Source organism: Pseudomonas sp. MF6396 (genome assembly GCF_002018915.1).
In the GTDB taxonomy this organism is placed as follows: domain Bacteria; phylum Pseudomonadota; class Gammaproteobacteria; order Pseudomonadales; family Pseudomonadaceae; genus Aquipseudomonas; species Aquipseudomonas palmensis.
Genome location: NZ_MVOK01000022.1, coordinates 57,211 through 108,538, shown reverse-complemented (window position 1 = coordinate 108,538; position 51,328 = coordinate 57,211). Strand labels below are relative to the sequence as shown.

58 protein-coding genes and 1 pseudogene (1 of these 59 cut by a window edge) are annotated in these 51,328 nt (G+C 64.2%); 28 read left to right on the top strand and 31 right to left on the bottom strand.

All coding sequences use genetic code 11. The features are described from left to right. The 3 genes from MF6396_RS20775 to MF6396_RS20765 all read right to left on the bottom strand — a co-directional run. On the bottom strand, positions 1–247 hold a 247-nt coding region (locus MF6396_RS20775), incomplete at its 3' end, for an RHS repeat domain-containing protein (RefSeq protein ID WP_238596458.1). A gap of 193 nt (positions 248–440) precedes the next feature. Beyond that, entirely contained in the window at positions 441–1,580 is a 1,140-nt protein-coding gene (locus MF6396_RS20770) for an MFS transporter (RefSeq protein WP_078481465.1), read from the bottom strand. A gap of 118 nt (positions 1,581–1,698) precedes the next feature. After that, complete coding sequence (locus MF6396_RS20765) at positions 1,699–3,192, bottom strand: aldehyde dehydrogenase (protein ID WP_078481464.1); 1,494 nt, start codon at positions 3,190–3,192, stop codon at positions 1,699–1,701. Positions 3,193–3,385: 193 nt separating this feature from the next. Between MF6396_RS20765 and MF6396_RS20760 the strand changes: the two genes are divergently transcribed. Together MF6396_RS20760 and MF6396_RS20755 are read left to right on the top strand one after the other, a co-directional pair. Continuing rightward, positions 3,386–3,748, top strand: coding sequence for a cupin domain-containing protein (locus tag MF6396_RS20760; protein WP_043859851.1), 363 nt, complete (start codon positions 3,386–3,388; stop codon positions 3,746–3,748). Positions 3,749–3,838: 90 nt separating this feature from the next. Next, positions 3,839–4,087: a hypothetical protein gene (locus MF6396_RS20755; RefSeq protein WP_370409248.1), complete on the top strand. Its 249-nt coding sequence runs from the start codon at positions 3,839–3,841 to the stop codon at positions 4,085–4,087. Between the two features lie 68 nt (positions 4,088–4,155). Here MF6396_RS20755 and rpmG read toward each other — a convergent pair whose 3' ends face one another. Further along, positions 4,156–4,311 (bottom strand): 50S ribosomal protein L33, encoded by a 156-nt coding sequence (gene rpmG / locus MF6396_RS20750; RefSeq protein ID WP_010225867.1) that lies wholly within the window; start codon positions 4,309–4,311, stop codon positions 4,156–4,158. Positions 4,312–4,322: 11 nt separating this feature from the next. Next, positions 4,323–4,559, bottom strand: a complete 237-nt coding sequence (gene rpmB, locus MF6396_RS20745) for a 50S ribosomal protein L28 (protein ID WP_043859852.1) — start codon at positions 4,557–4,559, stop codon at positions 4,323–4,325. Positions 4,560–4,921: 362 nt separating this feature from the next. Here rpmB and MF6396_RS20740 point away from each other — a divergent pair, with 362 nt between their 5' ends. Together MF6396_RS20740 and MF6396_RS20735 are read left to right on the top strand one after the other, a co-directional pair. Then, positions 4,922–6,511, top strand: coding sequence for an ABC transporter substrate-binding protein (locus MF6396_RS20740; RefSeq protein WP_078481462.1), 1,590 nt, complete (start codon positions 4,922–4,924; stop codon positions 6,509–6,511). A 148-nt stretch (positions 6,512–6,659) separates the two neighbouring features. Further along, positions 6,660–7,466 carry a hypothetical protein gene (locus MF6396_RS20735; protein ID WP_078481461.1) on the top strand — a complete coding sequence of 269 codons (807 nt, stop codon included), beginning with the start codon at positions 6,660–6,662 and terminating at the stop codon, positions 7,464–7,466. A gap of 21 nt (positions 7,467–7,487) precedes the next feature. Here the strand turns inward: MF6396_RS20735 and radC are convergent, their stop codons facing one another. Then, complete coding sequence (radC, locus tag MF6396_RS20730; protein WP_058541938.1) at positions 7,488–8,168, bottom strand: RadC family protein; 681 nt, start codon at positions 8,166–8,168, stop codon at positions 7,488–7,490. Between the two features lie 135 nt (positions 8,169–8,303). Here radC and coaBC point away from each other — a divergent pair, with 135 nt between their 5' ends. The 5 genes and pseudogenes from coaBC (at position 8,304) to argB (ending at position 13,165) form a co-directional block, all read left to right on the top strand. Continuing rightward, the gene (gene coaBC / locus MF6396_RS20725) at positions 8,304–9,512 is read left to right on the top strand and encodes a bifunctional phosphopantothenoylcysteine decarboxylase/phosphopantothenate--cysteine ligase CoaBC (protein WP_058541939.1); all 1,209 of its coding nucleotides are present in this window, start codon (positions 8,304–8,306) and stop codon (positions 9,510–9,512) included. 6 nt (positions 9,513–9,518) lie between these two features. Then, on the top strand, positions 9,519–9,974 hold the full coding sequence (gene dut, locus MF6396_RS20720; RefSeq protein ID WP_043859857.1) for a dUTP diphosphatase: 456 nt from the start codon (positions 9,519–9,521) through the stop codon (positions 9,972–9,974). Next, positions 9,971–10,684 carry a hypothetical protein gene (locus tag MF6396_RS20715; protein ID WP_078481460.1) on the top strand — a complete coding sequence of 238 codons (714 nt, stop codon included), beginning with the start codon at positions 9,971–9,973 and terminating at the stop codon, positions 10,682–10,684. The genes dut and MF6396_RS20715 overlap by 4 nt, the downstream gene beginning before the upstream one ends. A gap of 169 nt (positions 10,685–10,853) precedes the next feature. Beyond that, positions 10,854–12,230: pseudogene (locus MF6396_RS20710) on the top strand (phosphomannomutase/phosphoglucomutase); the annotation flags it as partial. Between the two features lie 29 nt (positions 12,231–12,259). Beyond that, positions 12,260–13,165, top strand: coding sequence for an acetylglutamate kinase (gene argB / locus MF6396_RS20705; protein WP_043859860.1), 906 nt, complete (start codon positions 12,260–12,262; stop codon positions 13,163–13,165). 86 nt (positions 13,166–13,251) lie between these two features. Here the strand turns inward: argB and pyrE are convergent, their stop codons facing one another. Continuing rightward, complete coding sequence (gene pyrE, locus MF6396_RS20700) at positions 13,252–13,893, bottom strand: orotate phosphoribosyltransferase (protein ID WP_043859861.1); 642 nt, start codon at positions 13,891–13,893, stop codon at positions 13,252–13,254. Positions 13,894–13,973: 80 nt separating this feature from the next. Between pyrE and MF6396_RS20695 the strand changes: the two genes are divergently transcribed. Then, complete coding sequence (locus tag MF6396_RS20695; protein WP_043859862.1) at positions 13,974–14,753, top strand: exodeoxyribonuclease III; 780 nt, start codon at positions 13,974–13,976, stop codon at positions 14,751–14,753. Positions 14,754–14,885: 132 nt separating this feature from the next. Here the strand turns inward: MF6396_RS20695 and MF6396_RS20690 are convergent, their stop codons facing one another. Both MF6396_RS20690 and rph read right to left on the bottom strand, forming a co-directional pair. Then, positions 14,886–15,251 (bottom strand): DUF4870 domain-containing protein, encoded by a 366-nt coding sequence (locus MF6396_RS20690; RefSeq protein WP_043861577.1) that lies wholly within the window; start codon positions 15,249–15,251, stop codon positions 14,886–14,888. Positions 15,252–15,263: 12 nt separating this feature from the next. Further along, entirely contained in the window at positions 15,264–15,986 is a 723-nt protein-coding gene (gene rph, locus MF6396_RS20685) for a ribonuclease PH (protein WP_043861576.1), read from the bottom strand. Between the two features lie 264 nt (positions 15,987–16,250). On the opposite strand from rph, the gene MF6396_RS20680 reads away from it, so the two are divergent. Both MF6396_RS20680 and gmk read left to right on the top strand, forming a co-directional pair. After that, positions 16,251–17,114, top strand: coding sequence for a YicC/YloC family endoribonuclease (locus MF6396_RS20680; RefSeq protein WP_043861575.1), 864 nt, complete (start codon positions 16,251–16,253; stop codon positions 17,112–17,114). A 13-nt stretch (positions 17,115–17,127) separates the two neighbouring features. Next, a complete protein-coding gene (gene gmk, locus MF6396_RS20675) occupies positions 17,128–17,748 on the top strand; it encodes a guanylate kinase (RefSeq protein ID WP_043861574.1) in 621 nt (206 codons plus the stop codon). Between the two features lie 18 nt (positions 17,749–17,766). Here gmk and MF6396_RS20670 read toward each other — a convergent pair whose 3' ends face one another. The 3 genes from MF6396_RS20670 to MF6396_RS20660 form a co-directional block, all read right to left on the bottom strand. Continuing rightward, complete coding sequence (locus MF6396_RS20670) at positions 17,767–19,287, bottom strand: APC family permease (protein ID WP_043861573.1); 1,521 nt, start codon at positions 19,285–19,287, stop codon at positions 17,767–17,769. Between the two features lie 106 nt (positions 19,288–19,393). After that, positions 19,394–20,164, bottom strand: coding sequence for a gamma-glutamyl-gamma-aminobutyrate hydrolase family protein (locus tag MF6396_RS20665; protein ID WP_078481459.1), 771 nt, complete (start codon positions 20,162–20,164; stop codon positions 19,394–19,396). Positions 20,165–20,197: 33 nt separating this feature from the next. After that, a complete protein-coding gene (locus MF6396_RS20660; protein WP_043861571.1) occupies positions 20,198–21,580 on the bottom strand; it encodes a glutamine synthetase family protein in 1,383 nt (460 codons plus the stop codon). Positions 21,581–21,823: 243 nt separating this feature from the next. Between MF6396_RS20660 and MF6396_RS20655 the strand changes: the two genes are divergently transcribed. The 5 genes from MF6396_RS20655 to MF6396_RS20635 all read left to right on the top strand — a co-directional run bounded on the left by MF6396_RS20655 (position 21,824) and on the right by MF6396_RS20635 (position 26,599). Continuing rightward, positions 21,824–22,714 (top strand): LysR family transcriptional regulator, encoded by an 891-nt coding sequence (locus tag MF6396_RS20655; RefSeq protein ID WP_054916676.1) that lies wholly within the window; start codon positions 21,824–21,826, stop codon positions 22,712–22,714. 253 nt (positions 22,715–22,967) lie between these two features. Beyond that, a complete protein-coding gene (gene rpoZ / locus MF6396_RS20650) occupies positions 22,968–23,234 on the top strand; it encodes a DNA-directed RNA polymerase subunit omega (protein WP_043861569.1) in 267 nt (88 codons plus the stop codon). A 60-nt stretch (positions 23,235–23,294) separates the two neighbouring features. Beyond that, complete coding sequence (gene spoT / locus MF6396_RS20645; protein ID WP_043861568.1) at positions 23,295–25,403, top strand: bifunctional GTP diphosphokinase/guanosine-3',5'-bis pyrophosphate 3'-pyrophosphohydrolase; 2,109 nt, start codon at positions 23,295–23,297, stop codon at positions 25,401–25,403. Between the two features lie 23 nt (positions 25,404–25,426). Then, positions 25,427–25,807, top strand: coding sequence for a RidA family protein (locus MF6396_RS20640; protein ID WP_043861567.1), 381 nt, complete (start codon positions 25,427–25,429; stop codon positions 25,805–25,807). A 57-nt stretch (positions 25,808–25,864) separates the two neighbouring features. After that, positions 25,865–26,599, top strand: a complete 735-nt coding sequence (locus tag MF6396_RS20635) for a hypothetical protein (protein ID WP_043861566.1) — start codon at positions 25,865–25,867, stop codon at positions 26,597–26,599. 12 nt (positions 26,600–26,611) lie between these two features. On the opposite strand, the gene MF6396_RS20630 is transcribed toward MF6396_RS20635, so the two are convergent. Beyond that, complete coding sequence (locus MF6396_RS20630) at positions 26,612–27,469, bottom strand: SDR family oxidoreductase (RefSeq protein ID WP_043861565.1); 858 nt, start codon at positions 27,467–27,469, stop codon at positions 26,612–26,614. Between the two features lie 196 nt (positions 27,470–27,665). Here MF6396_RS20630 and exbB point away from each other — a divergent pair, with 196 nt between their 5' ends. The 6 genes from exbB to MF6396_RS20600 all read left to right on the top strand — a co-directional run bounded on the left by exbB (position 27,666) and on the right by MF6396_RS20600 (position 34,399). Next, positions 27,666–28,652 carry a tonB-system energizer ExbB gene (gene exbB / locus MF6396_RS20625; RefSeq protein WP_078481458.1) on the top strand — a complete coding sequence of 329 codons (987 nt, stop codon included), beginning with the start codon at positions 27,666–27,668 and terminating at the stop codon, positions 28,650–28,652. A gap of 3 nt (positions 28,653–28,655) precedes the next feature. Then, a complete protein-coding gene (gene exbD, locus MF6396_RS20620) occupies positions 28,656–29,081 on the top strand; it encodes a TonB system transport protein ExbD (protein ID WP_043861563.1) in 426 nt (141 codons plus the stop codon). Then, positions 29,078–29,821, top strand: a complete 744-nt coding sequence (locus MF6396_RS20615; RefSeq protein ID WP_043861562.1) for an energy transducer TonB — start codon at positions 29,078–29,080, stop codon at positions 29,819–29,821. The genes exbD and MF6396_RS20615 overlap by 4 nt, the downstream gene beginning before the upstream one ends. Positions 29,822–29,915: 94 nt before the next feature. After that, positions 29,916–30,836: a hydrogen peroxide-inducible genes activator gene (locus MF6396_RS20610; protein WP_043861561.1), complete on the top strand. Its 921-nt coding sequence runs from the start codon at positions 29,916–29,918 to the stop codon at positions 30,834–30,836. A gap of 9 nt (positions 30,837–30,845) precedes the next feature. Continuing rightward, positions 30,846–32,921 carry an ATP-dependent DNA helicase RecG gene (gene recG / locus MF6396_RS20605; RefSeq protein ID WP_078481456.1) on the top strand — a complete coding sequence of 692 codons (2,076 nt, stop codon included), beginning with the start codon at positions 30,846–30,848 and terminating at the stop codon, positions 32,919–32,921. A gap of 77 nt (positions 32,922–32,998) precedes the next feature. Then, entirely contained in the window at positions 32,999–34,399 is a 1,401-nt protein-coding gene (locus tag MF6396_RS20600; protein ID WP_078481455.1) for an aminoacyl-tRNA deacylase and HDOD domain-containing protein, read from the top strand. A gap of 24 nt (positions 34,400–34,423) precedes the next feature. On the opposite strand, the gene MF6396_RS20595 is transcribed toward MF6396_RS20600, so the two are convergent. The 12 genes from MF6396_RS20595 to MF6396_RS20540 form a co-directional block, all read right to left on the bottom strand. Then, positions 34,424–34,801, bottom strand: a complete 378-nt coding sequence (locus tag MF6396_RS20595; protein WP_078481453.1) for a helicase — start codon at positions 34,799–34,801, stop codon at positions 34,424–34,426. A gap of 110 nt (positions 34,802–34,911) precedes the next feature. After that, positions 34,912–35,775, bottom strand: coding sequence for a hypothetical protein (locus tag MF6396_RS20590; protein ID WP_153046104.1), 864 nt, complete (start codon positions 35,773–35,775; stop codon positions 34,912–34,914). Further along, on the bottom strand, positions 35,772–36,473 hold the full coding sequence (locus MF6396_RS20585) for a hypothetical protein (protein ID WP_078481450.1): 702 nt from the start codon (positions 36,471–36,473) through the stop codon (positions 35,772–35,774). The genes MF6396_RS20590 and MF6396_RS20585 overlap by 4 nt, the downstream gene beginning before the upstream one ends. Continuing rightward, entirely contained in the window at positions 36,464–37,444 is a 981-nt protein-coding gene (locus tag MF6396_RS20580) for a sel1 repeat family protein (RefSeq protein WP_153046103.1), read from the bottom strand. The genes MF6396_RS20585 and MF6396_RS20580 overlap by 10 nt, the downstream gene beginning before the upstream one ends. After that, on the bottom strand, positions 37,441–37,992 hold the full coding sequence (locus MF6396_RS20575) for a hypothetical protein (RefSeq protein WP_078481447.1): 552 nt from the start codon (positions 37,990–37,992) through the stop codon (positions 37,441–37,443). The genes MF6396_RS20580 and MF6396_RS20575 overlap by 4 nt, the downstream gene beginning before the upstream one ends. Further along, entirely contained in the window at positions 37,989–38,345 is a 357-nt protein-coding gene (locus MF6396_RS20570) for a hypothetical protein (protein WP_043861556.1), read from the bottom strand. The genes MF6396_RS20575 and MF6396_RS20570 overlap by 4 nt, the downstream gene beginning before the upstream one ends. Continuing rightward, entirely contained in the window at positions 38,342–38,668 is a 327-nt protein-coding gene (locus MF6396_RS20565; protein ID WP_078481446.1) for a hypothetical protein, read from the bottom strand. The genes MF6396_RS20570 and MF6396_RS20565 overlap by 4 nt, the downstream gene beginning before the upstream one ends. Continuing rightward, positions 38,668–38,880: a hypothetical protein gene (locus MF6396_RS20560; protein ID WP_078481444.1), complete on the bottom strand. Its 213-nt coding sequence runs from the start codon at positions 38,878–38,880 to the stop codon at positions 38,668–38,670. Before MF6396_RS20560 ends, MF6396_RS20565 begins: the two co-directional genes overlap by 1 nt. Beyond that, on the bottom strand, positions 38,870–39,295 hold the full coding sequence (locus MF6396_RS20555) for a hypothetical protein (protein ID WP_078481443.1): 426 nt from the start codon (positions 39,293–39,295) through the stop codon (positions 38,870–38,872). The genes MF6396_RS20560 and MF6396_RS20555 overlap by 11 nt, the downstream gene beginning before the upstream one ends. A 272-nt stretch (positions 39,296–39,567) precedes the next feature. Continuing rightward, a complete protein-coding gene (locus MF6396_RS20550; RefSeq protein WP_008366879.1) occupies positions 39,568–39,843 on the bottom strand; it encodes an HU family DNA-binding protein in 276 nt (91 codons plus the stop codon). Between the two features lie 186 nt (positions 39,844–40,029). Then, positions 40,030–41,178: an NAD(P)/FAD-dependent oxidoreductase gene (locus MF6396_RS20545; protein ID WP_054916465.1), complete on the bottom strand. Its 1,149-nt coding sequence runs from the start codon at positions 41,176–41,178 to the stop codon at positions 40,030–40,032. 30 nt (positions 41,179–41,208) lie between these two features. Beyond that, positions 41,209–41,376 carry a rubredoxin gene (locus MF6396_RS20540; RefSeq protein ID WP_007954349.1) on the bottom strand — a complete coding sequence of 56 codons (168 nt, stop codon included), beginning with the start codon at positions 41,374–41,376 and terminating at the stop codon, positions 41,209–41,211. A 168-nt stretch (positions 41,377–41,544) separates the two neighbouring features. On the opposite strand from MF6396_RS20540, the gene MF6396_RS20535 reads away from it, so the two are divergent. After that, positions 41,545–42,111, top strand: a complete 567-nt coding sequence (locus MF6396_RS20535) for a chorismate--pyruvate lyase family protein (protein WP_043861552.1) — start codon at positions 41,545–41,547, stop codon at positions 42,109–42,111. Next, positions 42,111–43,001 (top strand): 4-hydroxybenzoate octaprenyltransferase, encoded by an 891-nt coding sequence (gene ubiA / locus MF6396_RS20530; protein ID WP_054916464.1) that lies wholly within the window; start codon positions 42,111–42,113, stop codon positions 42,999–43,001. Before MF6396_RS20535 ends, ubiA begins: the two co-directional genes overlap by 1 nt. Before the next feature lie 32 nt (positions 43,002–43,033). On the opposite strand, the gene MF6396_RS20525 is transcribed toward ubiA, so the two are convergent. Continuing rightward, positions 43,034–43,408 carry a COG4315 family predicted lipoprotein gene (locus tag MF6396_RS20525; protein ID WP_043861550.1) on the bottom strand — a complete coding sequence of 125 codons (375 nt, stop codon included), beginning with the start codon at positions 43,406–43,408 and terminating at the stop codon, positions 43,034–43,036. Between the two features lie 147 nt (positions 43,409–43,555). Between MF6396_RS20525 and phoB the strand changes: the two genes are divergently transcribed. The 3 genes from phoB to MF6396_RS20510 all read left to right on the top strand — a co-directional run bounded on the left by phoB (position 43,556) and on the right by MF6396_RS20510 (position 47,117). Further along, a complete protein-coding gene (gene phoB / locus MF6396_RS20520) occupies positions 43,556–44,245 on the top strand; it encodes a phosphate regulon transcriptional regulator PhoB (protein ID WP_028942483.1) in 690 nt (229 codons plus the stop codon). A 142-nt stretch (positions 44,246–44,387) separates the two neighbouring features. After that, positions 44,388–45,662 carry a phosphate regulon sensor histidine kinase PhoR gene (phoR, locus tag MF6396_RS20515; RefSeq protein WP_213085772.1) on the top strand — a complete coding sequence of 425 codons (1,275 nt, stop codon included), beginning with the start codon at positions 44,388–44,390 and terminating at the stop codon, positions 45,660–45,662. Positions 45,663–45,776: 114 nt separating this feature from the next. Further along, positions 45,777–47,117, top strand: coding sequence for a hemolysin family protein (locus MF6396_RS20510; protein WP_043861548.1), 1,341 nt, complete (start codon positions 45,777–45,779; stop codon positions 47,115–47,117). 6 nt (positions 47,118–47,123) lie between these two features. Here the strand turns inward: MF6396_RS20510 and MF6396_RS20505 are convergent, their stop codons facing one another. From MF6396_RS20505 to pstA, 5 genes are all read right to left on the bottom strand, one after another. Beyond that, positions 47,124–48,020, bottom strand: coding sequence for a peptidoglycan DD-metalloendopeptidase family protein (locus MF6396_RS20505; RefSeq protein ID WP_054916463.1), 897 nt, complete (start codon positions 48,018–48,020; stop codon positions 47,124–47,126). Between the two features lie 185 nt (positions 48,021–48,205). Further along, positions 48,206–49,111: a response regulator gene (locus tag MF6396_RS20500; protein ID WP_043861546.1), complete on the bottom strand. Its 906-nt coding sequence runs from the start codon at positions 49,109–49,111 to the stop codon at positions 48,206–48,208. 162 nt (positions 49,112–49,273) lie between these two features. After that, the gene (phoU, locus tag MF6396_RS20495) at positions 49,274–50,038 is read right to left on the bottom strand and encodes a phosphate signaling complex protein PhoU (protein WP_043861545.1); all 765 of its coding nucleotides are present in this window, start codon (positions 50,036–50,038) and stop codon (positions 49,274–49,276) included. Positions 50,039–50,094: 56 nt separating this feature from the next. After that, the gene (pstB, locus tag MF6396_RS20490) at positions 50,095–50,928 is read right to left on the bottom strand and encodes a phosphate ABC transporter ATP-binding protein PstB (protein WP_043861544.1); all 834 of its coding nucleotides are present in this window, start codon (positions 50,926–50,928) and stop codon (positions 50,095–50,097) included. A gap of 80 nt (positions 50,929–51,008) precedes the next feature. Next, a protein-coding gene (pstA, locus tag MF6396_RS20485) for a phosphate ABC transporter permease PstA (RefSeq protein ID WP_078481441.1) crosses the window boundary here: on the bottom strand, positions 51,009–51,328 show its final stretch. 1,351 nt of this gene lie beyond the right edge of the window; 320 of the gene's 1,671 nt are visible here — the last part of the coding sequence; the start codon falls outside the window, past its right edge — the gene reads right to left on this strand; the stop codon is at positions 51,009–51,011.

The window sequence follows — 51,328 nt, the reverse complement described above, 5'->3', positions numbered from 1 at the left end:
ATTCGGTCTTGTTGCCCAGCGGGTCGACCGTCTCTACCAGGTTGCCGCGCTCGTCGTAGTCGCGCAGCCAAAGGCCACCCTCGGCATCGCGGATCTTAATCAGCTGGTCATGGTCGTCGTAGGCGTAGTGCAGCGTGCTGTGGTCGGGACGGATGTGCTGCAGCAGGTTGCTGCGCTCATCAAAGCTGTAGCGGTCCTGGCTACCGTCGGGGTGCACGTGGCGGATGATGTTCGAAAAAGTGCGCAACTTCTTGCGCAGTACTGTGCAAGAAGTTGCGCAGTTGGCTGCAGGCCACGTTTATTATGACCTGCAGCAATGTATGCACAGGTTTATCCACATTTTGGTGCGCAAGAAGTTGCGCAGCTGGGTGAAAGCGACGAAAGGTGAAATCCCCCGAGAATAGCGCTCCTCGAGGGGATTCAACCGGTACAAAGCGGCCCTAGGCCGTGGCAGGCTCGAAGGCATTCGGCCGCATCGCCAACAGCACCAGCCCGAACGCGCCCGCCGCCATCAGCAGCGGCAACGCATGCCCGCTCACCCACTGGCTGCCGGCCCCTGCAGCCAATGGCCCGATCAGGCAGCCGATGCCCCACAGCTGCGCCACGTGGGCGTTGGCGCGCACCAGCGCATCATCGCGATAGCGTTCGCCGATCAGGATCAGCGACAGGGTGAACAGGCCACCGGCACTGGCGCCGAACAGCACCCACAATGGCCAGATCGCCGGCGTGTGCATCAGCACCGGAATGGCCAGGCTCGACACCAGCAGGGTCATGGCGCAGCCGGTGAACAGCGTGCGGCGCGATATGTAGTCGGCCAGCGCCCCAATCGGCAGTTGCAGTACCGCATCGCCCACCACCACGGTACTGACCATGAACAGCGCCAGCTCGGTGGTGAAGCCCTGCTGCAGGCAGTACACCGGCAACAGGGTGAGGATCATCGCCTCGAACGCGGCGAACAGCGCAATGGCCCAGGCGATTACCGGCAAGCGCCGGCAGAAGCCCACCAGGTCACGCAGGCCCACACCACAGGCTTCAGCGCTGGGCGCCCCGCTGCGGCCGATCAGCACCAGCGGTGCCACCACCAGCAACCCGGCCCCGATCCAGAAGCCCAGGTCATCCTCCGAACCCAGCACGCCCAGCAGCAGCGGCCCGGCCAGCTGGCTGAGGGCATAGCTGCTGCCATACAGCGCCACCAGGCGGCCACGCCATTGCTCGACCACCAGCTGGTTGATCCAGCTTTCGCCAAGGATGAACACGATGGTCAGGATCACCCCGATCAGCAGGCGCAACGCCAGCCACACCGGATAGCTGGGCAGCAGCGCCAGCAGGCCGATGGACAACGCACCGGCCAGCAGGCACAGGCGCATCAGCGTGGCGGTGCCGAAATACGCCGCCAGGCGGCTGGACAGGCTGGCGCCAACCAGCACGCCAATTGCCGGCATCGCCGCCATCACGCCAATGGCAAAGCTGCCATAACCCCAGCTCTCCAGACGCAGCGATACCAACGGCATGCTCACGCCCAGGGCAAGGCCGACGCTCAGAACCGACGACAGCACGGCGAAGTAGGTAGCCCAACGCATGTGTACTTCCTCGCAGAATGATGGATCGCCACAAGCAACACAGCCGGGCCTGCGCTAACGCAGGGCCCGGCTGTGGCGCGGATCGCTCGGGGCGCGGCACCAGGCCGCGCCCATGGCCTTACAGCTTGATCCAGGTGGCCTTGAGCTCGGTGTACTTGTCCCGTGCGTGCAGCGACTTGTCACGGCCGTTGCCCGACTGCTTGAAGCCACCGAACGGCGCAGTCATGTCGCCACCGTCGTACTGGTTGACCCACACGCTGCCGGCACGCAGGGCCTTGGCGGTCTTGTGCGCCTTGCTGATGTCGGCGGTCCATACACCTGCGGCCAGGCCGTAAGGGGTGTCGTTGGCGATCTGGATGGCTTCTTCGACGCTGTCGAAGGTGATCACCGACAGTACCGGGCCGAAGATCTCTTCCTTGGCGATGCGCATGGCGTTGCTCACGCCGTCGAAGATGGTCGGTTCGACATAGGTGCCGCCGGTTTCTTCGAGGATGCGCTTGCCGCCCACCAGCAGCTTGGCGCCATCGGTGTGGCCAGCCTCGATGTAGGACAGCACGGTGTTCATCTGCTGGGTGTCGACCAGGGCACCAACGGTGGTGGCCGGGTCCAGCGGGTTGCCAGGCTTCCAGGCCTTGAGGGCCTCCAGTACCAGCGGCAGGAACTTGTCCTTGATCGAGCGCTCGACCAGCAGACGCGAACCTGCGGTGCACACTTCGCCCTGGTTGAAGGCGATGGCACTGGCCGCGGCGGCGGCAGCGGCGTTCAGGTCCGGGGCATCGGCGAACACGATGTTCGGGCTCTTGCCGCCGGCTTCTAGCCACACGCGCTTCATGTTCGATTCGCCGGCGTAGATCATCAGCTGCTTGGCGATCTTGGTCGAGCCGGTGAACACCAGGGTATCGACGTCCATGTGCAGGGCCAGAGCCTTGCCGACGGTGTGGCCGTAGCCAGGCAGCAGGTTCAGCACGCCGGCCGGGATACCGGCCTCGATGGCCAGCTGGGCGATGCGGATGGCGGTCAGCGGGGACTTCTCGGACGGCTTGAGCACCACCGAGTTACCGGTGGCCAGCGCCGGGCCGAGTTTCCAGCTGGCCATCAGCAGGGGGAAGTTCCACGGCACGATGGCCGCCACCACACCCACAGGCTCGCGGGTTACCAGGCCTAGCTGGTCGTGCGGGGTGGCCGCGACTTCGTCGTAGATCTTGTCAATGGCTTCGCCGTTCCAGCTCAGTGCCTGGGCAGCGCCCGGCACGTCGATGTTCAGCGAGTCGTTGATCGGCTTGCCCATGTCGAGGGTTTCGAGCAGGGCCAGCTCCTCGACGTTCTGCTTGAGCAGCGCGGCGAAACGGATCAGGGTAGCCTTGCGCTTGGCCGGGGCCAGGCGTGACCACACGCCGGACTCGAAGGTGGCGCGGGCGTTTTCCACGGCGCGCTGGGCGTCGGCCTCGTCGCAGCTGGCGACCTGCGCCAGAAGGCGTCCGTCAACCGGGCTCAGGCACTCGAACGTGGCGTTGGAAACGGCGGCGGTGTATTCACCATTGATGAAAGCACGGCCTTCGATCTTGAGTTGCTGGGCACGCTGTTCCCAGTCCGCACGAGTCAGGGTGGTCATACGAAACTCCTCCTGTTGTTGAAATGCAGCGCCGCACGAGGGGCCAGGGCGCTGTCAGAATACGGCCGGAGCGATTGTCGCTCTACGGCACTCGACACCCTAAACTCTGGCACCTGAATTATCAATATATTTGACAATACATGGCCAAATGCCTAGTGATGTGCACTTTATTTAACAATCAGGGGACCCAAACATGAATATCCAGCAGATTGTCGACTTCGCACAGGTACTGACCGAGGCCGAGCGCTACCGCCCGGCTGCCGAAAAAGTGCTCAAGGGCGACCCGGAGCAGGCGGTCTACAACCATTACGCCAGCCCTTGCGGGCAATTCGCCGCTGGTGTGTGGGAGGGGGCGCCCGGGCAATGGACCGTCAATTACACTGAACACGAATACTGCGAGATCGTGCACGGCGTATCGGTGCTGCGCGACGAAGAAGGCAACGCCAAGACCCTGCGCACCGGTGACCGCTTCGTGATCCCGGCCGGCTTCAAGGGCACCTGGGAGGTGCTGGAGACCTGCCGCAAGATCTACGTGATGTTCGAGCCCAAGGCATAGGCCATAGATAGATACCGCCGCGCCAGCCCTCCCTGGCGCGAGCATGGCGAGGTCCTTATCCGGACCCACCTGAACTCAAGGAGCCTCACCATGCAAAAGGATCAACCGGTCGTCTGCCCCATCGAAGCGTTGCAACTGAGCAACGACGAAGTGCTCACCTGCATCGGCCGCCTGGTCGGCACCCGCTACGTGCCGACCGTGAAGGCCTACATCAGCGAACTGACCGGGCGCCAGCGCGTGGTCGGCATCGGCGAGATGTCGACCCGCGAAATGGACCCGCAACGCGTGAACATCAGCGGCAACGAGGCGGGCCTGATCAGCGGTTTCCATTTCGGCTGAACAGAAAATCGCCATAAAAAAAAGCCCGCATCGTGAGATGCGGGCCTTTTTTCGTAAGCCGGGATCAATTACTTGATCTTGGCTTCCTTGTAGATCACGTGCTTGCGAACAACCGGATCGAATTTTTTGATTTCGATTTTGTCCGGAGTGGTGCGCTTGTTCTTGTCGGTGGTGTAGAAGTGGCCGGTATTAGCGGTCGACACCAGACGGATCAATTCACGCATGATTTTCTCCCTTAGACCTTGGCGCCGTTACGGCGAATTTCGACCAGAACGGCATCGATGCCGCGCTTGTCGATGATACGCATGCCTTTGGCAGAAACGCGCAGACGCACGAAACGCTTCTCCGACTCGACCCAGAAGCGGTGATGCTGCAGGTTCGGCAGGAAACGACGACGGGTTTTGTTATTCGCGTGGGAAATGTTATTCCCGGTTACCGGACCCTTACCGGTAACTTGACAGACTCTCGACATGCCTCAGCCCTCTAAAACCACATGCCCAACCCGGCATGGGTTGGCCGCTTAATCTCTCAGTCTTTGGCGCCAGGCGCCGTGTTTCTTCAGGGTCTTATCGGCAAGATCTGCAGATGCGACAAACCGAGCCCCTAGAAAAGAGCGCTGCTTTATACCAGAAAGGCCGGGGTACAACAACATTTGATGTGATCGCACGATGCATGAATCAACCCAGGCCGCCCGGATGCAGGGCTTCCAGCGACAAAACCGCTCGTCGCAATATTCCTTGAAAAAGGAGTTGGCCATTTACGGCCTTGCGCACTAGGGTAGGAGTTTTCCAGACTGCACGGGCAGATGGGCCATTGATCAGCCAAGGAGTCACCATGCGTCGTGCCGCTTTACCCCTGTTGCTCGCAGCGCTGCTAAGCCCCGCACTGGCCCAGGCAGGCGCCTTGAGCGTATGTACCGAGGCCAGCCCCGAAGGCTTTGACGTGGTGCAGTATAACGCGCTGACCACCACCAATGCTTCTGCCGATGTGCTCATGAACCGGCTGGTGGAATTCGACGCCACCAGCGGCAAGGTGGTGCCGAGCCTGGCCGAAAGCTGGACGGTATCGGCCGACGGCCTGGTCTACGACTTCAAGCTGCGCCCAGGGGTGAAGTTTCACAGTACGCCGTACTTCAAGCCCAGCCACGTGCTGAACGCCGACGACGTGCTGTTCAGCTTCCAGCGCATGCTCTACCCCGCCCACTCCTGGCACAAGATCACCCAGAGCGGCTACCCGCATGCCCAGTCGTTGCAACTGCCTAGCCTGATCAAGCAGGTGGAGGCACCCGATCCGCTGAGCGTGCGCTTTACCCTCGACCATCCGGACGCGACCTTCCTCGCCACCCTGAGCATGGGCTTCGCCTCGATCTATTCGGCCGAATACGCCGACCAGTTGCTCAAGGCCGGCACCCCGGAGAAGCTCAACAGCCAGCCGATCGGCACCGGCCCGTTCGTGTTCCAGCGTTTCCAGAAGGACGCGGTGATCCGCTACCGCGCCAATGCCGACTATTTTGCCGGCAAGCCGAGCGTCGACCCGCTGATTTTCGCGATCACCCCCGACGCCAACGTGCGCCTGCAGAAACTGCGGCGCAACGAGTGCCAGATCGCCCTGTCGCCCAAGCCGCTGGACGTTGCGGCAGCCGCCGAAGACGCAAACCTGAAGATCGAGAAGACCGAGGCGTTCATGACCGCGTTCGTCGCGATCAACAGCCAGCACCCGCCGCTGGACAAGGTCGAGGTACGGCAGGCGATCAACCTGGCGTTCGACAAGACCAGCTACCTCAAGGCCGTGTTCGAAGGCACCGCAGTCGCCGCTGAAGGCCCCCTGCCGCCCAACACCTGGAGCTACGCCAAGGACTTGCCGGGTTACCCGACCGACGCGACCAAAGCCAAGGCGCTGCTGGTCAAGGCCGGGTTGCCGGACGGCTTCAGCACCACAATCTGGACGCGCCCTTCGGGAAGCCTGCTCAACCCCAACCCGAGCCTGGGGGCACAACTGCTGCAGGCAGACCTGGCGAAGGTCGGCATCAAGGCCGAGATTCGCGTGATCGAATGGGGCGAGCTGATCCGTCGCGCCAAGGCCGGTGAGCACGATTTGCTGTTCATGGGCTGGGCCGGCGACAACGGCGACCCCGACAACTTCCTCAGCCCGCAGTTTGCCTGCCCGGCAGTCGAGTCGGGGACCAACTTCGCGCGGTACTGCGACAAGCGCCTGGACCAGTTGATCAGTGCCGGCAAGACCACCAACGACCAGAGCGTGCGCAGCCGCCTGTACCAGCAGGCCCAGGGGCTGATCCAGCAGCAGGCGCTGTGGCTGCCACTGGCGCACCCCACGGCAGCGGTGCTGATGCGCAAGGATGTGGAGGGCTACACGGTCAGCCCGTTCGGCCGGCAGGACTTTGCCACGGTGAAGACCGCACGCTGAACGACTCGCGCCTGCAGGCTCCTGACAGCGTCCTCTGGTAGCCCGAAGGACACTGCAGCAGCCTGCAGCGCGTGTTCAGGCCGCCAGGTGACTCTCGCCAACGACTTACGATGGTTGCCCAGCGAACCGCACCGTACGGATAGCCGCATTGGATATTGAATACTGGACCGAAGCGGCTATCGCCGGCCTCACCGTGGCACTGATACTCGGCCCGGTGGTCTTCGGCGCACTGCTTCTCTACATTGCTACCCAGCGATTGGCCGAAGCACTCGAGCACCTTCACAACTCGCCGCTGGTTGACGCTCATCGGTACAGCCTCAACCTGGGCCTGCGCCAACGATTCAGGGCAGTGGGCGACATCGCCGGCCTGTTGGCCTACCCCGATTGCCCGGTCGAGTTCGGGGGCCTGAGCGCAGAGGACATCAAGCGCTTCCCCGGCAACCTCAGAACGCTGCTGGTTCTTAGCCACCACCTCAGGCTGGCAATGCTGGCCGTTCTGGTGCTGCTGGCCCTTGCCCTGCAGGTGCTCAAAGCCGTTCAGCACCAGGGCGAGCCGACGGAGTTCGGGCTCGGCGGGTATTCACCCTATTGGCTGCCCCTTGCACTGCAACTGCCTTGCATCGCCGGCCTGGGGTGGGTCGCCACCCAGTACGCACAGGCTGGCATGCGCTACATGACCAGTGCATCCCGGTACCTTACCAACTGCAAGGCGGTGGTGAATCGACAGCGCCCGGTGATGTACAACACGGTGTTTGGCAGAATCGTGTTTACCGTATGCATCGCTGCGCTTCTGGCTCATGCGAAGCTCTTCATCAGAACAGGATCGCTGCAGGCCGCAGACGTGGAGTCCTTTCCAGCCACGATCAGAACCGAGCTTGTGGTGCGTCACTACCTGCTGCTGGCTTCGGTTGTCGGGCTGGCTGCGTCGTTTGTTGCAACAAAGCTGATCGACTAGTACCGCCCACGCACAGCAGCGTCAGGCAGCGAACAAGCCCCGCTCCACCATCGACAATGGCTCCCCATCGCCGATGATGATGTGATCCAGCACCCGCACCTCGATCAGGCCCAGGGCTTTCTGCAAGCGCAGGGTCAGATTGATATCTGCCTGGCTTGGCTCGGAAACACCTGACGGATGATTGTGGCAAAGGATCAATGCTGCGGCATTTCTGGCCAACGCACGCTTGATGACTTCCCGAGGGTAGACGTTGGCACTGCTGATGGACCCGCGGAACAACGCCTCGAACCCTAGAGGACGGTGCTTGTTGTCCAGGTACAGGCAGCCGAACACCTCGCTTTCTTCATGACGCAGCATCGATTTCAGGTAACGCCGGACCGCCCCCGGGCTCTGCAACGCCGGGTCGCGGATGATGGTTTCGGCCAAGTGCCGGCGCCCAATCTCCATCACCGCCTGCAGTTGCGCATACTTCGCCGGGCCCAGCCCCAGCTCGCGCTGAAACGTCGGCTGATCGGCCTCCAGCAGTTGCCGCAAGCCGCCAAACTGCTGCAACAGGTGGCGCGCCAGGTCCACCGCGCTCTTGCCTGCCACACCGGTGCGCAGGAACACCGCCAGCAACTCGGCGTCCGACAGGCTCGCGGCCCCTCGCTCCAGCAACTTCTCCCGCGGGCGTTCCGCCGACGGCCAATCCCTGATACCCATAGCTGTCCCTCTGTCTGTGTGTGGCTGCTCCCCATTTCAGCCCTGTGCTATCGTAGCCCCCTCTTTTTACGCGACGATTCGGCCTGGGGAGGCGTCGTCGCCGCGTGCAAACACTGATCAAAGAAAGGCAAGCCTATGCAGCGGCTGTATCGGAAACGCATCGTTCTTGGCGTCGGCGGCGGCATTGCTGCCTACAAGAGCGCCGAGCTGGTTCGCCGACTCCTGGAGCACGGCGCGCAAGTGCGCGTCGTCATGACCCACGGCGGGGCCGAATTCATCACCCCGCTGACCATGCAGGCCCTGTCCGGGCATCCCGTGCACATGGACCTGCTCGACCCTGCCGCCGAAGCGGCGATGGGCCATATCGAACTGGCCAAGTGGGCCGACCTGGTGCTGATCGCACCTGCCACCGCCGACCTGATCGCGCGCCTGGCGCAAGGCGTTGCCAACGATCTGCTGACCACCCTGGTACTGGCTACCGACGCCACCGTGGCGCTGGCACCGGCCATGAACCAGGCCATGTGGCGCGACCCGGCCACCCAGGCCAACCTGCAGCTGCTGCAAAGCCGCGACATCCAGGTGTTCGGCCCGGCCTCCGGCAGCCAGGCCTGTGGCGACGTGGGCCTTGGCCGCATGCTCGAAGCCACCGACCTGGCCTGGTGCGCCGCCGAAACCTTCAAGCGCCAGTCGCTGACCGGCAAGCACGTGCTGATTACCGCAGGCCCGACCCAGGAAAACATCGACCCGGTGCGCTACATCACCAATCATAGCTCGGGCAAGATGGGCTTTGCCCTGGCCGAAGCGGCGGTGGAAGCCGGTGCTCGGGTAACCCTGGTGACAGGGCCGGTGCACCTGCCCACACCCGACCGGGTGACCCGTATCGACGTGGTGAGCGCGCGGGACATGCTCGCCGCGTGCGAAGCGGCGATCCCGTGCGATGTGTTCATCGCATCGGCTGCGGTTGCGGACTACCGCCCCGAAGTCGTCGCCCCGCAAAAGCTCAAGAAAGACCCTACGACAGGTGACGGCCTGCTGCTGCAGATGGTGCGCAACCCGGACATTCTGGCCACCATCGCCACCCGCCCCGACCGCCCGTTCAGCGTCGGCTTTGCCGCCGAGACCGAACACCTGCTCGATTACGCCGCGCGCAAGCTCAAGGACAAGAACCTCGACCTGATCGTCGCCAATGACGTGGCCAACCCCAGCATCGGCTTCAACAGCGAGGAGAACGCCTGCAGCGTGATCGATCGCCAACTTCAAGCAACACTCTTTGCACAGACCAGCAAGGGCAAGATCGCCCGTCAGCTGGTAGCCTTCATCGCCGAACGTCTCAACCAGGTTTAACTCTGCATGCACGCCTTACAAGCCAAGATTCTCGATCCGCGCCTTGGCAGCGAATTCCCGCTGCCGCAATACGCCACCCCCGGTTCTGCCGGCCTCGACCTGCGCGCCATGCTCAAGGAAGAGACCGTCCTGGAGCCGGGCCAGACCATACTGATCCCTACCGGCCTGTCGATCTACGTCGGCGACCCGGGCCTGGCCGCGCTGATCCTTCCGCGCTCGGGCCTGGGCCACAAGCACGGCATCGTGCTGGGCAATCTGGTCGGCCTGATCGATTCGGACTACCAGGGCGAGCTGATGGTGTCGTGCTGGAACCGCGGCCAGACCCCTTTCACCATCGCCATCGGCGAGCGCATTGCGCAACTGGTGCTGGTACCGGTGGTACAGGCGCACTTCGACATCGTCGAAACCTTCGACGAAACCCAGCGTGGCGCTGGCGGCTTCGGCCATTCGGGCAGCCATTGAACAACACGCGAGCCCTGCTGCCAGGCCTGTATTGGGGCCTGGCCGGCATGCTCGTCGCCGGGCTCGCGGTGTGGCTGACGCTGGTAATCCCTCTGCAACGCGAGCAACGTAACCTGCAGACGTATTTTCCGGCCTTCGGGCTGGTCATTGCGCTCGACCAGCAGATCGCCCGTCTGGTGTCCGAGGTCGACACCGTGGCCCGCCATCCGGCCCTGCTTGCCGCCGCCAAGGCGGCTGACGCCCGCCAGGCGCGCCAGGTGCTGGACGACTTCAGCTACCTCGAAGGGTTGGTCAGCAGTCGATTGCTCACGCCCGGCCAGGCCAGGCGCGAGAGCCTCCACGACCGCTCACTCAGCCCGCCATTGCTGGACATGATCGGGCGAGCCGAACGCGGGGTACCACCGAACCTGGAGGCCCACCCGACCAACGGGCAACTGCATATCCACAGTGTCACGCCCATTCGAGGCAGTGCGACAGGCGCGGTGCAGGCCGTGCTGCTCATGACTTTCGAGCTGCAACGTGTAAGTGCTGCTCTGAAAATAGACATGCCGGAAATCGGCAAGGCCAGCCTCGTGCAAGGCGTGTTCGACGACCCTCAGGCCGTACTGGCCAGCGCAGGGGAAAGTGATAGCCCGGCAATAACCCCGATAGGGACCTTCAACGATGCATGGAGCCTGCACTTTCAGCCCGGGGCGATCTTCCAGAGGTGATCGACGGATGAATCGCCCGGCTCAAGAACTCTATGTCGAAAATGCCGTCAAAGCCGGACATCTTTAGCCGCGCGGCGCGCCGGGTGCCTGCAGCGCATGCCGACCGTCGACCCAACATAGCCCCTTCCAATTGGAGTTTCCCCAGGTGAGCAACATGGAACGCATGACCCCGAACCTCCCCGCCAGCATCTTCCGCGCCTACGATATCCGAGGTGTGGTCGGCGAAGGCCTCACCGCCGAAACCGCCTACTGGATCGGCCGCGCCATCGGTGCACAGAGCCTGGCCCAGGGCGAGCCGCATGTATCGGTTGGCCGCGACGGTCGCCTGTCCGGCCCGATGCTGGTCGAGCAACTGATCAAGGGCCTGGTCGAGGCCGGGTGCAAGGTCAGCGATGTCGGCCTGGTCCCCACGCCCGCCCTGTACTACGCCGCCAACGTGCTGGCCGGCAAGTCCGGGGTGATGCTCACCGGCAGCCACAACCCGCCGAACTACAACGGCTTCAAGATCGTCATCGCCGGCGACACCCTGGCCAATGAGCAGATCCAGGCCCTCCTGATCCGCCTGCAGACCAACGACCTCACCCGCGGCGAAGGCAGCGTCGAGAAGGTCGAGATCCTGGACCGCTACTTCACCCAGATCACCGGCGACATCAAGCTGGCGAAGAAGCTCAAGGTGGTGGTGGACTGCGGCAACGGCGCCGCCGGGGTGATCGCCCCGCAGCTGATCGAGGCGCTGGGCTGCGAGATGATCCCGCTGTTCTGCGAGGTCGACGGCAACTTCCCCAACCACCACCCCGACCCGGGCAAGCCGGAAAACCTGGTGGACCTGATCGCCAAGGTCAAGGAAAGCGGCGCCGACCTGGGCCTGGCCTTCGACGGTGACGGCGACCGTGTCGGCGTAGTGACCAACACCGGCAACATCGTCTACCCCGATCGCCTGCTGATGCTGTTCGCCCAGGACGTGCTGGCGCGCAACCCGGGCGCCGAGATCATCTTCGACGTCAAATGCACCCGCCGCCTGACCCCGCTGATCGAACAGTACGGCGGCCGCGCGCTGATGTGGAAGACAGGTCATTCGTTGATCAAGAAGAAGATGAAGCAGACTGGCGCCCTGCTGGCCGGCGAGATGAGCGGGCACATCTTCATCAAGGAGCGCTGGTACGGTTTCGACGACGGCATCTACAGCGCCGCGCGCCTGCTGGAGATTCTGAGCAAGGCCGATAGCGATGCCGAAACGCTGTTCGCGGCGTTCCCGAACGATATTTGTACCCCTGAAATCAACATTGATGTGACGGACGAGGGTAAATTCAGCATCATTGAGGCACTGCAACGCGACGCCGACTGGGGCCAAGACGCCAACCTGACCACCATCGATGGTGTACGGGTCGACTACCCCAACGGCTGGGGCCTGGTTCGCGCCTCCAACACCACGCCGGTGCTGGTACTGCGCTTCGAGGCCGACAGCGAAGCCGAGCTGCAGCGAATCAAGGACGTGTTCCTTGCCCAGCTCAAGCGCGCAGCCCCTGATCTGCAACCAACGTTCTGACCGACCCCTTGTTCCAACTGGAGCCCTGCATGACCCTTGATCGTGATGCCGCCACCCATGTCGCCCAGGTACTGTCCGAAGCGCTGCCCTACATCCGCCGCTTTGTCGGCAAGACGCTGGTGATCAAGTACGGCGGCAACGCGATGGAGAGCGAAGAGCTCAAGACCGGCTTCGCCCGCGACGTGGTGCTGATGAAGGCAGTCGGCATCAACCCGGTGGTGGTGCACGGCGGCGGCCCGCAGATCGGCGACCTGCTCAAGCGCCTGTCCATCGAAAGCCGGTTTGTCGATGGCATGCGCGTCACTGATGCGCAGACCATGGACGTGGTGGAGATGGTGCTCGGCGGCCAGGTGAACAAGGACATCGTCAACCTGATCAACCGTCATGGCGGCAGCGCCATCGGTCTGACCGGCAAGGACGCCGAGCTGATTCGCGCCAGGAAGCTCACCGTCACCCGCCAGACGCCAGAGATGACCAGCCCTGAAATCATCGACATCGGTCATGTGGGCGAAGTGGTCGGGGTGAACACCGACCTGCTGAACATGCTGGTCAAGGGCGACTTCATCCCGGTGATCGCGCCAATCGGCGTGGGCGCCAACGGCGAGTCGTACAACATCAACGCCGACCTGGTGGCAGGCAAGGTGGCCGAAGCGCTCAAGGCCGAGAAGCTGATGCTGCTGACCAACATCGCCGGCCTGATGGACAAGCAGGGCACCGTGCTCACCGGCCTGACCACCGAGCAGGTTGACGAACTGATCGCGGACGGCACCATCTACGGCGGCATGCTGCCCAAGATCCGTTGCGCACTGGAAGCAGTACAGGGCGGCGTGCACAGCTCGCACATCATCGACGGCCGCGTGCCGAATGCGGTGCTGCTGGAAATTTTCACCGACAGTGGCGTGGGTACCCTGATTACCAATCACGAACCGCGCTGAGGCATCCGCCGGCAAGGCCGGCTCCTACAGGAGCGGGCCACCACAGGTACAAAAAAGGCGACCCGCGGGTCGCCTTTTTGTTTGCCTCAGATACCGTACTGGGCCCGGTAGGCCTCGACGGCCGGCAAGTGCTGCTTGAGCGCCGGGTCATCGGCGAGGAACTGCAGCACCTGGGTCAGCGATACGATGCTGACCACCGGAATGCCGAAGTCACGCTCCACTTCCTGGATCGCCGACAGGTCGCCGTTGCCACGCTCCTGGCGATTCATCGCGATCAGTACGCCCGCCGCCCTGGCCTGCTGGCCCTGGATGATCTGCATCACCTCGCGGATGGCCGTGCCGGCAGTGATCACGTCGTCGATGATCAGCACGTCGCCTGCCAGTGGCGAGCCCACCAGGCTGCCACCCTCGCCGTGTGCCTTGGCTTCCTTGCGGTTGAAGCACCACGGCACATCCAGCCCATGGTGCTCGGCCAGTTGCACCGCCGTCGCGGCAGCCAGGGGGATGCCCTTGTAGGCCGGGCCGAACAGCACGTCGAACGGGATCTTGCTGTCGACGATCGCCGCCGCATAGAACCGACCGAGCTGAGCCAGGGCAGCGCCACTGTTGAACAGGCCGGCGTTGAAGAAATACGGGCTGATGCGGCCCGACTTGAGGGTGAACTCACCGAAGCGCAGAACCCCACGATCGATGGCAAAACGAATGAATTCGCGCTGATACGGCTGCATGAAGAGTCCCGGCTACCACAGATTTAGCTAAATGAGTACAGCTCGGGTATCATACACGCACGAGATTTTTGGGGCCATTTATGCGGATCATCAGTGTGAACGTTAATGGCATTCAGGCTGCAGTCGAGCGTGGTTTGCTCAGCTGGCTACAAGCCCAGAATGCCGACGTCATCTGCCTTCAGGATACCCGCGCCTCGGCCTTTGAACTCGACGACCCAGCTTTCCAGCTCGATGGCTACTTCCTTTATGCCTGCGATGCAGAAGTTCCAGCCCAAGGCGGCGTGGCACTCTACTCGCGTTTGCAGCCCAAGGCAGTCATCAGCGGCCTGGGCTTCGAGACAGCCGATCGCTACGGGCGTTACCTGCAGGCCGATTTCGACAAAGTCAGTATTGCCACCTTGTTGTTGCCTTCGGGCATGAACGGTGACGAAGACCTCAACCAGAAATTCAAGTTGATGGACGACTTCGGCAAATACCTGGACAAGCAGCGCCGCAAGCGTCGCGAGTACATCTACTGCGGCTCGCTGTATGTGGCGCAGCAGAAGCTCGACGTGAAGAACTGGCGCGACGGCCAGCAGTCGCCGGGTTTCCTGGCGCCAGAGCGGGCCTGGATGGACGAGATCGTCGGCAACATGGGCTATGTGGATGCGTTGCGCGAAGTCAGCCGTGAGGGCGACCAGTACAGCTGGTGGCCGGACAACGAGCAGGCCGAGATGCTCAACCTGGGCTGGCGTTTCGACTACCAGCTGCTGACCCCGGGCCTGCGCCGCTTCGTACGAAGCGCTCGCCTGCCGCGTCAGCCACGCTTCTCCCAGCATGCGCCACTGATCGTGGACTATGACTGGACGCTGACGATCTGATCGCTCAGCCACAAAAAAGCCGACTGCGTGTCGGCTTTTTCGTATCTGGCCTTTGGGCCCTTTCGCCAGCAAGGCCAGCTCCTACCGGGTCAACGCAACCGCCGTAGGAGCCGGCCTTGCCGACGAAGCATGTCAGGTCAGCACACGCCAGGCCCACGGATAACGAAAGGCCTTGCCCTGCTTGACCTTGACCGCCGCAATGACGATCAGTACCGCCACCCCCAGCGAGATGATGGTCAGCGCCAGCTTGGCCATCGGTACGGTAAACCCCACCACGCACACCATGCCCAGCAGGGTCATGGTCAGCTGGAAGTTCACCGCCTCCTTGCCCTGGGCGTCGACGTACGGGTCGATGCCGCGCTTGAACCACCACAAGGCCAGCGGCGCGATCAGGTTGGCGAACGGCACCACCATGCCGGCAGCCGCCGCCAGGTGGCACAACATGCCCCAATGACGGGCTGCATCACCGGGCATCGGCGCGTTGGACGGCTCGGCCATGACGACTCCCGATCAGTCCGCCAGCGCGGCCTGCTGCAGTTGGAACAGGTCGGTCATGCCCTTCTGCGCCAGCGCCAGCATGGCGTTGAGCTCTTCAGGCTGGAACGGAGCACCTTCGGCGGTGCCCTGGACTTCGATGAAACCACCGGCGCTGGTCATCACCACGTTCAGGTCGGTTTCGGCCGCCGAATCTTCCGGGTAGTCCAGGTCGAGCACCGGCACGCCCTGGTACATGCCGACCGATACGGCCGCAATCATGTGCTTGACCGGGTCGCCGCCCTTCAGGCCGCCACGCTTCTTGACCACGCGCAGGGCGTCGACCAGCGCAACCATGGCACCGGTGATCGACGCGGTACGGGTACCGCCATCGGCCTGGATCACGTCGCAGTCGACGTACAGGGTGATGTCGCCCAGCTTGCTCATGTCCAGCGCGGCGCGCAGCGAGCGGCCGATCAGGCGCTGGATTTCGAGGGTACGACCACCCTGCTTGCCGCGGCTGGCTTCGCGCTGGTTGCGCTCGCCGGTGGCGCGCGGCAGCATGCCGTACTCGGCGGTCAGCCAGCCCTGGCCCTGGCCTTTGAGGAAGCGCGGTACGCCGTTCTCGACGCTGACCGTGCAGATGACTTTGGTGTCTCCGAACTCGACCAGTACAGACCCCTCGGCGTGTTTGGTGTAGTTGCGGGTGATGCGGATCGAGCGCAGCTGATCGGCAACGCGACCACTTGGACGTTTCATTTGGGCTACCTGTACTGGATATGAATCTGCCCGGCATTATAGGGCTACAGGGCCCTCGGTGGACATGCCTGCGGCCAAATGCACGGCCAGCCGATCATCGGCGCACCACGCCACAAGCCCCGATCTGGCCGCGCCGCCCGGTATTTGCGGCGCCCTGCCCGCTGCTTTGTAGCATCAGCGCATTGGGAGCCGGCGCCGCACTGCGTTACAATCCTGCGCCTTTGCAGGCTGTCGGCTTGCTCCCTAATCTGCGAGGTACTTCCCATGGTGCACAGCATGACCGCCTTCGCCCGCGTCGAGCAGGCCGGGACCCAGGGCACACTGATCTGGGAACTGCGCTCGGTCAATCATCGCTACCTCGAGCCGCACCTGCGCCTGCCCGAAGCCCTGCGCGACCTCGAAGGCGCGGTGCGCGAGTCCCTGCGCCAGGGCCTGTCGCGCGGCAAGGTCGAATGTACCCTGCGCTTCAATGAAGAGAACGCCGGCAAGCCGCTGCAGGTCGACCGCGAGCGTGCCGCTCAGCTGGTCGCCGCCGCCGAGACCGTGGCCGGCCTGATCAAGCAGCCCGGCCCCCTCAACCCGCTCGAGGTGCTGGCCTGGCCGGGCGTGCTGGTGGCCGATGCCAGCGACCCGCAGGCGCTCAATGCCGAGGCCATGGGCCTGTTCGAACAGGCCCTCAAGGAGCTCAAGAACGGCCGCAACCGCGAAGGCGCGGAACTCGCCCGACTGATCAACGAGCGCCTCGACAGCATGAGCGAGGAAGTCACCACCCTGCGCGCCCTGGTGCCGCAGATGCTCGCCGCCCAGCGCCAGAAGGTGCTGGACCGCTTTGCCGACATGCAGGCCGAACTCGACCCGCAGCGTCTGGAGCAGGAGATGGTGATGCTGGCGCAGAAGAGCGATGTGGCCGAAGAACTCGACCGCCTCAGCACGCATGTCACCGAAGTGCGCCGCGTGCTCACGTCGGGCGGCGCCGCCGGCCGGCGCCTGGATTTCCTGATGCAGGAACTCAACCGCGAAGCCAACACCCTGGGCTCCAAAGCCTTTGACACACGCAGCACCCAAGCGGCGGTCAACCTCAAGGTTCTGATCGAGCAGATGCGTGAACAAGTACAGAACATCGAGTAAGGCCACCCCTACCATGACCCACAGCAGCGGCACCCTTTTCATCGTCTCGGCCCCTTCGGGCGCCGGCAAGACCAGCCTGGTCAAGGCGCTCACCGACGACCTCAACCACATTCGCGTGTCGGTCTCGCACACCACGCGGGCCATGCGTCCGGGCGAGCATGACGGGGTGAACTACCACTTCGTCGACCGCGCCGAGTTCGACCGCATGATCGCCCAGGGCGACTTCCTGGAGCAGGCCGAAGTCTTCGGCAACTGCTACGGCACCTCGCGCAGCGCACTGCAGCAGACCCTTGACCAGGGCCATGACCTGATCCTGGAAATCGACTGGCAGGGTGCACAGCAGGTGCGCAAGTTGATGCCCGAGGCGCGTTCGATCTTCATCCTGCCGCCCAGCCAGCAGGCCCTGCGCCAGCGCCTGACCAACCGCGGCACCGACAGCGACGAGATCATCGAAGGGCGCATGCGCGAGGCGGTCAGCGAGATGGTGCATTACGACGAATACGAGTTCGTCATCATCAACGACGACTTCGCCACGGCACTGGACGACCTCAAGGCGGTGTTCCGTGCCAACCGCCTGCAGCGCGGCCAGCAGCAGCAACGTCACAGCGAACTGCTCAGGCAACTGCTTGCCTGAGCAGCGTGCCCCGGCCGCTTAACCGCGGCCGGGCACCGTTGCGTGACGGCGCAGGGTCATGCCCAGGAAGAACGCCGGCGCACGCAGGCGCGACAGCATCATCAGCACCAGGCCCAGCAGGGTGATGATCATCGCGATCACGAACACCAGCCCCAACCCGCCTACATGCGAACCGCTGCCGAACGACGGCGAAGCACTGTCATAGGCTGTCTGCAGGAAAATCACCGAAAGAATGCCGCCGCCCAGCAACGGGCACAGGCCGCGCATCAGGAAGTGACGCAGGCTGTCGGTGAGGCTGTGGCGGAAGTACCACACGCAGGCGAACGCGGTCAGCGAGTAGTAGAAGCAGATCATCATGCCCAGGGCAGTGATGGTGTCGGCCAGCACGTTCTCGCTCAGGGTACGCATGGTGACGTAGAACACGCCGGCGGCCACGCCGGCACAGATGGTGGCATAACGCGGGGTTTTCGAACGCGGGCAGACGCTCGCGAAACGCTCCGGCACTGCGCCGTAGTACCCCATCGCCAGCAGCGTGCGCGCCGGCGAAACGAAGGTCGACTGCAACGAGGCCGCGGTGCTGGCCAGCACCGCGATCGACATCAGGATCGCCAGTGGCCCCATCACCGGGCCGGCCAGGTGGGCGAAGACGTTTTCCTGGATACGCGGGTTGCCCAGGCCCAGGCCGATATCGCTGATGCCGGCAAACTGCAGGGTGGCAATTGCGGTCACCAGGTACAGGCCCAGAATCAGCAGCACGGTCAGGGTCGCTGCCTTGCCCGGTACGTCATCGCTGCCCACCGATTCTTCGCTGATGCTCAGGCACACGTCCCAGCCCCAGAAGATGAAGATCGACAGCGACAGGCCGGCGGTGAACGCCGAGAACGACTCCACCCCGAACGGGTTGAACCAGTCCATCTCGAAGGTCAGCGGCGGCGCCTCCGACGACCCGCCGAATGCGGCCATGGCAAAACCCAGCAGCACGATCAGTTGCAGCGCCACCAGGCCGTACTGCACGGTCATGGTGGTGGCGATGCCGCGACAGCAGATCCACACGGCCATGGCGATGAACACGCAACAGGTGGTCACATTGACCAGCAGGTTGTCGGCCAGCGCCGCCACCTCGTGTTTGCCGGTGATCTGCCCGAGGAACAGATAGAAGAAGTCCACCGCCACACCGGCGAGGTTCGACAGCACGATGGTGGTGGCGGTGACCAGCCCCCAGCCACCGATCCAGCCGATCATCGGGCCGAAGGCACGTACCGACCAGGTGAACGAGGTGCCGCTGTCGGGTTCGGCGGCATTCAGCTCGCGATAACCCAGCGCCACCAGCAACATGGGCAGGAAACCGACGATGAACACCGCCGGCAGGTGGGCGCCGACTTCGCGTACGGTCGGGCCGAGGGCGCCGGTGAGGGTATACACCGGCGCAATAGTGGAAATGCCCAGCACGATGCTGGCCAGCAGTCCGAGCCGGCCCTTGGCCAGCCCTTTGGATCGCCCGCCCACACCTGGGGACAGGCCTGCTTTGTGTTCGCTCATGAGTAGTTGCCGTCACTATTGGTATTATTTTCCGGGCCCCCCGTGGGGTGCCCGCTATCACTCAATGAAACTTGTTGCAGTGCATCGCCGGCTCAGCCGGGTGACCTCATAGGGCCTTCTCCCGGCGCAGCGCATGGGCGATGCAGGCTTCGCGAAACGCCTCGAACAGGCGCAGCGACACCGGGTTTTCGGCAAAGCGGTATTCCGGGTGCCATTGCACACCGACCACAAAGCCTGGGGCGTCATCCATGGACACAGCTTCGATCAGTCCGTCGGGAGCCAGGGCTTCGGCGCGCAGGCCGGCGGCCAGGCGTTCGATGCCCTGGCTGTGCAGCGAGTTGACCATGAAGCGGGCAGGCAGCCCCATCTGCTCGAATTTCCCCCCGGGCTGGCATGTCACCAGGTGGCGGGGGCTGTATTGCTCTTCCAGCGGCGCATCCTGCGACTCGCGATGGTCCAGGTAGCCTGGCAGCTCCTGCACACGCTGGTGCAAGGTGCCGCCCAGGCTGACGTTGAGTTCCTGGAAGCCCCGGCACACGCAGAACACCGGTACACCCCTGGCAATCGCGGCCTGCAGCAGCGGCAGGGTCAGCCGGTCACGAAACACGTCGTGGCGGGTGCCTTCCACGCTGGGGGCGCCATTGTAATGATGCGGCTCGACATTAGAAGGCGAACCGGTAAAAAGAATGCCATCCAGATGCTCCAGCACAAGGTTCGGGTCGCTTGCGACGTCCCGGGCCGGGAGAATCAGCGGCAATCCGGCAAAACCGGCCGCCTCGACATACTTGTCGCCCACGGTATGCGACGAGTTCTTGCCCAGTTGCTGGCGGCAAGCACTCACACCAATCAGGGGCAGCCGCCCTGCGCGCTCGTTCATCGGTTAAGCCTCCGTTGCAGCTTTATCCAGCCATCACACCGTATGCAGGTACCAGTTGTATTCGAGGTCGGAGATCGACACTTCGAACTCCGCCATCTCGCTTTCCTTGCAGGCCACGAAGATGTCGATGTAGTCGGGGCTGATGTACTGGTTCAGCACCTCGCTGTCATCGAGCTCGCGCAGCGCATCGCGCAGGTTGTTCGGCAGGCTCTGCTCCAGTTGCTCGTAGGAGTTGCCCTCGACCGGCTCGCCCGGGTCGACCTTGTTGGTCAGGCCGTGGTGAATGCCGGCCAGGATCGAAGCCATCATCAGGTACGGGTTGGCATCGGCGCCGGCCACGCGGTGCTCGATACGTACGGCATCGCTGCTGCCGGTAGGCACGCGCACGGCCACGGTACGGTTGTCCAGGCCCCAGCTCGGGGCATTGGGCACGTAGAACTGCGCGCCGAAACGGCGGTAGGAGTTCACGTTGGGGCACAGGAAGGCCATCGATGCCGGCATGGTTTCGAGCACGCCGCCGATGGCGTGGCGCAGGGTTTCGCTGTTTTCGGGGTCGTCGGTTGCGAAGATGTTCTTGCCGGTCTTCTTGTCCAGCAGCGAGATGTGCACGTGCAGGCCGTTGCCCGCCTGGCCAGGGTACGGCTTGGCCATGAAGGTGGAGTCCATCTCATGGTCGTAGGCGATGTTCTTGATCAGGCGCTTGAGCAGCACTGCGTAGTCGCAGGCCTTCATCGCGTCAGCCACGTGGTGCAGGTTGACCTCGAACTGCGCCGGGGCGCTTTCCTTGACGATGGCATCGGCCGGGATACCTTGCTCCTTGGCCGCTTCGAGCATGTCCTGCAGGCAGTCGACATACTCGTCCAGGTCATCGATCAGGTAAACCTGGGTCGATTGCGGGCGTTTGCCGGAGATCGGCGAGCGCGGCGGCTGCGGGCGACCGTTCAGGTTGTCCTGGTCGATCAGGTAGAACTCCAGCTCGAACGCGGCGCAGATATCCAGGCCCAGCGCGTCGAACTTCTCCACCACGCCGCGCAGCACTTCGCGCGGGTCGGCGAAGAATGGCGTGCCGTCCAGTTCATGCATGGTCATCAGCAGCTGCGCGGTGGGGCGCTTCTGCCAGGGCTCGAAGCTCAGGGTGCCGGGGATCGGGTAGCAGATACGGTCGGCGTCGCCGATGTCCAGGCCCAGGCCAGTGCTTTCGACGGTGGAACCGTTGATGTCCAGGGCAAACAGCGAAGCCGGCAGGTTGATGCCTTTTTCGTAGACCTTGACCAGGCTCGCACGCTCGATGCGCTTGCCACGCACCACGCCGTTCATGTCTGCAATCAGCAGATCGACAAATTGCACCTCAGGGTGGGCCTTGAGAAATTCACCCATCTCGTCGAGAGGGATGGCGCACGGGGAGACCGACGTCATGGCTAGGCATCCTTTGATTTTTTATCGGGCGGCAATGGAGGAGGTGTTACTGCGCTATCGGGAGCGGCGATGGTTTCATTTGTTCTTTTTAAGGTTCCCATCGTGGGGAATGCCGAACGCCGCGGCATTGCACGGTCGTTCCAGGTTCTGACAACGTCGTGGGTTGATTCACGACTGCCGCCTCACTATAGAATGGCCCCCACGCAACAGACATTGGCATTTAGGCAAGCAAAGAGTGCACCCATGCAATATCAGATCAGTCACGCCGACCTTTCCCTGGTGCTCGCGCTGGTACGCGGACGCTCCCTGGCCAAGGCTGCAGACCTGCTGCGGGTCGATGTGTCGACGGTGTTCCGCTCGATCCGGCGCATGGAGGCCGCACTGGGCACCGCGCTGTTCGTGAAGAGCCGCAAGGGCTACATCCCCACCGGCACCGCCCAGGCCCTGGCCGAGCAGGCCGAACGCGCCGAGCAGGCGCTGGATGCGGCGCGGGTGGCGCTGGAGCACGGCGAACAGGTGGTCAGCGGCACGGTGCGCCTGACCTGTACCGATGCGGTGCTGCACAGCCTGCTGCTGCCGGCCCTGGCCGACTTCATGCCGGCATACCCGGCCCTGTCACTGGAACTGGCGACCTCCAACACCTTCGCCAACCTCAGCCGGCGCGACGCCGACCTGGCGCTGCGCCTGACCAATTCGCCACCCGAGCACCTTGTGGGGCGCTGCCTGGGGGCGGCCTCGTATGTGGTGTGCGGGCGCGAGGAGTACCGCGAGCGGCTGGCCGAGGCCCCGGCCAGCGTGCCCTGGATTGCCCCCGACGACTCCATGCAGGACCACGCCACAGTGGTGTGGCGCAGCCAGCAGTTGCCGGGGGTGATGCCGCGCTATCGCTGCAGCGGAATCGCGGCGATTGCACAGCTGGTGGCGGCCGGGCTGGGGGTGGCTGCCCTGCCCGACTACATGGCCGATACCTTGCCGGGGGTGGAACAGTTGAGCGGTGCCCTGCCCGGGTGTAATACCGAACTGTGGCTGCTGACCCGCCCCGATTGCCGTGCGCTGCGTTCGGTGCAGACCCTGTTCGACGAATTGACCCCGCGTTTGCGCGGGATGCTGGGGCGCCAGGAGGGCCAGGCCTGACTTTCGGGCCCCTTCGCCGGCAAGGCCGGCTCCCACGGGGCAGGTGCGCAGTTCTGCAGGCGCCGACCTTGCCGGCCAAGCATTTGAATCCACCCCCACAAGACAGTTGTGCTAGAGCCTCACAACTGGTTATTGTCGGCTTACATAGGTCTCGACGTGAAATCAGCGCTTCCCTAAAGGCTGGTGATTTTTTAAACTATCGAGTCCGCTCGCCCATTCGGGCTGAACACCGCATTTGCTACTGAGGAAGACCATGGCCCGCGTAACCGTTGAAGATTGTCTAGAACACGTGGATAACCGCTTTGAGCTGGTCATGCTGTCTACCAAGCGTGCCCGCCAACTGGCCACCGGCGGCAAAGAGCCGAAAGTGGCGTGGGAAAACGACAAGCCGACCGTCGTCGCCCTGCGCGAAATCGCCGAAGGCATCTGCACCCCAGAATTCATGGCCGAACAGGACATCGTCCACGAAGACCCGGTCTTCGCTGCATTCGGTGAGGACGAGGCCAACGAGGCCGTCTAAGTCCATGCCTGGTCGACGTTGTACGGCGCAGGGCCCACTTTCTCGGCAGGAGCTAACATCGTGCCGAGCATAGACGCCCTCGCCGATCGCCTCTCGACCTACCTCGGCGCCGACCAGGTCAACCTGGTACGCCGGGCGTATTTCTACGCCGAACAAGCCCACGACGGCCAGCGCCGTCGCAGCGGCGAGCCATACGTCACGCACCCGCTGGCGGTGGCAAGCATTCTTGCCGACATGCACATGGACCATCAGAGCCTGATGGCCGCCATGCTGCATGACGTGATCGAAGACACCGGCATCGCCAAGGAAGCCCTCAGTTCCCAATTCGGCGAAACCGTCGCCGAACTGGTCGATGGCGTCAGCAAGCTGACCCAGATGAACTTCGAGACCAAGGCCGAAGCCCAGGCCGAAAACTTCCAGAAGATGGCCATGGCCATGGCCCGCGACATTCGCGTGATCCTGGTCAAGCTGGCCGACCGCCTGCACAACATGCGCACCCTGGAAGTGCTGTCGGGCGAAAAACGCCGGCGCATCGCCAAGGAAACCCTCGAGATCTACGCCCCCATCGCCAACCGCCTGGGCATGCACACTGTGCGCGTGGAGTTCGAGGACCTGGGCTTCAAGGCCATGTACCCGATGCGCTCGGCGCGTATCTACCAGGCAGTCAAGCGTGCCCGCGGCAACCGCAAGGAGCTGGTCAACAAGATCGAGGAATCGCTCAGCCACTGCCTGGCCGTGGACGGTATCGAAGGCGAGGTCAGCGGGCGGCAGAAGCACATCTACGGCATCTACAAGAAGATGCGCGGCAAGCGCCGCGCCTTCAACGAGATCATGGACGTGTACGCCTTCCGCATCGTGGTCGACAAGGTCGACACCTGCTATCGCGTGCTCGGCGCCGTGCACAACCTGTACAAGCCGCTGCCGGGGCGCTTCAAGGACTACATCGCGATCCCCAAGGCCAACGGCTACCAGTCGCTGCATACCACCCTGTTCGGCATGCACGGTGTGCCCATCGAGATCCAGATCCGCACCCGCGAGATGGAAGAGATGGCCAACAACGGCATCGCGGCGCACTGGCTGTACAAGTCCAGTGACGACGAGCAGCCCAAGGGCACCCATGCCCGGGCGCGCCAGTGGGTCAAGGGCGTGCTGGAAATGCAGCAGCGCGCGGGCAACTCGCTCGAATTCATCGAAAGCGTGAAGATCGACCTGTTCCCGGACGAGGTCTACGTGTTCACGCCCAAAGGCCGCATCATGGAGCTGCCAAAGGGCTCCACGGCGGTCGACTTTGCCTACGCGGTGCATACCGACGTCGGCAACAGCTGCATCGCTTGCCGCATCAACCGCCGCCTGGCACCGCTGTCCGAACCGCTGCAGAGCGGCTCGACGGTCGAGATCGTCAGCGCCCCAGGCGCACGACCGAACCCGGCCTGGCTGAACTTCGTGGTCACCGGCAAGGCGCGCACCCATATCCGCCATGCCCTGAAGCTGCAGCGCCGCTCCGAATCGATCAACCTGGGCGAGCGCCTGCTCAACAAGGTGCTCAACGGTTTCGACAGCGCGCTGGACAAGATCCCCCAGGAGCGCATCCAGGCCATGCTGGCCGAGTATCGCCTCGAAGTGATCGAAGACCTGCTCGAAGATATCGGCCTGGGCAACCGCATGGCCTACGTAGTGGCCCGCCGCCTGCTCTCCAGCGAAGGCGAGCAGTTGCCCAACCCCGAGGGTCCGCTGGCCATTCGCGGCACCGAGGGCCTGGTGCTCAGCTACGCCAAGTGCTGCACGCCGATTCCGGGCGACCCGATCGTCGGGCACCTGTCGGCGGGCAAGGGCATGGTGGTGCACCTGGAGAACTGCCGCAACATCAGCGAAATTCGCCACAACCCGGAAAAATGCATCCAGCTGTCCTGGGCCAAGGATGTCACCGGCGAATTCAATGTCGAGCTGCGCGTCGAGCTGGAACACCAGCGCGGCCTGATTGCCCTGCTGGCCAGCAGCGTCAACGCCGCCGACGGCAACATCGAGAAGATCAGCATGGACGAACGTGATGGCCGCATCAGCGTGGTCCAGCTGGTGGTCAGCGTGCACGACCGTGTGCACCTGGCCCGCGTGATCAAGAAACTGCGTGCCCTGACCGGGGTGATTCGCATCACCCGCATGCGCACGTAGCCCTCCCCCTGCAAGGAGTCACCATGACCAAGACCGTCATCACCAGCGACAAGGCCCCAGCGGCCATCGGCACCTACTCCCAGGCGATCAAGGCCGGCAATACCGTGTACATGTCGGGCCAGATCCCGCTGGACCCGAAAACCATGGAGCTGGTCGAAGGCTTCGAAGCCCAGACCGTACAGGTGTTCGAAAACCTCAAAGCCGTGGCCGAAGCTGCCGGCGGCTCGTTCAAGGACATCGTCAAGCTGAACATCTTCCTGACCGACCTGAGCCACTTCGCCAAGGTCAACGAGGTCATGGGCCGCTACTTCGAACAGCCCTACCCTGCCCGCGCCGCCATCGGCGTCGCTGCGCTGCCACGCGGCTCGCAGGTTGAAATGGACGCGATCCTGGTCCTCGAGTAATACCTCGCGCGGCGGGCCGGCCGGCTCGCCGCCGCACTGTTCTGGAAGGACCCCGCCATGCGCCACGCGCTTGCCCTGGCTCTGGCCGCCGCACTGTTGAGCGGCTGCGCCAGCCACAAACCCGAAGACTACAACGGCATCTGGATCAACCAGCAGGCCATCGATGCTGCCGCCAAAGGCGTGAGCCTGCGCAAGGCGCTGCAGGACAGCGGCGGCAACCTGGAATGGAAGGTCAACGTCGCGGCCGAACAGGCCAGCTACACCAACGGTTTCGAGATCGTCGAAGGCCAGCTCAAGGCCGGCGAAAAACAGCGGGACGTGGTATTCCCGGGGAATGAGATACAGACGCTGAGCCTGGATGGCGACGAACTGGTGCAGCACGCCACCCCGATGGCGCCGCAGCACAGCTTCCAGAAGGCCAGCTCTCCCGCCCCAATGGAAGCCCGCACCGGGACCACCTTCGAGCAGGCGCTGTACGGCGCCTACCTGAAGGGTGACTGGAAGGTGATCGAGGGCCCTGGTCAGGGCAATGTCGTGCGCTTCGGCGACACGGGCAGTGTCGAGGGCCTGCCCAATCTGGACCGCTACGCACTGTGCCTGGCCGGCGACTGCGCCAGCATGAGCGGCGAGTACGACAGCCTGTGGCTGGAGCGCAACCAGCAGGGTAACCCGTGGATCTTCAAGCGTGATGGCAAGACGCTGGAAATCCTGCGTGCCCTCAACAGCGCCCAGCCAGACGAGATGCCGCAGCTGTATCCCGGCGCCCGGCAATGGCTGCTCGAGCGCGACTGATCCGGTTAGCCCTCAGGGTTGCGCCGCCAGAATCGCCGCGTAGCCTTCCTTGTAGCTCGGGTACTGTGGCACCCAGCCCAGTGCCCGGGCACGCGCATTGCTGCAGCGCTTGCTGCCGGTGCGCCGCACACGCTGCTGCTCCGACCAATGCGTGACGCCCATGTACTCGCGCAACCAGGCCACCACGTCGGCCAATGGCGCCGGCGCATCGTCCACCCCGATGTAGCAGTCCTCCAGCGCACGCCCTGCCGCATCGGCCTTGAGCAGGAAGGCCAGCAGCCCTGCCGCGTCCTCGGCATGGATGCGGTTGCCGTACAGCGGCGGCTCTTCGGTCACCCGATACCCCTGGCGCACCTGGCTGAGCAGCCATTCGCGGCCCGGCCCGTAGATACCGGTCAGGCGCACGATGCTGGCCGGAATGCCGCTGGCCAGTGCCAGCTGTTCGGCCTGGAGCATGACCTGCCCCGAATAACCTGACGGCAAGGTGGCGGCGGTTTCATCGATCCACTCGCCGTCCTGCTGGGCGAACACACTGCTGCTGGACACGAACAGCAGGCGCTGCGGTCGCTGGCCACGCTCGGCCAGCCAGCCCAGTACATGCTTGAGGCCCTGTACATAAGCCGCCTGATAGCCCGCCTCGTCATGCTGGCTCGCGGCCACGCAGTACACCAGGTAGTCGGGTGCGACCAAAGGCCAATCGGTCGGGCACTGCGGGTTTTCCAGGTCTGCCGCGATGCCGGCAACCCCCGCGGGCAAGGCCGCCACATTTCTGCGCAAACCGCTTACCGACCAGCCAAGGCCCAGCAATTGCTGGGCCAGACGGCCACCCACATCGCCGCAACCGACGATCAGAACTGAAGGCGAAGACATCCGCACACTCCGTCAGACAAAGCCACAGCCTATCTGTGGAAATCGATAGGCGGCTAGTTAATATGCAAAAAAAGATACTGTGTACCTTCTGTTAACAAGAATTACTTGCAATAATGGCCGCCCAAATTTTGTTCTCGGCCCGACTCGAGGCCTGGAAGGACAACCACCCATTTCTTCTTCATCAGGTCCGGCCAGCATGACACGTATTCAACCTTCCGCTTCGCCAACCCTGTCGCGCGCCTGGCGCGCCATTGCCGCGCTGATGTTCAGCCTGGTACTGGCCCCCGCCGCCATGGCCGATGAGCCCGCCGCACAGAACGCCACACCGGCCGCCGCCGTTGCCCCTGCCGATGCTACCCCGGCCGCACCTGCTGCCCCGGGCGCCGAGCCTGCGGATGCCGCCGCGCCGGGCGCTGCCCCTGTCGAAGGCCAGGCCGACGACGCCACCCAAGCGCTGGTCGAAGACACCAGCCTGGGCATGGCCCACGACCTGTCGCCATGGGGCATGTACCAGAACGCCGACATCGTGGTGAAGATCGTGATGATCGGCCTGGCCATCGCCTCGCTGATCACCTGGACCATCTGGATTGCCAAGGGCTTCGAACTGATGGGCGCCAAGCGCCGCCTGCGTTCTGAAATCGCCCTGCTGAAGAAGGCCACCAGCATCAAGGACGCCAGCGAAACCGCCGACAAGCCCGGCACCCTGGCACACCTGCTGGTGCACGATGCCCTCGAGGAAATGCACCTGTCGGCCAATGCCCGTGAAAAAGAAGGTATCAAGGAGCGCGTGAGCTTCCGCCTCGAGCGCCTGGTCGCGGCCAGCGGTCGCAACATGAGCAGCGGTACAGGCGTGCTTGCCACCATCGGCTCCACCGCTCCGTTCGTCGGTCTGCTCGGTACCGTGTGGGGCATCATGAACAGCTTCATCGGCATCGCCAAGACCCAGACCACCAACCTCGCGGTGGTTGCACCCGGTATCGCCGAGGCCCTGCTGGCCACCGCCCTGGGCCTGGTTGCCGCGATCCCCGCAGTGGTCATCTACAACGTCTTCGCCCGTTCCATCGCCGGTTACAAGGCACAGGTTTCCGACGCTTCGGCGCACGTGCTGCTGCTGGTCAGCCGCGACCTGGACCACCAGCCAGGCGAGCGTTCCGCTGCGCCACACATGGTGAAAGTGGGGTAAACCATGGGCCTGCATCTTAACGAGGGCGGCGACGATCTCGCCGAGAACCACGAAATCAACGTCACGCCGTTCATCGACGTGATGCTGGTACTGCTGATCATCTTCATGGTGGCGGCGCCCCTGGCCACGGTCGACATCAAGGTCGACCTGCCGGCCTCGACCGCCAAGCCCGTGCCCAGGCCGGAGAAGCCGGTGTTCCTCAGCGTCAAGGCCGACCAGAACCTGTACGTCGGCGACGATCAGGTGCAACGCGACCAGCTGGGCGCGGTACTGGACGCCAAGACCAAGGGCGACAAGGACACCACCATCTTCTTCCAGGCTGACAAGGGCGTCGATTACGGCGACCTGATGGAAGTCATGAACACCCTGCGCGCAGCCGGCTACTTGAAGGTCGGCCTGGTGGGACTTGAGACGGCAGCCAAGAAATGACCAATACGCGGCATAAACTGGCGCGCTACGGCGTCAGCCTGGCGATTGTGCTGGCCGTGCATGCCGTTGCCGTGGTGCTGATGCTCAACTGGTCGGTGCCCCAGGCAATCGAACTGCCGCCTGCGGCGATGATGATCGAGATGGCGCCGATGCCCGAGCCGGCCCCACCACCGCCACCGAAGGTCGTGGCCCCGCCACAGCCGCCGACGCCGGTCGAGGAGCCACCACTGCCCAAGGTGGCAGAAGCGCCCAAACCGAAAATCGCGATACCCAAGCCACCGCCCAAGCCCAAGGCCAAGCCCCAGCCTCCGAAACCGGAGAAAAAACCGGAGCCGCCGCAGGACAAGCCGGTCGACCAGGAAACCGTGGATTCCCCGCCAAGCAACGCTCCGGCGCAGAAATCCGCAGCACCGGCGCCAAGCATCGCCGCCAACAGCAATGCCCTGCCTACCTGGCAGAGCGACCTGTTGCGTCACCTTGGCAAGTACAAGCGCTACCCGGAAGACGCGCGTCGGCGGGGCCTGCAGGGCATCAACCGGCTGCGCTTCGTGGTCGACGCCGAAGGCAAGATCCTGTCGTACTCGCTGGCCGGTGGTTCAGGCAGCGCGGCACTGGACCGGGCAACCCTGGAAATGATCCGCAAGGCTCAACCCGTGCCCAAGCCGCCTCAGGAACTGCTCAACAACGGCAGTATCGAAGTGGTCGCGCCGTTCGTGTACTCGCTGGACAAGAAACGCTGAGTTGTTTGTTTCTGTCACACGCACGCAAGTCTGATAACGTGCGTCTATCGATTGCAGCCGCTATGCTGGGCTCGCAACTTCATGGACGCACGTTATGACCCTCACAGAATTGCGCTACATCGTCACCCTCGCTCAGGAACAGCACTTCGGCCACGCGGCCGAGCGTTGCCACGTCAGCCAGCCGACCCTGTCGGTGGGCGTGAAGAAGCTGGAGGACGAGCTGGGCGTGCTGATCTTCGAGCGCAGCAAGAGCGCGGTGCGCCTGACCCCGGTCGGCGAAGGCATCGTGGCCCAGGCGCAGAAGGTACTGGAGCAGGCCCAGGGCATCCGTGAACTGGCCCAGGCCGGCAAGAACCAGCTGACCGCGCCGCTCAAGGTGGGGGCCATCTATACCGTCGGCCCGTACCTGTTCCCGCACCTGATTCCGCAACTGCACCGGGTTGCCCCGCAGATGCCGTTGTACATCGAAGAAAACTTCACCCATATCCTGCGTGACAAGCTGCGCAACGGCGAGCTGGACGCGGTGATCATCGCCCTGCCGTTCAATGAAGCCGACGTGCTGACGCTGCCGCTGTACGACGAGCCGTTCTACGTGCTGATGCCCAGCGAGCATCCCTGGACAAAGAAAGAGACCATCGACGCCAGCCTGCTCAACGACAAGAGCCTGCTGTTGCTCGGCGAAGGCCACTGCTTCCGCGACCAGGTGCTGGAGGCCTGCCCGACCCTGACCAAGGGCAACGACGGCGCCAAGCACACCACGGTGGAGTCCAGCTCGCTGGAAACCATCCGCCACATGGTCGCCTCGGGGCTGGGCGTGTCGATCCTGCCGCTGTCGGCCGTGCACAGCCATCACTACGCGCCGGGCATCATCGAAGTCCGCCCATTGAGCCCGCCGGCACCGTTTCGCACCGTGGCGATCGCCTGGCGCGCGAGCTTCCCGCGGCCCAAGGCCATCGAGATTCTGGCCGACTCGATCCGCCTGTGTTCGGTGGCCAAGCCACCCGCCGCACCTTAGGGCCCGAGCATGACCGAGTTGTCGAAGGTGTCGGTCACGGCACTGAAGGGCGTTGGCGAAGCCTTGGCCGAGAAGCTGGCCAAGGTTGGCCTGGAGAACATCCAGGACGTGTTGTTCCACCTGCCCCTGCGCTATCAGGACCGCACCCGCGTGGTGCCGATCGGCGCCCTGCGCCCGGGCCAGGATGCAGTGATCGAAGGCGTGGTCAGTGGCACCGACGTGACCATGGGCAGGCGCCGCAGCCTGCTGGTGCGCCTGGGCGATGGCACAGGTTCGCTGAGCCTGCGCTTCTACCACTTCAGCAACGCCCAGAAAGAAGCGCTCAAGCGCGGCACCCACCTTCGCTGCTACGGTGAAGCGCGCCCCGGCGCCTCGGGCCTGGAGATCTACCACCCCGAGTACCGCGCCCTGACCGGCGACGAGCCGCCCCCGGTCGATACCACCCTGACCCCGATCTACCCGACCACCGAAGGCCTCACCCAGCAGCGCCTGCGCCAGCTGTGCCAGCAGAGCCTGGGCCTGCTCGGCCCGCGCAGCCTGCCCGACTGGCTGCCGCTGGAACTGGCACGCGACTACCAGCTGGCACCGTTGGCCGATGCTATCCGCTACCTGCACCACCCGCCGGCCGATGCCGATGTCGAAGAACTTGCCGTGGGCCACCACTGGGCCCAGCACCGCCTGGCCTTCGAAGAGCTGCTGACCCACCAGCTGTCGCAGCAGCGCCTGCGCGAGAGCTTGCGCGCCCAGCGAGCCCCGGTGTTGCCCAAGGCGAGCAGGCTGGCGGCCCAATACCTGGCCAACCTGGGCTTCGCTCCAACCGGCGCACAGCAGCGCGTGGGCAACGAGATCGCCTACGATCTCAGCCAGCCCGAGCCGATGCTGCGCCTGGTGCAGGGCGATGTGGGTGCCGGCAAGACCGTGGTCGCCGCGCTCGCTGCCTTGCAGGCGCTGGAAGCCGGCTACCAGGTGGCGCTGATGGCCCCCACCGAGATTCTTGCCGAGCAGCACTTCGTCACCTTCAAGCGCTGGCTCGAACCGCTGGGCATCGAAGTCGCCTGGCTGGCCGGCAAGCTCAAGGGCAAGGCGCGCACCGCCGCGCTGGAGCAGATCGCCGCCGGCGCGCCAATGGTGGTGGGTACCCATGCGCTGTTCCAGGAAGAGGTGAAGTTTCACAACCTGGCGCTGGCGATCATCGACGAACAGCACCGCTTTGGCGTACAGCAGCGCCTGGCCCTGCGCCAGAAAGGCGTGGGCGGCCAGTTGTGCCCTCACCAGCTGATCATGACTGCCACGCCGATCCCGCGCACCCTGGCCATGAGCGCCTATGCCGACCTCGACACCTCGGTGCTCGACGAACTGCCGCCGGGGCGTACCCCGGTCAACACTGTACTGGTGGCCGACAGCCGCCGCATCGAAGTGGTCGAGCGCGTGCGCGCCGCCTGTGCCGAAGGGCGCCAGGCCTATTGGGTATGCACCCTGATCGAAGAGTCCGAAGAGCTGACCTGCCAGGCCGCCGAAACCACCTTCGAAGAGCTCACCAGTGCCCTGGGCGAGTTGCGCGTGGGGCTTATCCACGGGCGCATGAAGCCGGCCGAGAAGGCTGCGGTGATGGCCGAGTTCAAGCAGGGCAACCTGCAACTGCTGGTGGCCACCACCGTGATTGAGGTGGGCGTGGACGTACCCAACGCCAGCCTGATGATCATCGAGAACCCCGAACGCCTTGGTCTTGCCCAGTTGCACCAGTTGCGCGGGCGAGTCGGACGCGGCAGTGCCGCCAGCCATTGCGTACTGTTGTATCATCCGCCACTGTCGCAGATCGGGCGTGAACGCCTGGGGATCATGCGCGAAACCAATGACGGCTTTGTCATTGCGGAGAAAGACCTGCAACTGCGTGGCCCGGGCGAAATGCTCGGGACCCGCCAGACCGGCCTGTTGCAGTTCAAGGTCGCCGACCTGATGCGCGACGCCGACCTGCTGCCGGCGGTGCGCGATGCTGCACAGGCCCTGCTCGCACGCTGGCCGGACCACGTCAGCCCGTTGCTCGACCGCTGGTTACGCCACGGGCAGCAATATGGCCAGGTGTGACGTACCTCCCATGTCGACGCGGGCCGCCCCCATCGAGCCGGCTATACTGGCCGCTGAAAAAATACTGGATACAGACCATGACTGAAGTTGCCCTGGATACCGCAACCCCCCACACACCGTCTGTTATCCGGTTGCTGCTCGACAAGCTCGGCATCGCCTACCGCGAGGTCATCGACCACCCGCAGCTGCCGCCCGAGGCCAAGGTCCAGGCCGTGCTGCTCGACGACGCGGTCGGTGCGCTGATGGTGCTGTTCCCGCAGAACCAGCTGCTGGACCTCAGCCACCTGACCGAGCTGACCGGCCGCAAGCTCACCGCCGTGCCGCTCGAGCGGCTCGAACTGATGCTCAAGAAGCACGGCCTGACGATCCTGCCCGCCATTCCGGCGCTGACCAGCTCACCGTGCCTGTACGAGGAGCGCCTGCTCAAGCAGCCGGCCCTGCTGATTCATTCCGGAACCCCCGGCCTGCTGCTGGAAATCCACAGCGAGCACTTCAGGAAGATGCTGGCCAAGGCCAGTGCCGGGCATTTCGGTGTACTGCTCAGCGAGATCCGCCCCAACCTCGACCGTCCGGCCGATGACAGCAAGGAGATCACCGAGGCGGTGCAGGCATTTACCGCACGACGCATCCAGCAGCGCCTGGAATCGACCATCGAGATCCCGCCGCTGGCCGAGACCGCACAGAAGATCATCAAGCTGCGGGTCGACCCCAACGCCACCATCGACGACATCACCGGTGTGGTCGAGACCGATCCGGCGCTGGCCGCGCAGGTGGTCAGCTGGGCCGCCTCGCCCTACTACGCCTCCCCCGGCAAGATCCGCTCGGTGGAAGACGCCATCGTGCGGGTGTTGGGCTTCGACCTGGTGATCAACCTGGCGCTGGGCCTGGCCCTGGGCAAGACCCTGAGCCTGCCCAAGGATCACCCGCAGCAGACCACCCCCTACTGGCAGCAATCTATCTACACCGCCGCCGTGATCGAGGGCCTGACCCGCGCCATGCCCCGCGCCGAGCGTCCTGAGTCGGGCCTGACCTACCTGGCCGGGCTGCTGCACAACTTCGGCTACCTGCTGCTGGCGCATGTGTTCCCGCCGCATTTCTCGCTGATCTGCCGCCACCTGGAGGTCAACCCGCACCTGTGCCACAGCTATGTCGAGCAGCACCTGCTGGGCATCAGCCGCGAGCAGATCGGTGCCTGGCTGATGCGCTTCTGGGACATGCCCGAAGAGCTGGCCACCGCCCTGCGCTTTCAGCACGACCCGCATTACGCGGGGGACCATGCCGCCTTCCCCAACCTGGTGTGTGTGGCGGTACGCCTGCTGCGCGCGCGCGGCATCGGCTCGGGGCCGGACGACCGCATCCCCGACGCGTTGCTGGAGCGCCTGAACATCAGCCGCGAGAAGGCCGAGGACGTGGTGCACAAGGTGCTTGAAGCCGAATCGCTGCTGCGTGAACTGGCGTCACAGTTCACCCCGCACTGACAACCTGGAGCCTGGGCGCTGCGCTCAGGCTTTCTTCTTGCGCGGCATCAGGTACTTCATCAGGCCCTGGAACCAGATCACCAGGGCCGGGTTGCCCTTGATCTGGATCGACTTGTCCTGAATCCCCTGCATGAACGCCAGCTGCTTGTTCTTGGCCTGCAGCGTGGCGAAGCCGTAGGCGGCATCCTTGAAGGCAATGGCGAACGCAGGCTCGGCATGGGTGCCACCCTTGCTGCGGATGCGCTGGTTGCTGACGATGAAGTGCCGGGCGACCTTGCCGTCGAGGGTCTGCAACTGGAACACCAGGTCCTTGTCCTTCAGTTGCTGCTGGAACGCCGTATTGTTGCGGCTGGCCCGGGCCATCAGCAAACCCATGGCCCAGAGCAGAAAACGAAACTTCATATGCGCCCCTAGGCGAAAAGTGACTGAGGGGCGCAGTTTAGCTTTTTTGCGACCAAAGGCTACAGCCGTATTCGCTTTGTTGAAGGCGACTGTATGTCAGGGTGTGCGGCCTACCGGTTGGGGTCGGCAGCCGGTACCGCATCCAGGCGCAGTTGCACCCGTGACGGAATCTTCTGCGCCGCGCCAGCCTCCAGCATCTGCTGGCGATAGCGCGCGTAGTAAGGGCCGGCTTCGCGCGAGTTGCCGTAGCCCCAGAGAATATCGGCAATGTTCAGCTGCAGCGCCCGACGCCCCTGGGCAAAGGGCTCGATGGCGCGATAGATGCGCAGCATCAGGTTGGGGTTCCAGTCGTCGCCGATCAGGTAGCCCATGTCGTTGTAGCCGGGCACGTTGTCCTGGGGCGCATGGCAGGCCATGTAGGAATCCAGGCCCATGTACACCTCTTCGGCCAGTACGGCGTGACGCGCGGGTATCTCGCGGTTCTCGCTGCTGTGCAGCAGGCCTGCGACCTTGGCCGGCTTGAGGGTTTCCAGCTTGGTAGCCCAGGGCAGCTTGTTCTCCGGCTGCCAGGCGCCGTTCTGCCAACGGCCCACGCAGTACTGGGCCAGCCGCGTGGCCATCACACAACCGGTGTCCATCGCCACCATGTCGCAGCGCAGCGTGGGGGGCGGGAACTGCCGCCCCGACTGGCGCAGGCGGTAGAGCATCACGAAGCGCCCGTCAGGCGACACTGCCGAAGCGTCGCCATCGATCGCATCCCGCGCAAACTCGTGCGGGTACAAGGTGAAGCTCTTGCCATTGGCGCCTTGCCACTGCACCGCATGCCAGCCGTTCTCCTCGGCGCTCCATTTGGAGAACGAAAGCTTCGCCCCGCCTGCGCCCTCGATGGTTTTTTCGGCAGGTACTGCGGCATGGGCAGTGCCTGCCAGTGACAGTGACAACGCCAAGGCAACGGCGTGAGGGGTACGCTTCATTTCGAACCCTTGAAGATGAGGTTGAGAAAGTGACGGTGCAGCTGCGCATTCGCGCCGATGGCCACCAGGGTCACACTGGCAGACAGTGTGCTGTAGAACAGCGCCCGCAGCGGATGCTCGGGCCACAGGTAGAAGCCGATGATCGCCGCCATGAACACCGTGGCCTGTACCTTGCCCCACACCCGTGGCAGCAGGGCGATCAGCAGGTTCATGCCGACGAAGAACCAGAACACCATGTACATCGCTATGCCAACGGCTACCCCGCGCGACCTCAGCCCGCCGGCGTACTGCTTGTACCAGCTCACCAGCGTGCCGTTTAGCGCCACGTAGGCCACCACCGCAAACAGGTGCACCACTATCGGCAGCACCCAGCGCAGCAACTGGCGGTGGGTGACCGGGCTGTCGCCACGCCAGTGTTCGGGCAGTGGCGCCAGCCCGGACGACGGAGGCTGGTTGTCGATGTGCGCCAGATACTCTGCCCAGCCACGCGGTGCGTTGTGGCGCAGCAGGTAGGCCTGCTGGCGGGCCTTGCCCAGACGCGACCAGAACGGCCACCAGCAGTAATGCCAGTAGTGTTCGAAATCGCCCTGCAGGCTGCCCAGCCCCTGCGGGTCGAGCTCGGGAAAGCTGACCCAGGGCGCGGGCGGGCTCAGCGTCGGGTCTTGCAGGCATTCGCGCCAGTTGTGGGCTACAGGCATGGCTGGTCCTTGTCGGCGCGGGCGCCGCGTTTGATCATCTCCTGGGCATTGAAGTCCGCCCAGTCTGCACCGTGCGCCACCGCCTCGGTGTAGCAGGCCAGCGAGCGTGCCGGTTGAGCGGGCACGATTTCACCGCGCGCATACACGCTGCCCAGCTCGTTGAAGGCATTGCCCGAGCCCATTGCGGCGGACTGACGCAAGGCGTCGAGGGCCTTCTGCGGGTGTTTGCAGGTGTTGTCGTCGGGGCGGTACTGGCCCTCGTCGCAATAGAAGCTCGCCAGCATCAGTGCCCCTTCAGGCACAGTGGCCGACGACAGGCGCAGCAACTGCTCCAGGCGCTGGTTGCTCAGGCGCGGCGCCATGCCCGACAGGCTGATTGCCGCAGCGCTGTAGGCAGCGTAGGCAGAGCCCTGGTCCACGGCATCGAGGTAGCTGTTGAGCGCAGCGATGAACAGCTGCTTGTCGATGGGCTTGATTTCACCCTGGCCCAGTTGCTCGTAGGCATCGCCGCGCAGCAGCGCACGCACGCCGGGGGCGGCATCATCGGGGGTTTTCACGCTCTTGAGCGCGTCGCTCGGCGACCAGTCCTCGACCCGTGCCAGCGCCCAGCAGTCGGCCTGCTCGAAGATGAATGCCTGCAACACCTCGCCGCGCTGGTCGCGCAGGTAAACCCGGTCGGGCAGCGCGATTTCACGGATCAGCCCGTTGGCCGCCACCCGCTCCGACGACAGCTGCGAAAGATCAGGACGCAGGGCCGGCTCGAGCTTGCGTACCACCGGTTGCGGCCCCTCGGGCCCGGCCTGGAGGCGCTGCTCGACCAGGGTATGGGCGGTAAAGTCGGCCTGCAGCTGCGCATCCTCGGCAAACGCCTTGAAAAACATCGCGAAGTCGCGGCTGGGGCAAACCGGCGCGGCCTGCGCCAGCGCACTTGCCAGCAGGCCGGCCAGCAGCATCGGGATACTCGACTTCATGGCTGATACACCGGGGGCGGGTTGATGTAGTACTCGGTTTGCGTGCAGGGGTAGTCGCTGACCCACACCAGCCACAGCCACAGGTCCCAGATGTAGCGCACCAGGTGCTCGGGCTTGCGGCAGCGGGCCTGTTCTTCGGCCACGGTGTAGTCGGTATTGGCGATGAAGCTGTTGAGCCAGTGCGGCTCCCATTGCGGCATGGCGATGTCGAAATGGCGGTCGCGCTTGTTGAAATTGATCCAGTAGATGCCCACTTCGGCTTCATCCTCGAAGTCGCGCATGTCCAGCGACTGCAGGTCGTACAGCGGCGTGCGCCAGACCTCGCCCGGGCGCTCGCGATCGGTCACGCGCATGTAGCCCATGCCGCCGAAGGGTATCAGCCAACTGCGTGCCGGCACGTTCTGGAAACGGTAGCGCCCCGACTCGCTGACGAACGAGGTCTGGCCGGGTGCCTCGATCAGCGCGTGAATCTGATAGCCCACCCACGCCAGCACGCCCAGCACCACCAGCCAGCGCCACAGTTGCTGCTTTACGGTCGGGCTGCTCATTTACGCCTCAGCCAGTGCGAGATCAGCACCGCCGACAGGCTGAGGCCGCCCGCCAGGCAACTGAAGAAGTACGCCCGCACCGGGTGCTCGGGCAACAGCCACCAGAGGATCAACACGATTTGCGCGGCCACCAGCCAGTACTTGAGCTTCCAGTTGGTCAACAGGGGCAACACCACATTGAGCGGCACGAACACCCACATCACCAGGAACACAATGCTGCCGGAGGACACGCCACGGGCGGTAAAGCCGCCGTAGTGGCCCTTGTACCAGTCCACGGCAATATCGTTGAGCACCCCGTAGAGCACGATGGCCAGTGCATGCAGGGCGACATTGATCAGCAGTTGTCGCTTCATTTGGGCGGCGTTCCTTGCAGCGCATTGCACCAGCTGCGCACATCGTCACGGTCGAACGCCGGGCAGTGATTGTCCTTGGCGATAAAGCGATAGGGGTGAGCGGGCTCATGGGTGAAGTGGTAGTAGTAACGGTCGTCCTCGCCGTACAGCCAATAGTTCGATGAGCCCTGGGACACCTGATACGGCTCGAAACTCAGCAGCGACGATTCGGCGGGGATGAAGTTGTCGCGGTCCATCAGCAGCATCAGCAGGTTGCCGAACAGCGGCGTGCCCACCCCCAGCGCCAGCACGGCCACCAATACCACCCCGATTACTGCCTTCATCACGGTACCTGGGTATTCATGCAGTAGGTGCCCACACCGTGCAGCAGCACCACCGACAACAGGCAGCCAAACGTCAGCAGCCTAACCCAGCGCGTGTTGCGCTGGCGCTCGCCGAGGTTCAGCAGCAAGGCGAACAGGCACAGGATGGCCAGGCTGCCGAACAGGTTGCTGTCGGCGAGACCTGCCAGGTAATTCTTCAGCTCAAGGTCCATTGCACAGGCGCCTTTGCGCCGCCAGCAGCAGCGCGGTCAGGGTGACGAAAAAATAGCCGGCGCCCAGCAGGTAGGGCACAAAGGCCACCCACATCAGCATCAGGCCCAACCCGGCGATACGGCCGGTGAGCAGGTAGACCAGGCCATACAGCACCCAGGGCAGTGCGTAGAAAGGGACGCACCACAACGGCGCCCACCACAGGTGCCGAGGCGCCAGGTGCAGGCGGCGGCTGGCCCACAGCGCGAACAGGGGGTAGCCAAGCAGGCCGAAGCCCAGCAGGTAGATTTGCAGGAACGGCTCGAAACCGGTCACGCGCAGGCCGTACTGGTAGACATCCAGACACAGCAGCGAAACCAGGCATACCCAGGGTAACCAGACGTAGAAGCGATAGGGGGGCGCACAGCTCACAGGCATGAGCCGAACGATTCGATGAATGATGAGTTGCCCATGCCGCTCCCTCCCTGGAACACCGCCGCGCGGGTGTCGGCGGCGGCGTATGCTAGTCACAAGCACGGGGCACGGCAATAGCGCACTGCGCGGTGGGTTCCTCGCCGGCAACGCCGGCTCCTGCAGACGGCGGTTATCTCCTGCAGGCGCCGGCATTGTCGGCGAGGAGCCGCCACACAAACAAGAACGGGCACCTTGTAGGGGTGCCCGCTCTTCAATGCAATCAGTAGCCCACGGCCTTACGGATTGACGCTGTCCTTGAGGAACTTGCCTGGCTTGAACGCCACGGTGTTGCTGGCCTTGATCTTCACCGGCTCGCCCGTCTGAGGGTTCTTGCCGGTGCGCGCGCCACGGTGGCGCTGCAGGAACGTGCCGAAGCCTACCAGGGTGACGCTGTCTTTCTTGTGCAGCGCGTTGGTGATTTCTTCCAGTACGGCATTGAGCACGCGGTTGGCCTGCTCCTTGGTAAGGTCGGCTTTCTCGGCAATGGCTGCGGCGAGTTCTGGTTTACGCATGGTGAAGCCCCTCTGACGGATTTTTTGTTGTTATGCCGTGCTGCCTTGCAGGCAGCGCCTAAGGCACCGCAGGCTCTAAACTGCGGCAGACGGGTGTGAGAATGGCACGCCGCCAGTGGCCGCGCCAGTCTCTGGGCGGCCATTGTTCAGGCAATGGCAGGGTATATCCGACAGAACGACAGCTATTTATGCCAGCAACGGCGGAAGTTGACGGTTCAGCGCCAGCTTTTCCATCACTGCCGTACCGGTCAATACATAGCCCAGCAGTTGGCCATCGGCATCCCGGCAGAGCACCTTGATGTCGCTGCCCTGCCCTTCGACCTGCCACTGGCCTTCGCGGGCGCGTGGTGGCGGTGAAACGACCAGCGGGCATACCGGGGTCTTCACCGTGATGGGCATAGGCCCGTAGCTGACCACCGTCGGATTGCCCGCCAGGGTCTGCGCCAGCGCGCGCGCGCAGGCCATCAGCGGCATCACGTACAGCAGGTTGATGCCGTCGACCTCGGCACAGTCGCCCAGGGCATGGATATTGGCGTGCGAGGTGCGCAGGTGGCGGTCGACCACCACCCCGCGATTGACCTGCAGGCCAGCGGCGGCAGCCAGGTCGATGCGGGGGCGCAGGCCGATGGCCGATACCACCAGGTCGCAGACGATCACACTGCCATCGGACAGATGCGCTTGCAGGGCATCGGCCGAACGTTCCAGGCGGGTCAGCACCGGGCCCAGGTGAAAGCGCACACCAAGCCCTTGCAGCCCAGCCTGCACAGCAGCCGCGGCGGCCGGGTGCAGCAGGGTCGGCATGACCTGCTCGCAGGGGGCGACGATGTCGATCTCGAAGCCACCCAGGTGCATGTCGTTGGCGAACTCGCAGCCGATCAGCCCGGCCCCCAGAATCAGTACCCGGCGCTTGCCGGCCGCCGCGGCGCGAAAGCGCGCGTAGTCTTCGAGGTCGTTGATCGGGAAGATCGCATCGGCTGCGTCGCCCTGCACCGGCACCTGGATGGTCTGCGCGCCCAGCGCCAGCACCAGGTCGCGGTACGGCACCTGCTCCTCGCCGATCCACAGGCGCTTGTGGCCCGGGTCGATGCCACTGATGCGCGTATGGGTGCGTACCTGGGCCTTGAGCTGCTCGGCCATGGCCCCCGGCTCGGCCATGCTCAGGCCGTCGGCGTCCTTGTCCTTGGCAAAGCCGGTGGACAGCATCGGCTTGGAATACGAGCGACCATCATCGGCGCTGATCAGCAGCAACGGCGTCTCGCCGTCGAGCTTGCGAAATTCGCGGGCGAGGTTGTAGCCCGCCAGCCCCGTACCGACAATCACCACCGGATCGCTCATGCCTTCATCCCTTCCCTGTATAAAAAATGATCAGTTGATTTCGATCATCTCGAAATCCATCTTGCCCACGCCGCAGTCCGGGCACAGCCAGTCTTCCGGCACGTCCTGCCACAAGGTGCCCGGCGCAATGCCGTCATCCGGCCAGCCATCGGCCTCGTTGTAGATAAGCCCGCATACCACGCATTGCCACTTCTTCATGATCGCTCTCCCTCCAGTAATCCAGACGCACATCGGTTGTGATCATTACAGTCTTGGCGCTGCATGGATCGTCAGGGGGCTTTGTACTGAGGCTGGTGGCGCGATGCAAGCGCAACCGGCAAACATGCTAAGCTCGGCGCCTCACTGGCTTGTAACCGCATACCTACCGTGCCGTACGAAACCTCGCAAGTGCCCGCGCCACACTGGCTGCAGCAGCAAACGCCGCTGGCCGCAAGCGCCGACCCCCTTACCGCCGACTGGCTGTTCGACCAGGGCTCGTTGACCCGCCGCCTGACCCGATTATCCGCCGATCACTTCAGCGTGACCCCCCTGTACGAGGGCTGGCAGCCGCTGCGCGCCGACGAGTGCACCAGCCTCGGCCTGGCCCCGGGCAGCGAAGGCTGGGTGCGCGAGGTGTACCTGCGCGGGCATGGCCAGCCGTGGGTGTACGCACGCAGTGTGGCCGCGCGCAGCGCCCTGCAGCAGGGCGGCCTGGACATGGAAGCGCTGGGCAGCCGTTCGCTGGGCGAGTTGCTGTTCTGCAGCCCCGGGTTTGCCCGCCAGGCCATCGAGGTGTGCCACTACCCTGCCGCCTGGTTGCCCCGCGAGCAGCGCCATGACGGCCTGTGGGCACGCCGTTCGCGGTTCGACCAGGGTGAACTGAGCATCCTGGTGGCCGAGATCTTCCTGCCCGCCCTGTGGCAGGCCACCGACACCCGCCTGGAGGACCGCTGATGTACCTGAGCCTGCTCAAGTCGCTCAATCGCCTGCACCCCCGGGCCTGGGACTTCATCCAGCTCAGCCGCATGGACAAGCCGATCGGCATCTACCTGCTGCTGTGGCCCACCCTCACGGCGGTATGGATCGCGGCCAAGGGCACGCCCACCGTGGCCAACGTGCTGATCTTCCTGTTCGGCGTGGTGCTGATGCGCGCCGCGGGCTGCGCGATCAACGATTTTGCCGACCGCAAGGTCGACGGTCACGTCAAGCGCACCGCCGAACGCCCGCTGGCGGCCGGGCGCATCAGCGGGCGCGAGGCGCTGGTCCTGTTCGCGACCCTGGTGGGGCTGAGTTTCGTGCTGGTGCTGTGCACCAATGCGCAGACGGTATGGCTGTCGTTCGGCGCCGTGGCGCTGGCAGCCTGCTACCCGTTCATGAAGCGCTACACCTATTACCCGCAGGTGGTGCTGGGCGCGGCCTATTCCTGGGGCATCCCCATGGCCTTCACCGCCGCCACCGGCGAGCTGCCGGCCATCGCCTGGCTGCTGTACATCGCCAACCTGCTGTGGACCGTGGGCTACGACACCTACTACGCGATGGTCGACCGCGACGACGACCTGAAGATCGGGGTCAAGTCCACCGCGATCCTGTTCGGCGAAGCCGATCGCGCCATCATCCTGACCTTGCAGCTGCTGTCGCTGGGCTGCCTGCTGATGGCCGGCAACCGCTTCGAGCTGGGTGGCTGGTTCCACCTGGGGCTGGTAGGCGCGGCGCTGTGCTTCGCCTGGGAATACTGGTCGACCCGCAGCCTGGATCGCGACGCCTGCTTCAAGGCCTTCCTGCACAACCACTGGGCCGGGCTGCTGGTGTTCATCGGCGTGGTACTGGACTACGCCCTGCGCTAGCCGCCCCCGGGGGCGGCCGCGCAAGGCCGGCCTCATGGCTTGGCGGCGTGCCAGACGTCCTTCATGCCGTCGCCGGTCATGTCACCGCCCTTCTTGTCCTTGACGAAGGTGTACAGCGGCTTGCCATCGTAGGCCCACTGCATCGAGCCGTCTTCGCGCTTGATCTGCGTCCACTTGCCCTCGGCGGCGTCGCCCGCCATGGCCTTGAGGGGCGGCCAGTTCTTGGCGCAGTCGTCATTGCACATGGATTTGCCGCCTGCATCCTTGTCGAAGGTGTACAGCGTCATGCCGGCAGAATCGACCAGCACGCCGTTCTTCTCCATCCCCGGCGCGGCCGCTGCCACCCCCGGCAGGGCCAGTGCTGCAACAGCAAAGAGAGCCATCCAGTTCAGCGTATGTCGTGTCATTGGATTCACCGTTTTTGGTGATGGGTGGGAGCTAAAGCCTAGCTCAGCCAAGGAATGTTGCCGCCAGGCCACACGACCTGTCACACGACTGCAATAATTCCGTTATCTAATGCGGGCCAAGACACCTTAATGGGAAGAGGTTTGAGCATGGTTGGCAGGAACATTCTGATCGTTGACGACGAGGCGCCGATTCGCGAGATGATCGCCGTTGCATTGGAAATGGCCGGCTACGACTGCCTGGAGGCGGAAAACTCGCAGCAGGCCCATGCCATCATCGTCGACCGCAAGCCCGACCTGATCCTGCTCGACTGGATGCTGCCGGGCACTTCGGGCATCGAACTGGCGCGGCGCCTCAAGCGCGACGAGCTGACCGGCGACATCCCGATCATCATGCTCACCGCCAAGGGTGAGGAAGACAACAAGATCCAGGGCCTGGAAGTCGGCGCCGACGACTACATCACCAAGCCGTTCTCCCCGCGCGAACTGGTGGCCCGCCTCAAGGCCGTGCTGCGCCGTGCCGGCCCCAGTGATGGCGAGGCCCCGATCGAGGTCGGCGGCCTGCTGCTCGACCCGATCAGCCACCGCGTGACCATCGACGGCAAGCCTGCCGAGATGGGCCCTACCGAATACCGCCTGCTGCAGTTCTTCATGACCCACCAGGAGCGCGCCTACACCCGTGGCCAGCTGCTCGACCAGGTATGGGGCGGCAATGTGTATGTGGAGGAGCGCACCGTCGACGTGCATATCCGCCGTCTGCGCAAGGCGCTGGGTGAAGCCTACGAAAATCTGGTACAAACCGTGCGCGGCACGGGATACCGGTTCTCAACCAAGAGTTGAGAACACGGCAAGCTACAAGCCTCAAGTAAGAGCAAAAGCAAACGCAGATCCGCTTCAATCTTGCAGCTTGCCGCTTGCAGCTTGCAGCGGGTCCTAAGGACCCACCGTGAACCAAAACTGGCATGGCACCCTGATTCGCCACATGCTGCTGCTGACCACCGTCTGCCTGCTGGCCGGGCTGATCAGCGGCCATTACGGCTGGAGCCTGGCCCTGGGCCTTGGCGTGTATCTGGGCTGGACCCTCAAGCAGCTGCTGCGCCTGCACGACTGGCTGCGCCAGCACAAACCCGACGAGGCCCCGCCCGACGGCTATGGCCTGTGGGGCGAGGTGTTCGACAGCATCTACCACCTGCAACGCCGCGACCAACGCGTGCGCGGGCGCCTGCAGGCAGTGATCGACCGCGTGCAGGAGTCCACCGCCGCCCTCAAGGACGCGGTGATCATGCTCGACAGCGACGGCAACCTGGAGTGGTGGAACCGCGCCGCCGAGACCCTGCTGGGGCTCAAGACCCCACAGGACAGCGGCCAGCCGGTCACCAACCTGGTGCGCCACCCGCGCTTCAAGGAGTACTTCGAACAGGAGAACTACCTCGAGCCGCTGGAAATCCCCTCGCCCATCAGCGACCGCCTGCGCATCCAGCTGCACATCACCCGCTACGGCAACAACGAACACCTGATGCTGGTGCGCGACGTGACCCGCATCCACCAGCTCGAACAGATGCGCAAGGACTTCGTCGCCAACGTCTCCCACGAGCTGCGCACGCCACTGACGGTGATTGCCGGGTACCTGGAGACCCTGCTCGACAACGTCGAGGAGGTGAACCCGCGCTGGGTGCGGGCCCTGACCCAGATGCAGCAGCAAGGCGTGCGCATGCAGACGCTGCTCAACGACCTGTTGCTGCTGGCCAAGCTGGAGGCCACCGACTACCCCTCCGACAATCAGCCGGTGGCCATCGACAGCCTGCTGCAGTCGATCAAGGGCGATGCCCAGGCCCTGTCCGGCCAGCGCAACCAGCGCATCACCCTGGACGCCGAGCCGGGCGTGCGCCTCAAGGGCAGCGAGGCGGAACTGCGCAGCGCGTTCTCCAACCTGGTGTTCAATGCCGTCAAGTACACCCAGGATGAAGGCCAGATCCGCATCCGCTGGTGGGCCGACGCCCAGGGCGCGCACCTGAGCGTGCAGGACTCGGGCATCGGCATCGACCCCAAGCACCTGCCACGCCTGACCGAGCGTTTCTACCGCGTCGACTCCAGCCGCAACTCCACCACCGGCGGCACCGGTCTTGGCCTGGCGATCGTCAAGCACGTACTGCTGCGCCACCGCGGCCGGCTGGAGATCAGCAGCGTACCGGGCCACGGCAGTACCTTTACCTGCCATTTCGCCCCCGTTCAGGTGGCAACCCGCACCGTTTCCTGAGCGACCGCCCTTTAAATTTGCGCAGTCAGCCGCTACATTGGCTGACTCGCGCCAGTACCTGCTGGCATTGCCACACTCCCTTATTTCAGAAGACGGACCCCGTAAAACTCCATCATGGACCCTTCCCCTGGTATCACCCTCGCTTCACTGTTCGCCGATTTCGGCATGATTCTTTTTGCTCTGCTGCTGGTTCTGCTCAACGGATTCTTCGTTGCGGCCGAGTTCGCCATGGTCAAGCTGCGCTCGACCCGGGTCGAGGCGATTGCCGGCAAGAACGGCTGGCGCGGGCATATCCTGCGTACCGTACACAGCCAGCTGGACGCCTACCTGTCGGCCTGCCAGCTGGGCATCACACTGGCCTCGCTGGGCCTGGGCTGGGTCGGCGAGCCGGCCTTCGCGCACCTGCTCGAGCCGCTGCTGGCGGCGGTGGGCGTGCAATCGCCCGAAGTCATCAAGGGCGTATCGTTCTTCAGCGCCTTCTTCGTGATCTCCTACCTGCACATCGTGGTCGGCGAGCTGGCGCCCAAGTCCTGGGCCATTCGCAAGCCCGAACTGCTGTCGCTGTGGACGGCGGTACCGCTGTACCTGTTCTACTGGATGATGTACCCGGCCATCTACCTGCTCAACGCCAGTGCCAACGCCATCCTGCGCATCGCCGGCCAGGGCGAGCCCGGCCCGCACCACGAGCACCATTACAGCCGCGAGGAGCTCAAGCTGATCCTGCACTCCAGCCGGGGCCAGGACCCCAGCGACCAGGGCATGCGCGTACTGGCCTCGGCGGTGGAGATGGGCGAACTGGAGGTGGTCGACTGGGCCAATTCCCGTGAAGACATGGTCAGCCTCGACGCCCATGCGCCGCTCAAGGAGATCCTCGCGATGTTCCGCCGGCACAAGTTCAGCCGCTACCCGGTGCTCGACGCCGAAAGCGGCGAATTCGTCGGCCTGCTGCACATCAAGGACCTGCTGCTGGAACTGGCCGCGCTGGACCACCTGCCCGAGTCGTTCAACCTGGCCGAGCTGACCCGCCCGCTGGAACGCGTATCGCGGCACATGCCGCTGTCGCAGCTGCTGGAGCAGTTCCGCAAGGGCGGCGCGCACTTTGCCCTGGTCGAAGAGGCCGATGGCAAGGTGATCGGCTACCTGACCATGGAAGACGTGCTCGAAGTGCTGGTGGGCGACATCCAGGACGAACACCGCAAGACCGAGCGCGGTATCCTCGCCTACCAGCCCGGCAAGCTGCTGGTGCGCGGCGACACCCCGCTGTTCAAGGTCGAGCGCCTGCTGGGCGTGGACCTGGACCATATCGAGGCCGAAACCCTTGCTGGCCTGGTCTACGAGACGCTCAAGCGCGTACCGGAAGAAGAAGAGGTGCTGGAGGTCGACGGCCTGCGCATCATCATCAAGAAGATGAAAGGGCCCAAGATCGTGCTGGCCAAGGTGCTCAAGCTCGATTGACGCGCCTTACGGGTTGCCGGCGGTAAAGCTCGGCAGCCCGCCGATGGGCTGGTTGAACTGGTACGGGATCGACTCCAGCGCCAGCCCCACGTTGCGCTGCACCACGAAATGCAGGTGCGGCCCGCTGCTGTTGCCGGTGTTGCCGGACCTTGCCAGCGGCGTGCCATAGGCCACCCGCTGGCCTTCGCTGACCACCACCGACCCGCGCATCAGGTGCAGGTACACGCCCATGGTGCCGTCGGCATGCAGAATCCGCACGAAATTGCCTGCCGGGTTGGTACCGCGCCCGCTCTGGGTGTTTTCCGTCTTTATCACCACCCCTGCCCGCGCCGCGATGATCGGCGTGCCTTCGGGCATGGCGATGTCCATGGCATAGCGGCCCTTGGGGCCGAAGTGGCTGTAGGTGCCATTGGGGCCCTGGGAGAGGCGGAACGGGCCGCCGCGCCAGGGGAACGGGTAGCGATAGGCCTGGGTGCGCTGGGCGGGGTTGCCCAACGTGTAGTTGAACTGCTCGCGGTAGCTGACCGGGGTACCGGGCTTGCGCGCACCGAGGGCAGTGAGCAGCAGCGTGGAACGGGCCGGTACCACCCGCCGGACGATGCGCGGCGCCAGGTTCTGCACGTTGCCCAGGCGCTCCAGGCGCAGTTCCACTTCGACCGGGGCGTGCAGCTCGTTGCGGGCACTGAAACGCACGCCGTCGGCGTACTTGCTGACCTGCAACTGCACCTGCTGGCCCAGCTGCTCGACCATGCGATCACGGAACACCAGTGCGCGAGCGCCGGGGCTGGGGCGATCGGAATAGGACACCACGCCGTCGGCGTCGGTGTTCTTGTAGATGGTCATGGCCCAGCTCGGGCCGGCAGCCAGCAACAGGGCGCAGAACAGCAGCAGGTGTGGCGGCATCGGTAGTGGCCATCTGACAGGTTAGCTGTGAGCAAGCCTAGCAGGGGAATATGGAGGGCGTGTTGCGGGGAGTGATGCGGGGTATGGCAGGCGATCAGTGGTGTGTCCTTCGCCGGCAAGGCCGGCTCCTAAGGCTGTAGGAGCCGGCCTTGCCGGCGAAGAGGCCGCGAGCAGCAAAGGGCCTGTCAGGCCCCCGGCACGAAGTGCTTGAGCGCCGTACCGCGGGCAATCAGCCGCGACAGGTAGTCGAGCTTCTGCGCATCCTGATCGACAAAGCGGAAGGTCAGCTGCAGCCAGTCGCTGTCCGGCTTGGATTCCACCGCCACCACCGCATGCAGGTACCCGTTGAGCCGCGCGATCTCGGCATTGTCGCCCTGCTCCAGGTCCAGCACCGCGCCTTCCAGGATCTGCGGCAGCACTTCGCCACGGCGTACCACCAGCAAGGCTTCCTTCAGGCTCAGGGCCTTGATCACGCAGGCCTGGTTGCCGCTGGACAGGCGCAGCTGGCCCTGTCCGCGGCCCGCCGGCGCCGCCTTGGCCGCGCCCGGTTGCGGCGCATTGATCAGTGGCTTGGCCGCCGCCACCGGGGCCGCGGCTGGGGCGGCCGGGCGCACGGTCTCGGCCTTGCCGCCGGTCAGGGCCGACAGCGAGTCATTGGCAAACGCGGAGGTGGCGCGGGTGGGCGCACTGGCCATCAGGGTATCGAGCTTGCCCAGCTTGGTCAGCGCCTTCTTCACCTTGGTCAGCAACTGCTCGTTGGTGAACGGCTTGCCGACAAAGTCCGACACACCGGCCTGGATCGCCTGCACCACGTTTTCCTTGTCGCCACGGCTGGTCACCATGATGAACGGCATGGCCTTGAGCGCTTCGTGCTGGCGGCACCAGGTCAGCAGCTCCAGGCCCGACATCTCGGGCATCTCCCAGTCGCACAGCACCAGGTCGAAACGCTCGCGCTCCAGCAGCACCTGGGCCTTGCGACCGTTGACCGCGTCCTCGATGACCATGCCGGGGAAGTAATTGCGCAGACACTTTTTCACCAGGTCACGGATAAACGGCGCGTCATCCACGACCAGAACACTGACTTTACTCATCGCCACTCCTTCAAGACCCGGCTAGCATAACGTTGACTGATGGCCATTTGCCAAGACTTCGCTCATGCCGGGGCTCCGTCAAATCATTCGCGGGTGCGTGCTGTTGCGCTGCCGCAAACGAAAACGCCCGGCCAAGGCCGGGCGTTCATTCTCGGGGCAGTCCTATTTATCGTCAGGTTTGCCCGGAACATTAGCTTTTTCGCCGTTGCCGTTGCCCTCGACTTCTTCCTTCATTCGCTTCAGGCCCAGGTGACGCACGTCGGTACCGCGCACCAGGTAGATCACCAGCTCGGCGATGTTGCGCGCGTGGTCGCCGATGCGCTCCAGCGAACGCAGCGCCCAGATCACGCTCAGTACCCGCGAGATCGAGCGCGGGTCTTCCATCATGTAGGTCACCAGCTCGCGCAGGGCGGTCTTGTACTCGCGGTCGATGGTCTTGTCGTACTGCGCCACCGACAGCGCCAGCTCGGCATCGAAGCGGGCAAAGGCGTCGAGCGCGTCGCGCACCATGTTGCGTACCTGGTCGCCGATGTGACGCACCTCCACGTAGCCGCGCGGCGACTCGCCTTCTTCGCACAACTGGATGGCGCGGCGGGCGATCTTGGTCGATTCGTCGCCGATGCGCTCCAGGTCGATCACCGACTTGGAGATGCTGATGATCAGGCGCAGGTCCGACGCCGCCGGCTGGCGCCGGGCCAGGATGCGCACGCACTCCTCGTCGATGTTGCGTTCCATCTGGTTGATCTGCTCATCGACTTCGCGCACCTGCTGGGCCAGGCCCGAATCGGCCTCGATCAGCGCGGTGACGGCGTCGTTGACCTGTTTCTCGACCAGGCCGCCCATTGCCAGAAGATGGCTGCGAACCTCTTCAAGTTCGGCGTTGAACTGCTGGGAGATGTGATGGGTAAGGCTGTCTTTGTCGATCATGAGAAATCCTTGGCGCGTCCGGTAAGTGCTGTCAGGCGGCGTTCAATCGTTGAATCCTAGCCATACCGACCGGTGATGTAGTCTTCGGTCTGCTTCTTCGCCGGGTTGGTGAACAGGGTGTCGGTGTCACCGTATTCCACCAGCTTGCCCATGTACATGAACGCGGTGTAGTCCGAAACCCGCGCGGCCTGCTGCATGTTGTGGGTCACGATGACGATGGTGTACTTGGACTTGAGTTCGTAGATCAGCTCTTCGACCTTGAGCGTGGAAATCGGGTCCAGCGCCGAGCACGGTTCGTCGAGCAACAGCACCTCTGGCTCCACCGCGATGGTACGGGCGATCACCAGGCGCTGCTGCTGGCCGCCGGACAGGCCCAGGGCCGAGTCGTGCAGGCGGTCCTTGACCTCCTCCCACAGTGCGGCGCCCTTGAGTGCCCACTCCACGGCTTCATCCAGTACACGCTTCTTGTTGATGCCCTGGATGCGCAGGCCGTACACCACGTTTTCGTAGATGGTCTTGGGGAACGGGTTGGGCTTCTGGAACACCATGCCCACGCGGCGGCGCAGCTCGGCCACGTCCTCGCCCTTGCGGTAGATGTTGTTGCCGTCGAGGTTGATCGCGCCTTCCACCCGGCAGCCGTCGACCAGGTCGTTCATGCGGTTGAAGGTGCGCAGCAGGGTCGACTTGCCGCAGCCCGAGGGGCCGATGAAGGCGGTCACGCGCTGCTTGGGAATGTTCAGGCTGACATCGAACAGCGCCTGCTTCTCGCCGTAGAACAGGCTCAGGCCCGGCACTTCGATGGCCACGGTCTCGTCGGCCAGCTGCAGGCTCTGCTTGGTGCGACCCAGGGCGGACATGTCGATGCCGTGGGTGTGGGATTCATGCTGCATGGTAAGACTCCATACGCTATCAATTTCGTTTCATCGTACCGCCCGGCACAACACACGGGCGGCGCTTGCAATAAGGGGTATTAGCTATCCAGCGCCTTGTACTTCTCGCGCAGGTGGTTGCGTATCCATACCGCCGAGAGGTTGAGCGTGGCGATCACCATCACCAGCAGCAGCGCGGTGGCGTACACCAGCGGCCGTGCGGCCTCGACGTTGGGGCTCTGGAAGCCGACGTCGTAGATGTGGAAGCCCAGGTGCATGATCTTCTGGTCCAGGTGCAGGTACGGGTAGTTGCCGTCCACCGGCAGCGACGGCGCCAGTTTCACCACACCCACCAGCATCAGCGGCGCCACCTCGCCCGCGGCACGGGCCACGGCCAGGATCATGCCGGTCATCATCGCCG

Bases quoted from the DNA above. Each gene is read 5' to 3' on its own strand.
- dut (WP_043859857.1), top strand. From the start codon at position 9,519: ATGCACGCCTTACAAGCCAAGATTCTCGATCCGCGCCTTGGCAGCGAA.
- MF6396_RS20590 (WP_153046104.1), bottom strand. From the start codon at position 35,775: ATGAAGCGTACCCCTCACGCCGTTGCCTTGGCGTTGTCACTGTCACTG.
- MF6396_RS20670 (WP_043861573.1), bottom strand. From the start codon at position 19,287: ATGAGCGAACACAAAGCAGGCCTGTCCCCAGGTGTGGGCGGGCGATCC.
- radC (WP_058541938.1), bottom strand. From the start codon at position 8,168: ATGGGTATCAGGGATTGGCCGTCGGCGGAACGCCCGCGGGAGAAGTTG.
- rph (WP_043861576.1), bottom strand. From the start codon at position 15,986: ATGAAACGTCCAAGTGGTCGCGTTGCCGATCAGCTGCGCTCGATCCGC.
- phoU (WP_043861545.1), bottom strand. From the start codon at position 50,038: ATGATCGACAAAGACAGCCTTACCCATCACATCTCCCAGCAGTTCAAC.
- MF6396_RS20600 (WP_078481455.1), top strand. From the start codon at position 32,999: ATGACTGAAGTTGCCCTGGATACCGCAACCCCCCACACACCGTCTGTT.
- MF6396_RS20740 (WP_078481462.1), top strand. From the start codon at position 4,922: ATGCGTCGTGCCGCTTTACCCCTGTTGCTCGCAGCGCTGCTAAGCCCC.
- MF6396_RS20610 (WP_043861561.1), top strand. From the start codon at position 29,916: ATGACCCTCACAGAATTGCGCTACATCGTCACCCTCGCTCAGGAACAG.
- MF6396_RS20550 (WP_008366879.1), bottom strand. From the start codon at position 39,843: ATGCGTAAACCAGAACTCGCCGCAGCCATTGCCGAGAAAGCCGACCTT.
- MF6396_RS20635 (WP_043861566.1), top strand. From the start codon at position 25,865: ATGCGCCACGCGCTTGCCCTGGCTCTGGCCGCCGCACTGTTGAGCGGC.
- MF6396_RS20630 (WP_043861565.1), bottom strand. From the start codon at position 27,469: ATGTCTTCGCCTTCAGTTCTGATCGTCGGTTGCGGCGATGTGGGTGGC.
- recG (WP_078481456.1), top strand. From the start codon at position 30,846: ATGACCGAGTTGTCGAAGGTGTCGGTCACGGCACTGAAGGGCGTTGGC.
- argB (WP_043859860.1), top strand. From the start codon at position 12,260: ATGACCCTTGATCGTGATGCCGCCACCCATGTCGCCCAGGTACTGTCC.
- MF6396_RS20565 (WP_078481446.1), bottom strand. From the start codon at position 38,668: ATGAAGGCAGTAATCGGGGTGGTATTGGTGGCCGTGCTGGCGCTGGGG.
- phoR (WP_213085772.1), top strand. From the start codon at position 44,388: ATGCTGCTGCTGACCACCGTCTGCCTGCTGGCCGGGCTGATCAGCGGC.
- rpoZ (WP_043861569.1), top strand. From the start codon at position 22,968: ATGGCCCGCGTAACCGTTGAAGATTGTCTAGAACACGTGGATAACCGC.
- coaBC (WP_058541939.1), top strand. From the start codon at position 8,304: ATGCAGCGGCTGTATCGGAAACGCATCGTTCTTGGCGTCGGCGGCGGC.
- exbD (WP_043861563.1), top strand. From the start codon at position 28,656: ATGGGCCTGCATCTTAACGAGGGCGGCGACGATCTCGCCGAGAACCAC.
- MF6396_RS20525 (WP_043861550.1), bottom strand. From the start codon at position 43,408: ATGACACGACATACGCTGAACTGGATGGCTCTCTTTGCTGTTGCAGCA.
- MF6396_RS20760 (WP_043859851.1), top strand. From the start codon at position 3,386: ATGAATATCCAGCAGATTGTCGACTTCGCACAGGTACTGACCGAGGCC.
- phoB (WP_028942483.1), top strand. From the start codon at position 43,556: ATGGTTGGCAGGAACATTCTGATCGTTGACGACGAGGCGCCGATTCGC.
- pstB (WP_043861544.1), bottom strand. From the start codon at position 50,928: ATGCAGCATGAATCCCACACCCACGGCATCGACATGTCCGCCCTGGGT.
- MF6396_RS20580 (WP_153046103.1), bottom strand. From the start codon at position 37,444: ATGAAGTCGAGTATCCCGATGCTGCTGGCCGGCCTGCTGGCAAGTGCG.
- MF6396_RS20505 (WP_054916463.1), bottom strand. From the start codon at position 48,020: ATGCCGCCACACCTGCTGCTGTTCTGCGCCCTGTTGCTGGCTGCCGGC.
- ubiA (WP_054916464.1), top strand. From the start codon at position 42,111: ATGTACCTGAGCCTGCTCAAGTCGCTCAATCGCCTGCACCCCCGGGCC.
- MF6396_RS20765 (WP_078481464.1), bottom strand. From the start codon at position 3,192: ATGACCACCCTGACTCGTGCGGACTGGGAACAGCGTGCCCAGCAACTC.
- MF6396_RS20560 (WP_078481444.1), bottom strand. From the start codon at position 38,880: ATGGACCTTGAGCTGAAGAATTACCTGGCAGGTCTCGCCGACAGCAAC.
- exbB (WP_078481458.1), top strand. From the start codon at position 27,666: ATGACACGTATTCAACCTTCCGCTTCGCCAACCCTGTCGCGCGCCTGG.
- pyrE (WP_043859861.1), bottom strand. From the start codon at position 13,893: ATGCAGCCGTATCAGCGCGAATTCATTCGTTTTGCCATCGATCGTGGG.
- MF6396_RS20690 (WP_043861577.1), bottom strand. From the start codon at position 15,251: ATGGCCGAGCCGTCCAACGCGCCGATGCCCGGTGATGCAGCCCGTCAT.
- MF6396_RS20755 (WP_370409248.1), top strand. From the start codon at position 3,839: ATGCAAAAGGATCAACCGGTCGTCTGCCCCATCGAAGCGTTGCAACTG.
- MF6396_RS20585 (WP_078481450.1), bottom strand. From the start codon at position 36,473: ATGCCTGTAGCCCACAACTGGCGCGAATGCCTGCAAGACCCGACGCTG.
- MF6396_RS20770 (WP_078481465.1), bottom strand. From the start codon at position 1,580: ATGCGTTGGGCTACCTACTTCGCCGTGCTGTCGTCGGTTCTGAGCGTC.
- MF6396_RS20510 (WP_043861548.1), top strand. From the start codon at position 45,777: ATGGACCCTTCCCCTGGTATCACCCTCGCTTCACTGTTCGCCGATTTC.
- MF6396_RS20615 (WP_043861562.1), top strand. From the start codon at position 29,078: ATGACCAATACGCGGCATAAACTGGCGCGCTACGGCGTCAGCCTGGCG.
- MF6396_RS20665 (WP_078481459.1), bottom strand. From the start codon at position 20,164: ATGAACGAGCGCGCAGGGCGGCTGCCCCTGATTGGTGTGAGTGCTTGC.
- MF6396_RS20555 (WP_078481443.1), bottom strand. From the start codon at position 39,295: ATGCCTGTGAGCTGTGCGCCCCCCTATCGCTTCTACGTCTGGTTACCC.
- MF6396_RS20640 (WP_043861567.1), top strand. From the start codon at position 25,427: ATGACCAAGACCGTCATCACCAGCGACAAGGCCCCAGCGGCCATCGGC.
- gmk (WP_043861574.1), top strand. From the start codon at position 17,128: ATGACCCACAGCAGCGGCACCCTTTTCATCGTCTCGGCCCCTTCGGGC.
- MF6396_RS20545 (WP_054916465.1), bottom strand. From the start codon at position 41,178: ATGAGCGATCCGGTGGTGATTGTCGGTACGGGGCTGGCGGGCTACAAC.
- MF6396_RS20595 (WP_078481453.1), bottom strand. From the start codon at position 34,801: ATGAAGTTTCGTTTTCTGCTCTGGGCCATGGGTTTGCTGATGGCCCGG.
- MF6396_RS20655 (WP_054916676.1), top strand. From the start codon at position 21,824: ATGCAATATCAGATCAGTCACGCCGACCTTTCCCTGGTGCTCGCGCTG.
- rpmB (WP_043859852.1), bottom strand. From the start codon at position 4,559: ATGTCGAGAGTCTGTCAAGTTACCGGTAAGGGTCCGGTAACCGGGAAT.
- MF6396_RS20575 (WP_078481447.1), bottom strand. From the start codon at position 37,992: ATGAGCAGCCCGACCGTAAAGCAGCAACTGTGGCGCTGGCTGGTGGTG.
- MF6396_RS20680 (WP_043861575.1), top strand. From the start codon at position 16,251: ATGGTGCACAGCATGACCGCCTTCGCCCGCGTCGAGCAGGCCGGGACC.
- MF6396_RS20540 (WP_007954349.1), bottom strand. From the start codon at position 41,376: ATGAAGAAGTGGCAATGCGTGGTATGCGGGCTTATCTACAACGAGGCC.
- rpmG (WP_010225867.1), bottom strand. From the start codon at position 4,311: ATGCGTGAATTGATCCGTCTGGTGTCGACCGCTAATACCGGCCACTTC.
- MF6396_RS20500 (WP_043861546.1), bottom strand. From the start codon at position 49,111: ATGAGTAAAGTCAGTGTTCTGGTCGTGGATGACGCGCCGTTTATCCGT.
- MF6396_RS20570 (WP_043861556.1), bottom strand. From the start codon at position 38,345: ATGAAGCGACAACTGCTGATCAATGTCGCCCTGCATGCACTGGCCATC.
- MF6396_RS20695 (WP_043859862.1), top strand. From the start codon at position 13,974: ATGCGGATCATCAGTGTGAACGTTAATGGCATTCAGGCTGCAGTCGAG.
- MF6396_RS20660 (WP_043861571.1), bottom strand. From the start codon at position 21,580: ATGACGTCGGTCTCCCCGTGCGCCATCCCTCTCGACGAGATGGGTGAA.